The following is a 44,764-nucleotide window of genomic DNA, read 5'->3' on the forward strand; positions in this document are numbered from 1 at the left end:
TATGAATCGTATTGGATTATAGGCCAGCGGCTGCAAATACTTGGTTAACAATCTCTTGAGCTTCTGCTTCAATTGCTTTTAGGTGCTCTTCACCTTTAAAGCTTTCACAGTAGATCTTGTAGATGTCTTCCGTGCCTGATGGACGAGCTGCAAACCAACCGTTTTCAGTTGTCACTTTCAGGCCACCAATCGCAGCGCCATTACCTGGTGCATGTGTTAAGCGAGCAGTAATCGTATCACCAGCGAGTGTTTCAGCAGAAACCATCTCTGGAGACAGCTTCTTCAGCACATCTTTTTGCGCACCATTTGCCACCGCTTGAATACGGTTGTACTTAGATTCGCCGTGTTTAGCAGCAAGCTCTTCGTAGTATTCTTGTGGATTCTTACCCGTTACCGCAGTGATCTCAGCCGCAAGTAGGCAAAGAATTAGACCATCTTTATCTGTTGACCAAGGCGTCCCGTCTTTACGTAAGAAAGACGCACCCGCACTCTCTTCACCGCCGAAACCAAACTGACCGTTGTACAAGCCATCAACGAACCATTTGAAACCAACTGGCACTTCACAAAGTTCGCGACCTAGGTCAGCAACAACGCGGTCAATCAATGCGCTTGATACTAGTGTTTTACCAACAGCAACGTCTTTACCCCAACCTTCGCGGTTGCGGTATAGGTAGTCGATACAAACTGCTAGGAAGTGGTTTGGATTCATTAGGCCTTTTGGCGTAACAATGCCGTGGCGATCGTAATCAGGGTCGTTACCAAACGCCAGTGCATACTCGTCTTTAAGAGCCAGTAAGCCAGCCATCGCGTATGGAGAGGAACAGTCCATACGAACCACACCGTCTTTATCTAAAGACATGAACTGGAAAGATGGGTCAACCGCTTCACTTACCAAAGTAAGATCTAGGTTGTACGCTTTACCAATTTGACGCCAGTAATCGATACCGCTGCCACCCAGTGGATCAACACCAATTTTGATGTTTGCTTTCTGGATCGCTTCCATATCCACGACGTTAATCAAATCAGCGACGTATGGCGCAACTAAGTCGACTTCTTTTACTAGATCAGACTGTTTAGCTTGTGCGATAGGAGTACGCTTAACACCTTGCATTTGCTCAGCAATAATCACGTTCGCACGGTCTTCAATCGCTTGAGTAAGTTCAGCTTCAGCCGGGCCACCGTGCGTCGGGTTGTATTTGATACCGCCGTCTTGAGGTGGGTTATGCGAAGGCGTGATAACAATGCCGTCGGCTTTTTTGTCATTCACTAGGTTGTGAGTAAGAATCGCGTGCGAGATACCAGGTGTTGGAGTAAAGCCATTGTTTTCTTGAATAATAACTTCAACACCGTTCGCTACAAGCACTTCGATAACCGTAGAGAACGCAGGCTCAGACAGAGCGTGAGTATCTTTACCTAAGAAAAGAGGGCCAGTTGTACCTTGTTCGGCACGAACCTCAGCAACCGCTTGTGCAATCGCTAGAATGTGGTTTTCGTTAAATGTTGATTTGTCTGCTGTACCGCGGTGACCTGAAGTACCGAAAAGTACTTTGTGATCTGGGTTAGTAGCATCCGGTTGCTGTAAGAAATAGTTCGCAACTAAAGCCGGGATATTATGAAGATCTTCCTGCTGAGCTTTCTGCCCAGCACGAGGGTGCATAGCCATTTTTCGACATCCTTATATATAAAATTTAAAAACAAAAAAACCTCATAATATCTTCTTATCCATGGATATTATGAGGTTTAAATCAGATTTCGTTAAATTGAACCTGTTACTTTTTCTATCAATTCTGCTTGGAAATTCATGCGGCTCATAAGCTGCTCAACCATCTGTCTTTTTCGGCTTGTATTGTTATTAGTAATAACCCAAAAAGGACTTTGTGGAATAGCTTTAGGCTTCGTCGTGTTGCCGTTTGCTAGCAACGTAGCTTCATTGTCTGCAAAGTAAACGCGCTTACGGCCTTTTACTTGAGTTGCTTCTGAAAAGCTTAAAGGGTCGATTTTATGCAGTGTTGATAACACAAGCATGAAGCGATCAATGGCTTTCTTTAGTGATGCAAACTCATCTGATATTAGTAGTGAGCGCATTTCTTTAACGCCATCGAACTTCTCTGGAGTAAAGCCTACCTCTTTGCTAACAACGATACCTTTAGGCTCGACGATCTCTTCGATCGGAGCCATGCCTTGGCTATCAACCTGTAACAAGCGGCGCAGAATATCTGAAGCGCTTTCGCCAATACGTTCTGTCTGACCCGCAATAAAACGGTATAGGTCCTCATCAACCTCAATTGTTTTCATTCGCTTTTCACAATCTCAATGTTTAAACTCTGGGGGATTATAGCGAGATCCGCGCGGATACTCTACGTCAAACCCACCATGAATAAGATAAAAATGTCAGTACAGCTCAACTATAAAATTGAAGGTGAGGGTCACACCATTGTTTTGATCCATGGATTATTCGGTAATCTGGACAACCTTGGCTTGCTCGCTAGGGATCTAAAAGCCGATCATAAAGTGCTTAGTATCGATCTACGCAACCACGGTCAATCCTTCCATTGCGACTCTCATAATTATCAAGCAATGGCACAAGATGTAGCTCAACTGCTGAATGATCTTGATTTAGAAGATGTCACCGTGATTGGTCACTCTATGGGTGGCAAAGTGGCGATGGCACTAACACAACACCTTGCGCTGCAAAAATTGATTGTCTTGGATATGGCACCGGTCGCGTACACTCAAAGTCGACACGACAACGTATTCGCCGGTCTACAAGCCGTGATTGAAGAAAAGCCAACCTCACGCACAGATGCGCTAAAAATCCTCGCAAGATACATCGAGATTGATGGCGTTCGCCAGTTCTTAACGAAATCTTTGTTCAAATCTGAACAAGGCATCATGGAATGGCGTTTCAACGTTGCCTCGCTATTCAACAACTACCCACAAATTATTGGTTGGGAACCGATTGATAAAACCTCGGTCAAAACCTTGCTAATAAAGGGTGGTGACTCAGATTACCTCACAGCTGAGCATCAAACGGCCGTTCAGCAGCAGTTTTCTAACGCAAAGGCACATGTCATTGCCAATACAGGTCACTGGCTGCATGCTGAAAAACCAGCAGAAGTGCTTAGAGCAATTAGAAAATTCATCGCTTAGCTACTCTTTTCGTGCAGATAAATGAGAGCTGTGTAATTACTGCAGATTAACTTTATCTCACAACAGTGATATAGTGCGCCCAAGCAAAATTGGTATATAAGGTTCCCATGCTTTACGACTACATGAACATCATCGAATCTGTTGGTTTAGATCTCCTGTTTGCCGCGATTTTCTTTTTAATCGGTATGGCAATTAAGGACGTTCTCAAGCAGGGAAATGTTCCTGCATTTGGTCGTCGCATTGTGTGGTTAGTACTTTTCCTTGGCTGTGCGGGTTTTATCGCCAAAGGGATAATCCAACTAAGCTGGGAAGGAACTGGGATCTAACGATTCTCTTCCGAACTTTATTACACCGACAACAGACAAAATGAAAGGTAATGATTCTATGGCAAGTGTAGGTCTCTTCTTTGGTAGCGATACAGGTAACACTGAAGCTGTTGCTAAGATGATTCAAAAGCAATTGAGCAAACAGCTCGTTCACGTTCAAGACATTGCAAAAAGCAGCAAAGAAGATATCGATAACTTCGATCTACTGCTGCTTGGTATCCCTACGTGGTACTACGGCGAAGCACAATGTGATTGGGATGACTTTTTCCCAGAGCTAGAAGCTATTGATTTCTCAACTAAACTTGTTGCAATCTTTGGTTGTGGCGATCAAGAAGATTACGCAGAATACTTCTGTGATGCTATGGGTACTATCCGTGACATCGTTGAAGCGAAAGGCGGTACTATCCTAGGTCACACATCAACTGAAGGCTACGAATTCGAAGCATCAAAAGGTTTAGTTGAAGGCGATGACAGCCAATTTGTTGGTCTATGTATCGACGAAGACCGTCAACCTGAGCTAACTGATGAGCGCGTATCTAATTGGGTTAAACAAATCCATGAAGAAATGTGCCTAGCAGAGCTAGAAGACTAATTCTCTGCTGGTTATTAATTGTTACAATTAATAACCATTATATAAATATGAAAAAACCTCCTTATCGGAGGTTTTTTGCTATTTAAAATCTATTCATTAACACTCAGCTTCTAATGCTTCGTCATCATCTCTAAATTGCGGCTTCTTTCTTACATAGAGGGTACGCTGAATTTCTGAAACCACATTCCCCTGCTTATCTTTCACGTGGATAATAAACTCAGGGAAACACTTTTCACCAAGCTGCGTCTGACGATAAATATCATCAAGTTGCCCCTGGCTTATCTCAAAATCTGCATACAAGTCGGATTGGCCCGGCTTGATAAAGTTAATACTCGCCTCTTTATCCCAAACATAATACCGCTCCCCTAAAATTCCCATTAACATCAAAGAGTAAACGGGATCAGTAAGAGAGAAGATACTACCGCCATATTGAGTACGATTGGCGTTCTTATTCCACCAACGCAGCTTAAGTACCGTCTTAACAACCCTAAAGTCAGCGCTAATGTGGGCTATTCGAATTCCCGATCCCCAAAAAGGAGGCCAGATATTGAGAGCAAATTTTACAATGTTGGGTTTATATATTTTTGCGAGTTGCTTATTCATAACAACATTCCATGTTCATATCAGAAACACCGTCACCTTGACTGGTCGTACCTCCACTATAAGTGAGATACTTCCAATTTACAAAACAGATTGTGATGTCAGTAAGTAACCCTTTGAAGTTCGTGGTTTATTGTTATGTCTGACTAAACTATAATGGTATTAATATTGAATTCTGTTAATTGCTGCAGATCATCAACAGGAAAGTATATGTCAGACAATAATCAAGCGCTAAAAGATGCAGGTCTTAAAGTGACCCTTCCACGGCTCAAAATTTTAGAAGTATTACAACAGCCAGACTGCCAACATATTAGTGCTGAAGATTTATATAAGAAGCTGATTGACCTAGGTGAAGAAATCGGTCTTGCAACCGTTTATCGAGTACTTAACCAATTCGACGACGCTGGCATTGTAACTCGCCACCACTTCGAAGGCGGCAAGTCTGTATTTGAACTTTCTACACAGCACCACCACGACCACCTTGTGTGTTTAGACTGTGGTGAAGTGATCGAATTCTCTGATGACATCATCGAAGAAAGACAAAAAGAGATTGCTCAGCGTTACAATGTGCAACTGACAAATCACAGTTTATACTTATACGGCAAAAGCATTAGCGGAGATTGCAAAGGCAATCCAGACGCACATAAAGCGAAGAAGTAATATAGAACGCTGGCTTAGGCCAGCGTTTTTTATATAGGGCTGAAAGTCCGCTAGATTATTCTTTAGATCCACGCATTATTCAGACACAAAAAAACCGGCTCTAAGCCGGTTTTTTATTGGATCGCTTTTAACAAACTAAGTACTCAAGCATTAAGCTTCAGTTTTACCCCAAGTGTCACGTAGACCAACCGTTCGGTTGAAGACTAATGCACCTGCTTTAGAGTCTTTCGAATCCACACAGAAGTAACCTGTACGTTCAAACTGGTACGCTTGCTCTGCAACACCTTCTGCTAAGCTAGGTTCAACAAAACCGTTTAGCGTAACAAGTGATTCAGGGTTTAGCGTTGCAGCGAAGTCATCAGCAGCGGCTGGGTTTGCCACTGTGAATAGACGATCGTACAAACGAATCTCAGCAGGCAGCGCTTTATCAGCAGATACCCAGTGGATAACACCTTTCACTTTGCGGCCATCTGCAGGGTTCTTACCCAGTGTTTCGTTATCGTAAGAACAGAAGATAGTGGTAATGTTGCCTTCTGCATCTTTTTCGATACGCTCAGCTTTGATCACGTAAGCGCCACGTAAACGAACTTCTTTACCTAGAACCAAACGCTTGTACTTCTTGTTTGCTTCTTCACGGAAGTCATCACGTTCAATCCAAACTTCACGTGTAAATGGTACTTCACGAGTGCCCATTTCTGGCTTGTTTGGGTGGTTTGCAACAGTTAGCGTTTCTACTGCATCGGCTTCGTAGTTTTCAATAACGATCTTAACTGGATCCAGAACAGCCATTGCACGAGGTGCATTTTCGTTCAGATCATCACGGATGCAAGATTCAAGTGAACCGAATTCAATCATGTTCTCTTGCTTAGTCACGCCAATACGCTTACAGAATTCACGAATCGAGCTTGAAGTAAAACCACGACGACGCAGGCCAGAAATAGTAGGCATACGTGGGTCATCCCAACCTTGAACGAGATTTTCAACCACAAGTTGGTTCAGCTTACGCTTAGACATCACTGTGTATTCAAGATTCAGGCGGCTAAACTCGTACTGACGAGGTTGGCAATCAATCGTGATGTTATCTAGAACCCAATCGTACAAACGACGGTTATCTTGGAATTCAAGCGTACAGATAGAGTGCGTAATACCTTCCAGCGCATCAGAGATACAGTGAGTAAAGTCGTACATTGGGTAAATGCACCACTTGTCAGCAGTTTGATGGTGGTGAGCAAAACGAACACGATAGATAACAGGATCGCGCATAACCATGAATGAAGAACTCATGTCGATCTTAGCACGTAGACACGCTTTACCTTCTTCAAAGCCACCGTCACGCATTTTTTCAAATAGCGCTAGGTTTTCTTCAGGGCTACGATCACGGTATGGGCTCGCTTTACCTGGCTCTTTTAGCGTGCCACGGTACTCACGGATTTGATCAGGACTTAGCTCGTCAACATACGCTAAGCCTTTATTAATTAATTCCACAGCATAAGCGTAAAGCGTATCGAAGTAGTTTGATGAGTAACAAATATCACCAGACCATTCGAAGCCTAACCAGCTTACATCATTCTTAATTGACTCAACGTATTCAACGTCTTCTTTTTCAGGGTTTGTATCATCGAAACGAAGATTACATTGTCCCTGGTAGTCCTGAGCAATACCAAAGTTCAAGCAAATAGATTTAGCGTGCCCAATATGCAGGTAGCCATTTGGTTCCGGCGGGAAACGAGTATGCACGCTACTGTGTGTACCATCCGCTAAATCTTTATCAATAATTTGGCGAATGAAATTCGATGGACGAGCCTCAGCTTCACTCATCTATAGCACCTCTATGTATTTAGTATTGTCAGAGAAAGTTACCTTTCATCTCAAAGAAACGGTCGGTTAGAGCACCGGTCAAAGATAGAAAGATCATTGTTGCTAATCATCCACAATTCTTTGCCTTTGCACAATAAGAACCGTCCCTTAATTGCGATTATTTCTGCTATTCGATGAAGAATAGAACGAACCGCGTTCGTTACTCTTAGATCGTAGGCACAAAAAAGCCTCCCATGTGGGAGGCTTTCAATTTGACACTTACTTGAGAGTATTAATTACAGCTCAGTTAAGTACTTCCCTGACTATGGAAGTTTTACATCAGATAGGTCTTCACCTGCACCGATAGCTTTCATTTCGCCAGCTACGATTTCAGCTAGTGGGCCTAGGATAACCTGTAGGTTGTTTTCACCTAGTTTTACCACACCTTTAGCACCTAGTTTCTTAAGAACAACTTCATCAGCAACAGAGCGGTCTTTAAGAGTTAGACGTAGACGAGTGATACAAGCGTCGATTGAAGTTAGGTTGTCGTGACCACCTAGAGCTTTCAGGTATTGACGTGCAAGGTCGCCCTTTGGTGCGTCGCCAGCAGGAGCTGCAACAGCTTCGTCATCATCTTCACGACCTGGCGATTTCAAGTTGAAAGCGCGGATTGCGAAAGAGAAAGTGAAGAAGTATAGAGCACCGAAGCCAAGACCGATTAGTAGTAGTACGAATGGTTTAGTTGCTAGACCCCAGTTCAATACGAAGTCGATAAGACCAGCAGAGAAACCGAAACCGTGCAGAGTACCAAACATGTTAGCAACTACTAGAGACAGACCTGTAAATACGGCGTGCATTGCGTATAGAGCAGGAGCTAGGAATACGAACATGAATTCTAGCGGCTCTGTGATACCTGTTAGGAATGAACAGAATGCAACTGAGAATAGTGCGCCACCAACTTGGCTACGTTTTTCAGCAGGAGCAGCTAGGTACATTGCAAGTGCAGCACCTGGTAGACCGAACATCATTACAGGGAAGAAACCGTTCATGAATACGCCAGCGCCTTTATCGCCGCCGAAGAAACGGTGTAGGTCACCAGATTTAACAGTTTCAGTCACTTCTTTAACTACAGTAGTGATTTCTGGAGTTACAGAGTTAGCGAATGTGAATGTGTGCTCTTGGCCAACAACTAGAGTTTTAGCCAGTGCTGGGTCAACACAAAGTTGAGTGATATTAGCGAATGCGCCTTGACCAGCAACGATGATTTCTTGACATGTACCCATACCGAACCAGAAGTATGAGTTCAATACATGGTGTAGACCTACAGGGATAAGTGCACGGTTAAGAGTACCGTAAACGAATTGGCCGATAGCGCCAGACGTTGATACTGCGTGAGCAAGTGCGTCTAGACCAGATTGAACACCAGGCCAAACCACACCAGACACAGCACCTGCAACAAGTGCAAATAGACCGGCCATGATAGGTACTAAACGTTTACCAGCGAAGAAAGCCAGCCACTCTGGAAGGCGTGTCGCGTGGAAAGCGTTGTAAGAGTGACCTGCGATGATACCAGCGAAGATACCGCCGAAGAATGACATGTTAACGTCTGCGTTAATTGTCGTTGCTGTCGCTGTTAGTACGAAGTAAGCAACTGCACCAGCAAGACCTGCTGCGCCGTTACCGTCTTTAGAAAGACCAATCGCGATACCTAGACCAAATAGCAATGGTAGGTTACCGAAGATAGCACCACCAGCTTGCGCCATGAATGGAATATCAAGTAGATCGCCTTGACCTAAACGTAAAAGAAGCGCCGCAATCGGAAGCGTTGCGATTGGTAGCATTAACGCCTTACCAAGCTTCTGTGCATATCCTAGAATATTCACCAGTTGTTTCCCCCTATAGGATTTTTTAGAATTCGTTTGAGAAACTTATTTTAGTCGCTCAATTTAGTCCTATTCAGTGTATTCAATTAATTTTGCTCCGCAAATTAAAACCTTACCATTTGTGATCGTAATCACCAGTTTTTACCAAATCCAGAGGTTTTTGCTAGCGAGATCATAAAACTTATTTTATCATTCAAAAAAATGAACATTTATAGATAAAATCCAAATCTACTCATTAGGCAAAAAGATGGTATCTCTGGGCTTGCATTGCCGTATGAATAACCATTAACAATGAACCTAAATGTATAATAAAGACTGATTGTTCATTTGTTTTTCAACAACTTAAGTAGACTCCCACTTTGGAGCCGTTTGCCCATAAAAGATAAATCGTTACGTAAATGATGCTCGCAAACTAAGTCCGCATTTAGGTAACGAACGAATTTAAAAGATCTCAAGAAATAAGGATTAGCTGACTATGTACGCGCTAAGTAACTGTAAAATTTACACTGGTAGTGATGTTCTAACCGATCATGCTGTTGTAATTGAAAACGAACTGATCAAAAAAGTTTGTCCTATCTCTGAATTGCCAGAAGGAATCGAGGTTCGCGACCTAGACGGAGCAAACCTAAGCCCGGGTTTCATTGATCTACAACTGAATGGTTGTGGCGGTGTAATGCTTAATGATGAGATCACTGCAGAAACCATGCAGATCATGCACGAAGCAAACCTTAAATCTGGCTGTACTAGCTTCCTTCCAACGCTAATCACTTCATCAGATGAAGACATGCGTGCCGTTATCACAGCAGCTCGCGAGTACCACAACCAATACCAAAACCAATCTTTAGGCCTGCACCTTGAAGGTCCGTACCTAAACGTTGCAAAAAAAGGCATCCACAGCGTCGATCACATCCGCAAATCTGATAGCGAAATGATCGAGCTTATCTGTGAGAACAGTGACCTTGTTGCGAAAGTAACACTAGCTCCTGAGCTTAACGACCCAGAACACATCGAGCGTCTACGTAAAGCTGGCGTAGTTGTTTCTATTGGTCACACCAACGCAACTTACGCAGAAGCGCGTCAAGGTTTTGAATCGGGAATCACGTTTGCAACGCATCTATTCAATGCAATGACACCTATGGTTGGTCGTGAACCTGGTGTGGTTGGCGCGATTTACGATACACCTGAGGTGTACGCAGGCATCATTGCCGACGGTTTCCACGTTGATTACGCAAACATCAGAATTGCGCATAAAATCAAGGGAGAAAAGTTGGTATTAGTGACGGATGCCACAGCTCCTGCAGGTGCTGACATGGAATACTTTATTTTTGTCGGTAAGAAAGTATATTACCGAGATGGTAAGTGTGTTGATGAAAACGGCACACTGGGCGGCTCGGCTCTGACTATGATTGAAGCAGTTCAGAATACAGTTGAGCACGCTGGTATCGCTTTAGACGAAGCTCTTCGCATGGCTACGCTATACCCAGCTACGGCTATCGGTGTAGAAACCAAGCTAGGTCGAATCAAAAAAGGCATGGTTGCAAACCTAGCTGTATTTGACCGAGATTTTAACGTTAAAGCGACTGTTGTTAACGGACAATACGAGCACAATTAAGTATGAATGGCGGACAAATAGGTAACGTAGACTTAGTTAAACAACTAAACAGTGCGGCGGTATACCGACTAATAGACCAACAAGGGCCTATCAGTCGTATACAAGTGGCTGATGTAAGCCAACTCGCACCGGCAAGTGTTACAAAAATTACCCGCCAACTTTTAGAGCGCGGCCTAATTAAAGAGGTCGCTCAGCAAGCGTCTACTGGCGGTAGACGCGCTATCTCCCTGACCACAGAAGTAGAGCCTTTTCATTCTGTCGCTGTGCGCTTAGGCCGAGACTATATTCAAATAAGCCTGCATGACCTTGGTGGTCGTGAGTTGGCTTTCCAGCAGCAAGACCTGAATTATTCCGACCAATCAGACCTTACTCAAGGCTTGGTCAATAACTTGAAGGCTTTCATTGCTGAACATCAACCAAAGATCGACCAACTGATTGCCATTGGTGTCACTCTTCCAGGCTTGGTTAACCCGACGACAGGTGTCGTTGAGTACATGCCAAACACAGACATCGATAACCTCGCATTAAGCGATATTATTCGCGACACATTCCATGTCGCTTGTTTTGTTGGGAATGATGTTCGAGGAATGGCGCTTGCTGAGCACTACTTCGGAGCAAGTAAAGACAGTCAAGATTCTATTTTGGTCAGTGTTCACCGTGGTACAGGTGCAGGTATTATCGTTAATGGTCAAGTTTTCTTAGGCCATAACCGTAACGTCGGTGAAATTGGTCACATCCAAATTGATCCGCTAGGCGAGCAGTGCCAATGTGGTAACTTCGGCTGTCTTGAAACCGTAGCCGCAAACCCAGCTATCGTTGAGCGAGTGCAGAAGCTGATTAAGCAAGGCTACGAGTCTTCTTTAACAGAGCTTGAACGAATTACGATCCAAGATGTTTGTGATCACGCGATCAATGGTGACGAACTAGCCAAGCAAAGCTTAGTTCGAGTAGGAAACCAGTTAGGTAAAGCTATCGCGATGACGATTAACTTATTTAACCCTCAGAAAGTTATCATTGCCGGTGATATTACCAAGGCACAAGAGATTGTTTTCCCTGCAATTAAGCGCAATGTAGAGAATCAGTCGTTAACGACTTTCCATAGCGGCTTGCCTATTGTAGCATCACAGATCGATAAACATCCTACGATGGGAGCTTTTGCAATGATCAAGCGCGCTATGCTCAACGGTGTGTTGCTTCAAAAGCTTCTCGAAGACTAAAGAAAAACAATTCTGATTTTCCGCGGGCCGTGTTTGTATGAACACGGCCCGTTTTTTTTAAGCTAGGGAACTACAACAACAAGTTATGGAACTTATATTAATATCCACTGCGTTTATCGCAGGATTTATTGCTTTAAAGTGTCACCTTCCCCCATTAGTTGGTTTTTTGGTTGCAGGCTTTGGGCTTTTTGCCTTTGGCTTTGAAACCAATGACACCATCATTACTTTGGCTGACCTTGGTGTCACGCTGCTTCTATTTACTATCGGCTTAAAACTCGACATAAAAACCCTACTCTCTAAGGAGATCTGGGCTGGCGCGACAATCCACAACCTTTTATCCACTCTGTTTTTCGCCGTCGCCCTATTTGGTTTTAAATTCTTAGGTATTTCATCGCTAGCCGCCATGTCGGTAGAACAGATCGTTCTGCTCGGTTTTGCTCTTTCATTCTCTAGTACCGTATTTGCGGTTAAGACTCTGCAAGAGAAAGGCGAAATGAATGCGACCTACGGAACGTTGGCGATTGGTATCTTGGTCATGCAGGATATCTTCGCCGTAGTATTCCTAACGGCTTCTACGGGCAAAATACCTGAGTGGTATGCGATTGCTCTGTTTGCCCTGCCCTTATTACGTCCACTGTTCTACAAAGTGCTCGATTGGGTTGGTCATGGTGAGATGCTAGTTCTATCCGGCATCTTCTTCGCATTAGTCGTCGGTGCTGGTTTATTCCATTTGGTTGGTGTTAAACCAGACTTAGGTGCACTTATCCTCGGTATGTTGCTAGCAGGCCACCCAAAGGCTTCGGAGCTCTCGAAGTCTCTGTTTAATCTCAAAGAGCTTTTCCTTGTCTGTTTCTTTTTGAACATTGGTTTGTCAGAGCAACCAACCATTCAAGGCTTTATGCTTGCAGTTTTGTTCTTACTGATGCTGCCAGTGAAAGGGGTTCTCTACTTCTTAGTGCTTAACCGTTTCAAGTTCCGTGTTCGAACATCTCTACTCGCCTCTCTATCACTGTTTAATTACAGCGAATTTGGCCTCATCGTTGGTGGCCTCGCCTTCAAGATGGGTTGGATGTCTGGTGATATCTTAGTTGCCGTCGCCATTGCGGTTTCACTATCCTTCTTAATCGCTGCACCTTTAAACCGAGCAGGTCACAAACTCTATCAGCAGTCAGGTAAATGGCTGAAAGAGCATGCGTCAGAAAAGCTTCACCGACGTGATAAGCGAATTGACCCAGGTCGTGCCCAAGTACTTATTCTTGGTATGGGCCGAATTGGTACTGGTGCTTATGACGAATTACGTTCTCGCTATGGTAAAGTCAGCCTAGGGGTCGAAGTTCGTGAAGAAGCCGCGCACAACCACCGAAGCCATGGCAGAAACGTGATTTCTGGCGATGCGACAGACCCAGATTTTTGGGAACGAATCTTAGATACAGCAAACGTAAAACTGGTAATTTTGGCAATGCCTCACCACCAAGGTAATCAAACCGCTTTAGAACAACTGAAGTCACGTAACTTTAAAGGCCAGATTGCGGCTATTGCTGAATATCCAGATCAACTCGAAACACTGAAAGAGAATGGCGTTGATGCGGCATTTAACATTTACAGCGAGGCTGGTAGTGGTTTTGCTCGCCACGTTTGCGAGCAGTTAAATCCAAATATCAATAAAATCTAGCATTAAACTGTATTCAACTAAACCTCTCAAAACTGCCTATTTTTCGCACTTTTGAGAGGTTTTTGTTTAAAAAACCAACCGCAATTAAACGTCACACATCAAAAACACATAAAAATTAGATAATTTCTAACATAACACCCTTTATATTATTTTTTTGCTCATATCCGGTTGCTTTTTTTAGCCAGAATGGCAAATTGAATGCAGTTGATTTGGAAATTATTTAAAAGGAAGTTCTATGTGTTCAGTATTTGGCATTCTCGACATTAAAAGTGATGCCGCAGCACTTCGCCCTATTGCTTTAGAAATGTCTAAAAAGCTTCGTCACCGTGGTCCGGACTGGTCTGGTATCTATGCAGGTGAAAAAGCAATCCTTGCTCATGAACGTCTTGCTATTGTTGGCTTGAACAGTGGTGCTCAACCACTATACAGCCAAGACAAAAAGCACATTCTTGCAGTGAACGGTGAAATTTATAACCACAAAGAACTTCGCGCACGCTATGAAGATAAGTACCAGTTCCAGACTGATTCTGACTGTGAAGTTATCCTAGCGCTTTACCAAGAGATGGGTGCAGACCTTCTAGAAGAACTTAACGGTATTTTCGCATTCGTTTTATACGACGAAGAGAAAGACGAGTACCTAGTGGGCCGCGACCATATTGGTATTATCCCGCTTTACCAAGGTTACGATGAGCACGGCAACTACTACGTTGCTTCAGAGATGAAAGCATTGGTTGAAGTATGTAAAACGATCAGTGAATTCCCTCCTGGTAGCTTCTACTCTTCGAAAGATGCAGAACCTCAACGCTACTACATCCGCGATTGGAACGAGTACGCTGCAGTACAAGGTAACAGCACAAGCAAAGAAGAACTGACTGAGGCGCTAGAAGCAGCTGTTAAACGTCAACTAATGACTGACGTTCCTTACGGTGTACTTCTATCTGGTGGCCTTGATTCATCAATTACTTCTGCCGTTGCTAAACGCTTTGCTGCGATGCGTATCGAAGATGATGAGCAATCTGAAGCTTGGTGGCCACAACTGCACTCATTCGCTGTTGGCCTTGAAGGCGCGCCAGATCTTATCGCTGCTCGTGAAGTTGCGGACAAGATCGGTACTGTTCACCACGAGATGACTTACACTATTCAGGAAGGCTTAGATGCCATCCGTGATGTTATCTACCACATCGAGACTTACGATGTAACGACGATTCGTGCATCAACGCCAATGTACTTGCTTGCTCGTAAGATCAAAGCAATGGGCATCAAAATGGTACTGTCTGGTGAAGGTGCTGATGAAATCTTTGGTGGCTACCTTTACTTCCATAAAGCGCCAAACGCGAAAGAGTTCCACGAAGAGACAGTACGTAAGCTGCTTGCTCTAAGCATGTTCGACTGTGCTCGTGCAAACAAATCGCTAGCGGCATGGGGGGTTGAAGGCCGTGTACCATTCTTGGATAAAGAGTTCATCGATGTCGCAATGCGTCTGAACCCTGAAGATAAGATGTGTGGTAACGGTAAGATGGAGAAGCACATCCTGCGTGAGTGTTTTGAAGACTACCTACCAGATTCAATCGCATGGCGTCAAAAAGAGCAGTTCTCTGATGGTGTTGGCTACGATTGGATTGATACATTGAAAGCAACGGCTGAAGCAAAAGTAACGGATCAACAAATGGAAGCTGCTAAGTTCCGTTTCCCTTACAACACGCCAACAACAAAAGAAGGTTATGCTTACCGTGAAATCTTTGAGGAGCTATTCCCTCTAGAATCAGCGGCAGAATGTGTGCCTGGTGGTCCTTCAGTTGCTTGCTCATCAGCGAAAGCGATTGAGTGGGATGAGTCATTCAAAAACTGTGTCGACCCATCTGGACGTGCAGTACAAGCCGTTCACAACGATGCTTACAACGCTTAGAGCGTTTTGAACAAATCCTAAAGACTAAAAAAGGCGCGTTATGCGCCTTTTGTTTTAAGCCTATTTTTATTACTGCAGTTACGCGCGAGCTTGTAGTGCTTCGTTCTCAATACTGATTGGAACCACTTGGCTGATCATTTTCACCAACATAATCGATCGAGCCTCACCGTCTTTCTGATCGAAAATAGCTTCAACCCCAGCAAACTGGCCACTCTGAATCTTAACTACCTGCCCAGATTCAAACTCAACACAACAATCTTCAGTTTCTATGCTGCAGCACTTCTCGAACTCTTTGAGCTCAAACACTAAGTCTCCTTGGACCTCGTGCGGCCGAGCACCGAACTTAATAAAGTCCACAACGCCACGTGTTGAACGAACGGTCGTGAAGCTAGGACCTTGCTCATAATCGAAGCGAACAAAGATGTAAGACGGAAACAGCGGTTCTTTGACCTGCTTTTCTTTCCCTCTCACCACCTTTTCGACTTCTATTTGAGGGTAAAAGCACTCTACCCCTTGATTCTCTAAGTGCTGCTGAGCGCGTTTTTGATCACCTCGCTTACAGTAAAGCAAATACCAACGTTTCATTTAACTAGCCATTTTATATTTTTAGATATTTTACCACATGCCTAAAACGGTTAAATCGCCATTAATAAAATGAGTCGTTACTAACAAGAAATAATGCGTAGCAGACCAATTTATCAACAAAAAGTTATAGGTATCGAAAGTGGTTAAGCATTGTACAAGGATCATTTAGAGATCAAAAGACTCATTGTTGTAAGCATATGTATACCGCACCCGAATCGGAACGATATTCCATTTAAACTCAAAATGATATAATAGACAAATACATCTAAACATTTTTATTTGATAGATCGTTTAAAACGGTTATCAACCAACCAACTCAAATCTGGAAAATTAGTTTGCAGCACATCCTAAATGGGCAACATTAAAAACAAATACTATTAATATCAAAAACTTAACCAAATCAAGTTATCGTAACCATAAAATACGTCTATTGCAGACTTTTATCCCACTGTGTATACATGAATGACTATAAAATCTTTTAATACCTAAAATTAGTAAAACTTATGCCAAGCAACCACAACATCTTTGGCCACCCTAGAGGCCTATTTCTACTATTTAGCACAGAGCTATGGGAACGTTTCTCCTACTATGCAATGCGTGCAATTCTTGTTTTATTCTTAACTGATACCACCCTTAATGGTGGCCTTGGTTGGTCAACAAAAGACGCACTCGATCTCTACGGGATCTACACGGGTTTAGTCTACATCACACCATTAATTGGTGGCTGGATTGCCGATAACTACCTAGGACAACGTAAATCGATCCTGATTGGTGGTGTATTAATGGCTCTAGGCCAATTCACACTTGCCCTACCTAACGGTTTTATTGGCTTAGACCAAGTCAACGCTCTGTACCTTGGTTTAGCACTGCTTATCAGTGGTAACGGTATGTTTAAGCCAAACATCTCGACCATGGTTGGCGACTTGTACCAGGAAGGTGATAACCGCCGTGATGGTGCTTTCACCATTTTCTACATGGGCATCAACTTAGGCGCACTACTTGGTGGCTTGATTTCGGGTGCAGCAGTCGATTCATTCGGCTGGAAAGCAGGTTTCTTGGCTGCTGGTATTGGTATGGTTATTAGCTTGATCATGCAGATGACGATGGCTCAATCTTGGTTAGGCAACATCGGTTCTGTACCTGCGGCAGCTCGAGCAAAAGAGCTGAACAAATCGAAAGAGAAAGCGCCGCTGACTAAAGAAGAATTCGACAGACTAAAAGTTATTCTGATTATGGGTCTGTTCGTAATCGTTTTCTGGGCTGGCTTTGAACAAGCTGGCGGCCTAATGAACATCTACACTCAACAATATACTGACCGTATGATTGGTGGTTTTGAAGTTCCTGCTGCTTGGTTCCAATCTCTGAACCCATTCTTCATCATTACACTTGCACCGATCATCGCTGCGTTTTGGGTGAAACTAGGTAAGCGTGAACCCAACTCACCGGTTAAATTTGCGATGGCGTTGTTCTTCTTAGCACTTGGCTTTGTGTGCATGATGGGTGCGGTAATGGAACAAGGTGGCGACCTAACAGTGAAAACATCGATGTTATGGCTAGTAGGTGCATTCTTCTTCCATACCCTTGGTGAGCTTTGTCTATCGCCTATTGGCCTGTCGTTGGTCACTAAGCTAGCTCCACTTCGTTTAGCATCACTAATGATGGGTGCTTGGTTCGGCTTCAATGCGGTTGCAAACTACGTAGCAGGCCTAGTGGGTTCTCACGTTGGTGAACTTGGCGCGATGTCTATCTTTGGTGGTATCGCGATTACAGCAACAATTAGTGGCGTATTATTGCTTCTTTGTGCTGGTAAGCTTGTATCATGGATGCATGGTGTAGAAACCAACATGACGCTTGAAGCAGAACCAAAAGCTGAGACAGCAGAAACGTCGGTGGCTTAATATCTAGATCCATTTCAAGAAGAAACATCAAGATCAAAAAGGGCTGCTCAATGAGCAGCCCTTTTGTTATCTATTCAATCGACACATCAATTAGCGATGAAACGCTACCAGTTCAGCCATCATGTCGATATGTGAGTCTCTATCGTTAAGACACATAATGTAGCTAAAGTCTGAGCCACCAGCTTCGATGAAAGTCTCTTTACACTGGTCTGAAATCTCTTCCAATGTTTCCAAGCAATCCACCGAGAATGCAGGCGCCATGATATCGATCTTCTTGATGCCTTTGTTTGGCAGTGATTCAAGCGTCTCATCAGTGTATGGCTTCAACCACTCCTCTCGACCAAATCGAGATTGGTAGGTCATGGTGATGTCTTCTTCAGATAAACCTAGCTCTGCTGCAAGCAGTTTTGTCGTTGCTTCACAGTGCTGTGGATAGATATCGCCTTCATCAGCTAAGCGCTTCGGAATGCCGTGGAACGAACAAACCAAGTGATCAGCTCTGCCATTTTGATCCCAATGACTGCGAACGCTTTCAGCCAGTGCTTTGGCATAGCTCGGGTGTGAATAGTAATCGCGAATAAAGCGATAGCTTGGGATTACAGGCATCTGCTTAAAAGCTTTGGTTAAGCCATCAGAAACAGCCGCTGTCGTTGTACCTGAGTACTGAGGGTACAAAGGCAATACAATAACGTCTTCAACGCCCTGCTCCATCAGTTGTTCGATACCCGTCTTAAGGCTTGGGTTACCATAGGTCATTCCCAATGCAACCGGCATCTCTAATTTTTTCTCTAGCTTTTCCGCTTGTCTCTGCGAGTAAACGAGCAAAGGTGATCCATCATCCATCCAAACCGACTGATATAGCTTCGCAACCTTAGGTGAACGAATAGGAAGAATCACCCCATGCAGAATAGGACACCAAAGCCAACGAGTTAGGTTTACTACTCGCTTGTCGTGCAAGAACTCACTCAAAAATCGACGAACGCCAGCTGGGGTCGCAGAATCTGGCGTACCTAAATTCACCAGTAAAACGCCCTGCTTTTTATTATTTTCCATAGATACCTGAGACCAATATGTGATTTTCTGGAAAGTAATATACTAATCTGCATAAGTTTAAGATCATTGCTTCCCACTAAATGTCTGAATAATCATTCTTTAAACGGGATATCACAACATCTACTTTCGATTGTGAGCCACCTTCATCAAAAACGGTTTCGTCTTGAACGATGTGTAATCGAATTATCTAGATTGGTATCGTACTAAAAATTGAAACAAAAAAAGCGACCCTTAAGGTCGCTTCCAATATATCAAATTCTAAAACTGGCTGTTAGCCAATTATGCTAGTGCTTTCTCAAGTTCTGCACTAACTTCAGCAACTTGCTTAGTACCGTCAAACTTAAGGTACTGAGTGTTACCTGCTTCAGCTTCTTTACCGTAGTAAGAGATTAGCGGAGCTGTTTGATCGTGGTATACACCTAGACGTGCACGAACTGTTTCTTCTTTGTCGTCATCACGTACAACTAGCTCTTCACCAGTTACGTCATCTTTACCTTCTTCTTTAGGTGGGTTGTACACAGTGTGGTATGTACGACCAGAAGGAAGGTGAGCACGACGACCAGCCATACGCTCAACAATCACATCGTCAGCTACGTCGAATTCAACAACGTAATCAACAGCGATGCCCATTTCTTTTAGGCCATCAGCTTGTGGGATTGTGCGTGGGAAACCGTCTAGTAGGAAACCTTTCTCACAGTCATCTTGAGCGATACGCTCTTTGATAAGACCAAGGATAATTTCATCAGAAACTAGCTGACCAGCGTCGATTACTGATTTTGCTTGCTTACCAAGCTCAGTACCCGCTTTGATAGCAGCACGTAGCATGTCACCAGTTGAAATTTGAGGGATACCAAATTTGTTCATGATGAAGTTAGCTTGAGTACCTTTACCCGCGCCAGGAGCACCTAGAAGAATGATGCGCATGTTTAATCCTCTTATAAAATTATGATTTATACCGAAGCTCACTATCCCTCCATTCTTGCTCATTTTTAGGATGAACAGAAAGAGTTAAGTAACCATTGAGGCTAAGCAAAACTGTGAACAGAAGCAAAACGGTAAGTTTCGGTATAACGTTTAAAAATCATACAACTGGAGATAGTAGCTTCCTAGCCCCAGCTGATTAGGTCGAGCATTCTATCACATTAATATTCAATTTGGCTGAATTTACGACTAAAGAATGCATCGACAACATTTGTTGTGACGATAACGGTGACGTCGACCACGTTAGGTCAATTTTCAGCGACGTTCATAAAAAAAGCCCGCATTTGCGAGCTTTTTATTACAATTATTGACTTAACCTAAAGTCGAAAGACTAACGCTTTGTTAGTAGCTCGTTGATTGCACCCAAGAATTGTGACGGATCTTCCATTGAGCCTTTTTCAGCTAGCATAGCTTGGCCAAGGAGTAATTCAACCCAACGGCCGAACGCTTGCTCATCAGCTTCATCAGCCATCTGTTTCACAAGTGCGTGTTCAGGGTTAATCTCAAAGATATACTTAACTTCCGGTGCCGCTTGACCCGCAGCTTCAAGAAGCTTAGCCATTTGCGTGCCCATTTCGAAGTCGTCAGTGACAACAACCGTAGGTGTTGTTGCTAGCTTGAAGGTCGTACGAACTTCTTTAACACGACCACCTAGGTAAGATTGAGTGCGCTCAACAACAGACTTGAACTCTTCTTCTGTCTCTTTTTGTTTCTCTTTCTCTTCTTCACCTTCGAACTTGCTTAGATCTAAGCCCGCTTTAGTGATCGATTGGAACTGTTTACCGTCAAAGTCAGTCAGATAGTTCATTACGTACTCGTCAATGCGATCGTACATTAGAACCACTTCAATACCTTTTGCTTTGAATTGCTCCAAGTGTGGGCTGTTCTTAGCAGCAGCGTAGCTATCCGCGGTTAGGTAATAAATTTTATCTTGGCCTTCTTTCATACGCTCTACGTAAGACGCTAAGCTGATGGTTTGTTCAGCCGAGTCCACTTCCGTTGATGAGAAACGAAGCAGGCTAGCGATCTTCTCTTTATTCGCCATGTCTTCCGCTGGGCCTTCTTTCATTACTAGGCCAAACTCTTTCCAAAACTCAAGGTACTTTTCATTGTCGTTCTTCGCCATGCGCTCAAGCATAGTCAGCACACGCTTGGTACATGCACCACGAAGAGACTGAGTCACCTTGTTATCTTGCAGGATTTCACGCGACACGTTCAGAGGCAGATCGTTTGAATCAATCAAGCCGCGAACGAAACGCATGTAAGATGGCATGAACTGCTCAGCATCATCCATGATGAATACACGCTGTACATAAAGTTTTAAACCGCTCTTGTGGTCACGGTTCATCATATCCCAAGGCGCTTTTGCTGGGATGTAAAGCAAACTTGTGTAGTCGTTCTTACCTTCAACTTTGTTGTGGCTCCAGGTTAGTGGATCAGCAAAGTCGTGAGATACGTGCTTGTAAAACTCTTGGTACTCTTCTTTCTCGATCTCAGACTTGTTACGAGTCCAAAGCGCTTGCGCCTTGTTGATCTGTTCCCAGTGTTTCTCTTCGGTGTCTTTACCTTCATCATCTTTCACAGCTGTGAAGATAGAAACTGGAATGCCGATGTGGTCAGAATATTTACCAATCACTTCACGCAGACGCCATTCATTTAAGAACTCTTTACCGTCTTCACGCATATGAAGAATGATGTCAGTACCACGAGACTCTTTCGTGATGTCTTCAATTGTGTAGTCGCCTTCACCAGCAGAGTGCCATTGCACCGCTTCATTGCTTGCAAGACCTGCGGCACGTGTGCGAACCGTTACCGCGTCAGCAACGATGAATGCAGAGTAGAAACCAACACCAAATTGACCAATCAATTGAGAGTCTTTGCTTTGGTCTTCAGATAGCTTTGAGAAAAAGTCTGCAGTGCCTGATTTAGCGATTGTGCCTAAATGTTCAATAACGTTGTCACGGCTCATACCGATACCGTTATCAGAAATCGTTAATGTATTTGCCTCAGCGTTGAATGAAAGTTTTACACCTAGATCTGCATCACCTTGGTAAAGGTCACCGTTCGATAGAGCTTGAAAACGAAGCTTATCAGCCGCGTCAGATGCGTTAGAGATCAGCTCACGTAAAAAGATTTCTTTATTTGAATACAGTGAGTGAATCATTAGATGAAGTAGTTGTTTTACTTCAGATTGAAAGCCACGAGTCTCTTTATTTTGCGTTGCCGTTTCGCTCATTTTTACTCCAAAACATCTATACTTTATGTTGAATAATCATAGGGGCGTAACACTTGATGCCACTCTTCTGTTCATTAACATGAGGATGACAAATGTAAATTCAAGGTCAAAAATCATAAAAACACTGTTTTTTTGATCTGTTTTTATTATCCTTGAGTCTGATAAATATAAAAGAACATAAAAGAAGCCATGATTTGGTGAAGAATTAACGGAACTTCACCTGAGATTTGTCTATTTCGCACCCAAAATCATCCAAAATAGAAGAATTCAATGAGCAATATCGGCACAAAGTTTATTCTCGCACAGCGGTTCGTATTCGATCCAAACAGCAACTCACTTGTTGACCAACTGAGCGACGGCGAAGTCGTACGTCTTGGCAGCAATGAAAGCCGCATTCTCCTGATGCTGTCAGAAAGACCCAATGAAGTTATCACTCGCAATGAATTACATGAGTATGTTTGGCGAGACCAAGGCTTTGAGGTTGATGACTCAAGCTTAACGCAAGCAGTATCGACCCTGAGAAAGATGCTCAAAGACTCGACCAAGTCTCCAGAATTCGTAAAAACAGTGCCTAAGCGCGGTTACCAATTTATTGCGACGGTCGAGCGCTCTGCTCCATTTTCATCAAATGATCAGCCAGTAGCGGCTGAAATTGCAGAAAATGACGTAGAACCTATCCTAACGTTTGCAACACCGACAGCGGCTGAAGAAGCGAGCACTGAAACGGTTGAACCTGAACCGATTGCGAACGTTCAAGAAACTAAGGTTGAAGCAGAACCAGCAACAACTCCTGTTGCGACTCCGGCAAAACGCACCGATAAGTGGTTAACGTTTTCGTTACTGCTTGCTGCTTTCATCATGCCAATTTTGGTATTAACGTTTACTAACCCGGCAGAGTCTAAGTTCAAAACATTGGCTGAAGTGGATGGTGTAAAAGTTCAATCACCGATTAATCACCCAGATCTCAGTAGTTGGCTGCCAGCGATAGAGAAGTGTGTATTGCGTTACAACACTAATCACACTGGTATGCTAAAGCCGACTGAAGTGATTGCAACAGGTGGACAAACCAACAACCTTGCTCTCAACTACATTCACCCGCAAGAGTACTCAAGCGAAAATGTAACCCTAAGAATTTACGCAAACCAGTCGGATGTAAACGACATTTGTAACGGTGGTCAGTAACATGAAATTAAAAGTATCAATTATTTTACTGGTTCTATCTGCGTTTTTAAGTGGTTGGCTACATTGGGGCAGCGATGCAAAAGTAGAGCGCTTGCTTACTCAGCATGAATGGCAATCGAAAATGGTGACTCTAATTAGCGACAACAAACAAGCTGATTCAATTGGCCCACTTCGTAAAGTTGAACTGTCATCGAATGCAAAGTACCTACCCAATGGTACGTACCTGAGAATGTCTGTGGTTAGACTGTACGGCACTCAAACGGCACCTGCAAATGTCATCAACATCTCTGAAACAGGTCAGTGGGATATTAACGATAACTACTTACTGGTTTCACCAACAGAGTTTAAAGATGTGACTTCTGCTCAGCGCCAAGACTTTTCTGAAGAACAACTAGAGCTTATCACTCAAGTCATTAAGATGGACGCTGAGCAAAGCCGTCGCATTGACATCGTTAACCCGAAGGCACTGTTACTGACTAGCTTAAATCATGGTTCTACCGTATTGTTTTCAAACTAAGATTGGAAAGCTATTTACTGCATTCCAATGGCTAATACCATGAAACGGTAAACCAATAGGAAAAGGGGCATAACGCCCCTTTTTTGCTATCCGTGCTCCATCTCGTCATTGGAGCAATGATACCAGTAGGAAATTACTATTATAGCGTTTAGAGGAGCATCCATGAGAACAGAACCTACTCAAACAGCGACATCAATTGCTAAGGCTTCCATATCCATATATTACTGTCGCCAGTGCAATTGGATGCTTCGTTCTAGTTGGTTATGCCAAGAGCTGCTTCATACCTTCAGTGAGGAAATTGAACAAGTAAGCTTGCATCCAGATACCGGAGGCAGATTCGAAATCTTTTGTAATGGTGTACAGATTTGGGAAAGAAAAACAGATGAAGGTTTTCCAGAGGCTAAAATTCTGAAGCAAAGAGTGCGAAACATCATTGCTCCAGACAGAGACCTCGGCCACGTAGACTCAAAATAAGCCTTTTTATAGCAGTGACAGATTCAAGTTCCGTCCCCCTATTAAATGTTGATGAAACTGACTACGAGAGCTTATAGCTGGCCACTCACAAGCTCATCACCTTCAAGACTAATAACTTTGAACGTATTATTTTCATATATACCGTAGCTCGCCGCGTGGCCATCTCGTGGGAATGTCACCGAACTAGGGTTAAAGATAAATATATCATCTTGATATTCTGCAACTGGAACATGGGTATGGCCATGGGCAATAATATCACCCGCTTTCAGCGCTGGACGTTTGTTGGTGTTGTATAAATGACCATGGGTTAGAAAGATACGTTGGCCTGATTCTAATAGTACCCACGAATAATCCATCATCATAGGAAAAGACAACAGCATCTGATCCACTTCGCTATCGCAGTTGCCACGAACAGCAATAATCTCTTGAGAAAACGCATTCAACTTTTCTGCAACCACCGGCGGATTGTATCCTTCTGGAATCGGGTTTCTTGGTCCATGATTCAGAATGTCACCCAATAACACTAAATATTGCGCACCAGACGTTCGGTATAGCTCTAATACTTTTTCTGTTGCGGGCAGCGAACCGTGTAGGTCTGAAGCAAAAAATAATTTCACACGTACTTCTCCATAAAATTTATGAGCCTATTGTACGTATCTAAATGCTACACGTCATCTCTCGCCATGCCGTTGATCACGATATTATTGTAACTAACCATACCGACTATCTTGTTGTCACGCACTACTGGCGCACGACTGATACCAAAGCGCTCAAACAGGCGAGCACAATACTTTACGTTCATCTCAGCAGACACGCTTAGCGCTGGCTTGGTCATGATCTCATAAACATTAGTACGCTTGGGAGAACGGTTCTTAGCCAGTACTTTCTTGGCAATGTCATTCATCAATACAATGCCGTACTCGTCGTCTGCGTGGCGTTTATCGACAATGATGGCCTTTACTTTGTGTTTCTTCGCCATCTCTATCGCTTCCAACACCGTGGTTAGCCCATCAATAATCACATAGGTATTGGCCATTACGTCACTCACACGAATCTTGTCATTGGTATTCATAGTTCATCCTCCACAACCTTAGTTAATGTTTCGACTTGATGCGCTACCCCGACGGCATCTTCGACGTCGATCTGCACTGCTATACCTTGTCCTGACTCTTGGTCGAACTCACCCACTTCACTGATCCTTTCTAGGATATGCCTTGCTAGATGCTCTTCGACAACAAACAGCAATACATCTTTTTGCACCTCTAACGTTAACCCAAAGAAGGTGCGCTTTTGGTTTAACCCCTGCCCCCTGGCATTGTTAATCACCGTTGCTCCGGTTGCGCCCGCATCACGCGCGGCATCGAGCACGGTGTCGGTCTTGCTCTCTTCTACAAACGCTAAGATCAATTTAAAGCGCATCTTTGCTCTCCTTAGAGGTGTGTAAACGGTTTAACCATTGAGTTATTTGGGCGTAGCTCATCACCGATATAATGGGAAATAAGCTGGCAAAAGCGATCAATCCAAAACCATCAATGACAGGGTTTCGTCCTGGTACGGTTGAAGCGAGCCCAAGCCCGAGCGCCGTTACTAAAGGGACTGTCACCGTTGACGTGGTTACGCCGCCCGAGTCATAGGCCAGTGGAATAATGAGTTTTGGGGCGTAAAAGGTTTGAATGACCACGATGACATAACCCAAAATGATGTAGTAATGGATCGGGTCACCCGCAACGATACGATAGCTGCCAAGTGAGATACCGATAGCAACCCCTAATGCCACGGCGATCCTCAATCCATTGACGCTGATACTGCCACCGGAAACTTGGTTTGCCTTAATCGCCACAGCGATCAAAGAAGGCTCGGCTATCGTGGTACTGAAACCAATGCAAAACGCGAAAAGATAGACCCAGTAATAATCAAACCAAGTCAATGCAAGACCAGAGCTGATCTTAAACTCAGCCAAAAAGCTTGGTTCAGTGAGTTGCATTGCCATCGTTTCCCCTAGAGGGAACAACGCGAGCTCCAAGCCCATCAGAAAAAGTGATAAACCAAGAATGACGTAAAAGAAACCAATGAGTACTTTGGCTAGGTTATTGACTGGCTTACGCAGCACTGCTAACTGAAAACCAAAGATGATGACCGCAATCGGAATCACATCCATCACAGTGCCTAAAAAGGTATCGATAAATTGTTGAGCACTGATCATGTCACCACCATTCCGTACACCATGACAAACATCATTGGTAACAATGAAGCAAACGCGATCAATCCAAACCCATCAATCATCGGATTGCGTCCTTTAATTGCCGAGGCCAAGCCAACGCCCAACGCTGTTACCAAAGGAACGGTGATCGTCGATGTTGTGACCCCCCCAGAGTCGTACGCAATCCCAATAATATTTTCAGGAGCAAAAGCAGTGAGCGCCACCACACCAATATAACCACCAATGATCATGTACTGAATTGGCCAACCTTTTAAGATTCGTAACACGCCGAGTAAAATAGCAATGCCAACCGACAACGCCACAGTAAAGCGCAGGCCATCGGCATACTGCTCCATTTCATCTAATGAATTAGGAATGACTCCTCCCTCGGCTGCCACTTCTGCAGCTTCGGCAGCGACTGCGGTTAACGCGGGCTCGGCAATGGTGGTGCCGAATCCTAAACAGAAAGCGAAGATCAATAACCAGAACACACTGCCCTTTCGCGCAAATGCTTGAGCCATCGATTCGCCAATCGGGAACAACCCCATTTCAAGGCCAAAGATGAAGAAAGTCAGACCAAATACCACCAGCACTAAGCCAGTCAAAATAGACAACAGATGAGGGAGTGGCTCTTGCAGAACAGCAAGCTGAAAGAAAGCGATTACCGCTACGATTGGCAATAGATCCCTAAGGCTACCTAACATGGACCGAAACAAAGCAAGCACCGCCATCATCGCAATTCCTTGTTGCTGATTATGAATTACTAATAATCATGGCAAATCCTTATAATTCCTTATGTGACAAATATTACGCAGTTGGTAACATATCCGAATAAAGTGCATAAGTGTGATAGCGATACACATCTTGACCAAATGAATTTAATTTCACCCCTGAGTAAATTGAAAAAGGCGTAATTTGGGCATCACACGATTGAAACCTTATGATCGTTATAGTGATTTTTTCGTATTGATTGGCGACTAAAAACAAGCCATGTCTATAATTATGTTTAATAGGGAGATTGGTATGAAGATATTGTTAACTGGTGGTACTGGATTTATTGGCTCTGAATTAGTCAAGAGTTGGAACACTGACGACGTGACATTGCTGACGCGGAGTCCTGAAAATGCGAAACAAAATCTAAATCACCTCAACCAAAACAACCTTCATTACATTCAATCCCTTGATGAGATCAGTGATCTCAATGACTTCGATGTAGTGGTCAACCTTGCTGGCGAGCCTATTGCTGATAAACGCTGGAGTACAGAGCAAAAAGAGAGGATCTGTAACAGTCGCTGGCACATCACTGAAAAACTGGTCGAATTAATTCATGCCAGTAGCAACCCGCCACAAGCTTTTATTAGCGGCTCAGCCGTAGGTTACTATGGCGATCAGCAGCAGCACCCGTTTGACGAATCACTGCAAGTAGAAGATGAAAGCTTTCCTCATAAAGTCTGTGCCCACTGGGAAGAAATAGCCAAGAGAGCCCAATCAGACAATACGCGTGTGATACTACTACGAACAGGGATTGTACTTGGCGAAAATGGCGGCGCACTCAAAAAAATGTTAATGCCCTATAAACTCGGGGTCGGTGGACCACTAGGTTCAGGTGAACAGTATATGCCTTGGATTCACATGCTTGATATGGTGAGAGCCATCAACCATTTGTTGTCAATTCCTCACGCTCAAGGGGAATTCAATATGTGTGCACCTCACCCTGTTACCAACAAACTGTTCAGCAGCACGTTAGCTAAACAATTAGGCCGCCCCCATTTCTTATTCACCCCAAAATGGGCAATGTCGCTTCTGATGGGCGAATCATCTTGTCTGCTATTTGACAGCATTCGCTCCAAACCGAAGAAACTCACTGAGATGGGATTCATCTTTAGTTACTCAAGAATCGAGCCGGCACTAAAAAACTTGTTACAACATCAAGACTAATTCTTTACCCTAGATCGATAGAGACTCTAATAAAGGATTAAGTGTGAACAAGTCGATTCTTATTACCGGTTGCTCAACAGGTATTGGCTATACATGTGCTCATGCACTTCAAAAACGTGGTTTTCATGTCATTGCATCTTGTCGTGATCCACAAGATGTTCAACGCCTTCAAGACGAAGGCCTCACCTGTATTAAATTAGACCTTTCCAACCAAGAAAGTATTGAGCATGGCGCCAAGCTTGCTATTGATCTCGCACCTAATGGATTGTATGGATTATTCAATAACGGTGCTTACGGTCAAGCAGGTGCGCTAGAAGACTTACCGACCCAGGGGCTCAGAGAGCAATTCGAAACCAACTTCTTTGGTTGGCATCATCTCGTTTGTCAGATCCTTCCGCACATGCGCGAACGTGGCGAAGGTCGAATCGTACAAAACAGTTCCGTATTAGGTTTTGCAGCGATGAAGTATCGTGGTGCTTATAATGCTTCTAAATTCGCAATTGAGGGCTGGACGGATACCTTGCGATTGGAGCTGCATGGCAGTGGTATACAGATCTCATTACTGCAACCAGGGCCAATTGAGACTCAATTTAGAACCAATGCCTTAAAAGCGTTCAATAAATGGATCAACATTTCTGGCAGCGCTCACCAAGACGCTTATCAACAACAAAAAGATCGACTCAAAAAAGAATCATCGAATAACGCTTTTGTGCTGCCTCCCGAAAGTTGTATTGAGCCGGTATTCCATGCTCTCACAGCCGATAAACCCAAGTTAAGATATCGAGTTACAACTCCAACTAAAGTGTTCGCGGTATTGAAAAGAATTCTACCGAGTCGCTTGCTAGACCCTATTTTGAGAAAAGCTGCATAAATTGCTAACTTTGAATGCAGAGTCGCAAACTTTAATGTAACGATGTAATTTTTCCGTAACAATAAGATGCCATGATGATCCTATCCCATCAATTATTCCCAATTGATGGTTCTACTCTGGAAATCTCATGACTTTAAACCGCCTTAATTGGGTAGGTGTGGGTCTGGCTATTACGTTGTTTATTCTGTTTTGAGTATCTCACGCAACGCCTCACTGACTACCTCGATGATAACGCTATGCCTTCCATGTTGAGATAACAACTCTATCAACATCGAAGCATAGCGTTTTTCTATTTTTGGTTCTTTTTATCCGAGATAATCGAGTTAGATCTTGAAGTTACCGACTAATCCCCCCATATTTGCAACGTATCCACAAAACAAACCTCAAGGAACGTAAATGCAATCTCCGCATATTGTTGAACTTAATGAGCAGAACTTTCGTCAAGTATTAGAAGGTTCGATGCAGACCCCTGTACTCATCCATTTTTGGGCACCAATGAGCCAAGAGAGCGCCCAAGTCATTCCTGAACTTCAAACCTTAACTCAGCAATACAACGGTGCTTTCACGTTAGCGCTATTGAATTGCGAGCAAGAACAAGCGATTGCTAGCCAGTTTGGTGTTCAAGCACTGCCTACGATTGCACTGTTTGTTAACGGTCAACCTGTCGACGGGCTCGGTGGTCCTCAAAGCTTAGACGCGATTGTAGAGATGCTAGGCAAACACCTTCCTAGTCAAGATGAACTAGCTTTACGTCAAGCTCTTGAGCAAATGCAAGCAGGTGAACACACACAAGCACTAGCAGCAATGCAGCAACTTCCAGCTGAGCTAACGAATAAAGGTGAAGTAAAACTGGCGATCGCAGAGTGTTTGTTAGAAACGCAACAATTTGACCTTGCTGAAATTCAGCTATCAACCATCCCTCTTGAGTACCAAGATAATTACTACAAAGGCTTAGTCGCCAAACTTGAGCTTCACAAGCAGGCTGCAGACAGCCCTGAAATACAAGCATTAGAAGCCGCTCTTCAGCAAAACCCAAGCGACGCTAAAACGGCATCTGAATTAGCATTACAATATCACCAAGTGAACCGCAGTGAAGAAGCAATGGATCTATTGTGGTCTTGCCTAGCCAAAGATCTTAATACTCTCGATGGCGACATGAAAAAAGAGTTCATGGACATATTGAGTGCGCTTGGACAAGGTAACCCAGTTGCCAGTAAGTACCGCCGTCAACTTTACTCTCTGCTTTACTAGTCAAGTTCTGTAACTGCTGAGTCTTAAGCCAGTTAGCTATCAAATCTAAATTCAGCGAATCTACCTATTAGGTTTTTGAATGCAAAACTCCATAATGGGCCATAAAATCAATGTTTTATGGCCCATTTCTCATTTATAAATTTGCCCCGCCTTTAAATATGCGCCAGTATGAGTAATAAACATTCAAAAACTTAAACTTGCAAAGGACTTTGTATGCCTATTGATACCTTGATTACTATTGGCGTCTTTACTGCCGTCGCACTACTGTTTATTTTCGCCGGAGTAAAAACGGTTCCGCAAGGCAATAACTGGACCGTAGAACGCTTTGGCCGATACACACATACTCTTAAACCGGGTCTTAACTTAATCATTCCATTTATTGATAAAGTTGGACAACGCATCAGTATGATGGAGCGTGTTCTCGATATCCCAGCACAAGAAGTCATCTCCAAAGATAACGCGAATGTAGTTATTGATGCGGTGTGTTTTGTTCAAGTGATCGATGCACCTAAGGCGGCTTATGAAGTGAATGACCTTGAACACGCGATTCGTAACTTAACCCTCACTAATATTCGTACTGTACTGGGCTCGATGGAGCTGGATGAGATGCTTAGCCAGCGTGACATGATCAATACTAAGCTCCTAAATATCGTTGATGAAGCAACTAACCCGTGGGGCGTGAAGGTTACACGTATCGAAATCAAAGATGTGCAGCCACCAGCAGACCTTACTGCTGCGATGAATGCCCAGATGAAAGCCGAGCGTAATAAACGTGCTGATATCCTAGAAGCAGAAGGTGTACGACAAGCTGAGATCTTGAAAGCAGAAGGTCACAAGCAATCAGAGATCCTGAAAGCAGAAGGTGAGAAGCAAGCAGCAATATTGCAAGCAGAAGCCCGTGAGCGTGCCGCAGAAGCAGAAGCTAAAGCGACAGAAATGGTATCAACGGCAATTGCTCAAGGTGACATGCAAGCGGTCAATTACTTTATTGCACAAGGTTACACCGACGCATTGAAATCTATAGGCCAAGCTGAAAACGGCAAGATCATCATGCTGCCACTCGAAGCAACTGGCCTTATGGGTTCTGTCGCGGGTATCGCGGAGATGTTTGCACATAAGAATGACAAAGGTAGTAAGGACTAACTTATGGTCGAATTACTAGAACAAGTAAACCACTGGCATTGGTTAGCGTTTGGTCTAGCATTGTTAGCGCTTGAGCTAATTGGAACCGCTGGTTACTTTTTATGGATAGGCATATCTGCCATGTTGGTCGGTGCCCTATTAGGCGCACTACCAATCGGTTGGCAGATGCAATGGCTGTCCTTCGCTAGCTTCTCTCTGATTACCACTTGGTTATGGTGGAGAAGACAACTGTCTAATGACAGGCAGTCAGATGCAGGGCGAGAGTTAAACCAAAGAGAAAAACAACTGGTAGGTCAAACCATTATTCTAAGTGAAGACGTAAAGAAAGGTAGCTGTCGAATTAAGTTCGGTGACTCTTCTTGGTCAGCAAAGGCGAGTCAAGATATCCCATCTGGCACCGAAATTAGGATTGTCGCTTTAGACGGAATAGTTCTAATAATAGAACCTTTATAAAAAAGAGCTATATGAAGCCTGTACTTTCAATAAATGCAGGCTTTTTCTATTTTTGAACCTTAATAATATTCGAATTATCATTACGATAGATTGAATAGTAAAAAAAATAAGTTCTTATTTCGTAAAGCTAAAAATTTTGATTGAGCTAAAAAGATATAAGAAAGTCAGGTTTCTTAACCAATATATATATGAATAGTGAGCCACGCTCTCGCTTAATTATAATTGTTAAAAATGTTAAGTCCGTCCAATTTTTGAAATTTTCATTTCCTTGTCCATACTTTCGTTTATCTCAACAAGAGATAAACATAACGGAGTCTGTATGAGACATTTCCTAATAATTTTAACAGCGATATTCAGCCTGTCATTCGGCAGTGCTCTGGCGAGCAGTCAGTCTCCAGGTAACGGAAACATGGGGCCTATTGTTAAGTGCTCAGATGGCAATGCTGTCACTCATGTACCAATTCTGATCTGCAAACATTACGGCGGAACAGTACTGTGATAAGTAATTAAAGTCAGGCTAGTAATACTATTTGCAGCCTGACTATTATTTACATTCGAAACTAACTGCGGCCAGCAAGGTTGTTTAAAATAGGACATTCCGTTGAAGTGTCTCCAGGGCAATCATGTACCCAAGATTGCAGCTGCACCTTCATCTTGTTTAATTCCGCAAGCTTCAACTCTATTTCATCTAACTTCTGCGTGGCTTTCTTTTTTACTTCGTAGCTTTGTCTGTTGGGGTTCATTGCCAATTCAACAAGCGCTTTACATTCGTCAAGAGTGAATCCAACCATCTTAGCTCTCAGTACAAACTCCAACTGTTCGATGTGAATCTCGCCGTATTGCCTATACCCATTTTCTGAACGGTGCGGTGGGCTCATCATGCCCTTACTTTCGTAAAAACGAATGGATTTCGCTGTCGTACCAACACGCTTTGCTACTTCACCAATATTCACAATCTTACCTGTAAGCCTAAAAAGAAAAACCGCAGTACTGCTGTTATACAATACTGCGGTTGAAAAACATAGCTAGAGACTTACGTTAGAAGCCTACTCTTGCTCTAACAGCCAAATCATAGTTTGAGATTTTTCTTCGCTGTCTAGCTTATTGAACCAATATGAAACCATTTCGATTTCTTTTGAGCCTTCTAGTGATGCAGGGTTAGCGTTCTTACGGTTCTTGAATGCCCAATCTGTCACTGCAGATTGTTCTTCTTTTGTTGCTTCGCCGTACCAGTAGTTAACCATCTCTTGTGCTTGCGAGGCTTTTGGTTCCTCTGCAGAAACTGCTGCTACTGGCACTGCAGCTACAGGAGCAACCGCAATAGCTGTATGATTATTCGCACCGTTGTAGATTGTGTCGATATACGCTTTCGGCACAATAAAAGTTGTACTCATTGTTGAGTTTTGTCCATCAAGCGTAAACTCTAAATTCTTTGCTCTTGATTGCTGAATGTCAGCATCACTTAATGGAAATTTAATATATTGAGTCTTTGTACAATGCTCACTGCAGCTTTCTCTTGGTACTTGTCTCTCTTCTAGCTCTATCGTCTTACCAAAAAAGCTAACAGTTTCGTACTCTTTATAACTTTGGAAGTAGCTTACATCCATAGTGATTGAAGATTCTGGGGCTGAATTCTGTGTTACTTCTTTGTTATACGTAAAGTAGAGTGACGATTTCAGGATATCCGCCCCTACATTAGCTTTACTTTCAGCCACATAAGATTGTCCAGTCACTTGAATGTAACCACCTTTAGGCTGTACATCTGCTACTGAATCTGCAAAATTACTTTTTGAATCGAGTGAACTACAAGCTCCCAAAAATAATGATAATACAACTACACTAACTTTATTCATTATGACTAATTCCTTATGTTCACTATGGAAAAACGCTGGCAAAATAATTTACCAGCGTTTTGATTTTTATCTAACTATTTTTAAGCTGATAACTTTAGCTTAGAAACCGTACTCAAGACCAACGCGAGTTACGATATCTGTATCAGCGTCACCAACAGTACGACCCGCTACACGTAGGTAAGGTACGAAACCGTTGTGAACTGCCATTAGCTGACCAGAGATAGTGTTGCTATCTGAGTTAGCGTCTTTAGAACCGTTTGTTTCAGACTCAAGGTTCGCTGCGTAACCTAGTTTGAAACCGATTGGACCGTTCCAGTATTGACCAATGATAGAGTAAGAGTCTTGAGTCACTTTACGGATACCATTGTCTAGCTCTTCACCTTTATATGCTGCAGCAAAGCCGAAACCCGCTGGTAGGCTAGCTTCAAAGCCAACGATGTATGCAAATGTATCATCATCGTAGCCCGCAACTACATCTGATTGATATTGGTCACCAGCTTTAACAACAGTACCGTCAGCAAGCTTAACTTCTTCTTGAGCGATTAAGTACTCACCACCAGAAGCCGCAACTACACGTGTACCAGATTCAACTGCACCCATGAATGTTACTTTTTCGAAGCTGTACTTAGCACTTGCACCAACGAAGTTAGCATCACGAGTCGCCGCACCACCACCGTTGTCGTTATCATCACGACCAACAGAAGCTGCAAAAGAGAAACCACCAAATTTAGCTGAATCGTAACGTACTTGGTTAGATTGACGATCGTAGTGACCGTTGATGCCGCCCCAATCGAATACAGAACCTAGACCAGGGTTAGAGAATGGCCAGTCGACGATTTCGTATAGTGGCGTAAGAACACGACCCACACGTAGATTACCCCAAGAGCCAGAAGCGCCAACGAAAGTATCACGGAAACCTAGAACACCGCCTGAAACGCCACCGTGAGACCAGTCTGTGCTATCTACGTAGCCAGATTCGATCTGCATTGTGATTGTAACGTCTTCAAACATATCTTTGTGAGCACGGAAGCCGATACGAGATTCATTCTCTACAGCATAGCCAGAGCTAGAGTCATTGTTGTCAGTTGTGTTGTAGTTCACTAAAGAGATAGCTGCAACACCGTATACGTCAACGTTGAAGTCAGAGTTGATACCAACTTCTTTCGCCATTACGCCTGTCGATAAAAGTGCAACTGTTGCACCTAGTAGAGTACGTTTGAAAATTTTGTTTTCCATGGAATAAAACTCCTAAAAATGGATATAGCTGTTTGAATATTCCCCGCCTAAAGTTGGCCGCCGTAGAGAGAAATACCTTTTCTTGTTTGAGAACCCTGAACTCTGAATTCTCTATTTCCTTTCTGGTTATACACATCGTGTGCATCCATGGCATTAAGACTAACTTCGCCCTCAAAAAGATCAATGAGAACTTAATTTTCATCTAAAAAAATATGAGTTGGTGCAAATTTAGTAGGTACTTAGTGATCCAGATCGATAAATTGAAAAAGCCACCCCGCAATACAATTAAATCAAATAAAAACAATAACTTAACGATTTTTTGTTTTTATAAAAATAGATATGACTCGCATATTTAATACAACTGGAACGGTATTTCATTAATATTGAGCAGCGTCACTGTCCTGACTTTAGAGTTCATATAGGAACAAAATTATCAACAATTAAAAAGCCCTCATTTTTATATCAGAAACAAAAAAGGCACTCCCTTAAAAGGAGTGCCTTTGAGCTTTTTTTATCTGTATTTACTTACGAAATAAGGGCTATTAGATCTTCTTCTGTTCTTATTTCGATACCTAAATCTTGTGCTTTGGTTAATTTAGAACCCGCCGCTTCACCGGCAAACAAGATGTCCGTTTTCTTAGATACGCTACCCGTAACTTTCGCACCCAATGCTTGCAATGCCGCTTTGGCTTCACTGCGACCTAGTTGAGAAAGTGACCCAGTCAACACAACTACCTTACCTTCTAGTGGTAGCTCTTGATCATCCGCAGCTTCTTCGATGACAGGCCAGTTAACGCCAAGTTCTATCAGCTGATCGACTACCGCTCTGTTTTTCTCTTGCGAAAAGAAACTTGTGATATGGCTAGCGACAATGTCACCAATATCAGACACCTCAACTAATTGTTCATGGGTCGCAACTTGAACCAGCTCCAGTGTTTTGAAGTGTTGCGCCAAGTTCATCGCAGTTGCTTCACCCACTTCACGAATACCTAGCGAATAAAGGAAACGTGCCAGTGTTGTGTCTTTGGCTTTATTAAGCGCACTCACCACATTTTGCGCCGATTTAGGCCCCATACGATCAAGAACTGTGATCACGCCCGCGCTGAGCTTGAACAGGTCAGCGGGCGTTTCTACCATTTCACGGTCTACAAGCTGCTCTATCACCTTTACGCCAAGGCCATCAACATCCAGCGCCTTTCTCGACACAAAGTGCTTCAGCGCTTCTTTACGCTGCGCCTGACATACTAAACCGCCAGTACAACGCGCTACAGCCTCACCCTCTATGCGCTCAACTGCTGAGTTACATACTGGGCAAGCACTCGGGAATAGGATGTCTTTCGCTGTTTCAGGGCGACGATCTAGTACAACAGCCACAATTTGCGGAATCACGTCGCCAGCACGGCGAATAATAACGCTGTCGCCTATCTTCACGCCTAAACGAGCAATCTCATCGGCATTGTGAAGCGTGGCATTACTCACCGTCACGCCACCTACGAAGATAGGTTCCAGTTTAGCAACCGGCGTAATAGCGCCCGTACGGCCTACCTGGAACTCAACATCGTTAAGCAGAGTGATCTCTTCTTGCGCTGGGAATTTGTAAGCAACCGCCCAGCGAGGCGCTCTAGCAACAAAGCCAAGCACTTCTTGTGCGGCAATATCGTCGACTTTGATCACCACACCATCAATCTCATAAGCCAGAGCATCGCGACGGGTCATGATGTCTTGGTAATAAGCCTTTACGTCTTCAAGTGAGCTAAGCTGCTTAGTCTCAGGACACATAGGTAACCCCCAGCCTTTCAGCTGTAAGAAGCGTTGATAGTGGCTATTAGATAGCTCAGCGCCCTCTACAACACCAACACTGTAGGCATAGAAAGCCAGCGGGCGTTTTGCTGTAATTCGAGAATCAAGCTGACGCAGGCTACCTGCAGCGGCATTACGTGGGTTAACAAAGACTTTCTCGCCTTTCTTCAACGCCATCTCATTCAACTTATCGAAACCCGCTTTTGGCATAAACACCTCGCCACGAACTTCAATACGCTCTGGCCAGCCTGCACCTTGTAATTTAAGTGGGATAGAGCTGATAGTACGCACGTTTTCAGTGATATTTTCACCCGTCGTACCGTCACCACGTGTAGCAGCCTGAACTAGGGTACCATTCACATAGAGCAAGCTAACGGCAAGGCCATCAAGCTTAGGTTCACAACAGAAAGTCTTGAGATTTGCGGTTGGCGCTCTATCAGACATTCGCTTATTGAACGCATCCAAATCTTCATCAGAGAAAGCATTGTCCAGAGAAAGCATTGGGATCTCATGAGTCACTTGAGTGAAACCATCGAGAGGCTGACCACCAACACGCTGGCTCGGAGAATCTACCGTCACTAGCTCTGGGTTCTCTTCTTCGATCTTTAGCAATTGCTGCATTAATCGATCGTACTCGACATCAGGGATCTCAGGGCTATCTTCTACGTAATAACGAACGGCGTGATAATGCAGAGTTTCTCTTAACTGCTCTAAGGTAACTTGAATCGATTCTTTCATATCATTCTCTGTCGTGATTGAAATATCAAAAAGGGCTCCCTTAGGAGCCCTTTTCTATAAATATAGATTATTTACAAGGCTAAACAATACGACTAGGCATTCGATGCCGTCATAAAGTCTCTGATTTGCTTGCGGTATTCAGATAAACGGTTTGGTGTCATTAAGTTGCGCGATTCATCCAATACGTTTCCGCCCATATCGTCGGCAATTTTCTGCGCCGCACTCAACATCACATTGAAGTTCTGATCAGCTTGACCGTAACAAGGCAACGTCATAAAGAACGAAATACCTTTAGTCGTGAAGTCAGCAGGATCATCATGTTCTAGCGTTCCCGGCTGCATCATATTTGCAACGCTGAAAATAACCTTTGGTGCGTCTGTAGATTGTGCAAAGCAGTGGTAGATAGACATCTCACCATAAGTTAAACCGTTGTTCTCCATGCTACGGAAAAGTTCTGTACCCACAAATGGGATCTCTCCAGCACAGTGAACATTAAGAACGATAACTTCTAAGCCAAGTTCTTCATCTGGCTTCGCTTCTTCAACAGATGCACTTTGCGGAGTAACGACTTCTTTCGCAACAACTGGCTCTCTTTGAGTGAACGTTTCATTTGGAACGAGTGGCTCATCAACCGCCTCAGAAGACTCTTCAAACGAACCGTACTGCTCTTTAAAGCCTGCATGGTTTTCTTTTTGTTCGTCAGTCAACTCAAAGCTTGGAACTTCAGGCTCAACAACCTTCTCTTCCTCAACCACTTCAGGTTCACTTTCAACCTTAATTGGGTCTTCTACGCTAAAAGAAGGAAGATCATTCAATTCGATGTCGTCTTCGTGAGCTTCTTTCATTACTGGTGCTGTTAGTGGATCAGAGTCAATCAGCGGATCAGTCGCCGATGGTGAAACAGCAAAATCCGGCTCTTTACGCTCTTTTCGGATTATCTCAAAATCATCTTCTGGGGCGAATGAACGGTTTGGGATTGTTTCTGCTTGATCTAAGCTGTCGTTATCAAGCTTACCAAGCGGCTTATCTCCAAACTTTGCTTTCCCTTCTTTTTTACTCGTCCATAGACCATGGAACAATAATGCGGCGATAGCTAATGCGCCAACAATAATGAGTACAAATCGCAATTCCTGCATTTTTCGCTCTCAGCTTTCTTAGTCAACTAGCTATAAACACGCTGTCACTAAGTTGGGTTAATTTGGCTAATCTCACTACTCTATCAAAAGTAGCCACTGTTTTAGAACAACTTAATACAATTAGTTCCTTACATGGTGTGATTTTCACCACGCTTTTTTTCTTAATTTCGGTCGAGTACACTAGACATGTTTGCTATTTAATCAAATTCACATGTGACCCAATTTAAATATGACTATTGAATCTGTTCCCCGCTCCGGCTTTGGCTATTTTATTTTCGGAATAAAAATCGCCTTGTCGCCGAGCATTCGTAAGTTTGTACTCATGCCACTTATCGCGAACGTGTTACTCGTTGGTGGTGCTTTGTTTTATATCTTCTCCAACCTAAACACTTGGATTGAGGGTTGGATTGGTGCATTACCAAGCTTCTTATCGTGGTTGTCATACATTTTATGGCCATTACTTGTGTTAACCGTATTGGCCACTTTCTCGTATTTCTTTAGCACCCTCGCGAACTTCATTGCCGCGCCTTTTAATGGATTGCTCGCTGAAAAGGTAGAAGAGTTACTCAGTGGCAAAAAAGTCAATGACGATGGTTTACTGGATGTACTCAAAGATACCCCACGTATTTTAGCGAGAGAATGGCGCAAGCTTGTCTACGTTCTGCCAAAAGCGATAGGTTTATTCCTACTTTTGTTAATTCCAGCACTAGGGCAAACCGTTGCACCGTTTTTATGGTTCATTTTCACAGCATGGATGTTAGCGATTCAATACGCTGACTACCCGTTCGATAACCATAAAATCAAGTTCGATGACATGAGAAACAATTTGAAACAAAAACAAGGTAAGAGCTACAGCTTCGGTGCGCTTGTTTCTGTTTTCACGACTATTCCAATTTTAAACCTGATTGTGATGCCCGTTGCCGTTTGTGGCGCAACAGCAATGTGGGTTGCTGAGTTTAAAGACCAAGCTCTACGCTCACGTCTATAAGTCCTCGTCTCTAACCCTGCCTATACTCCCTAGTTTCGCCTATCTTTTTGAAGTTCTGATTTCAATAAAGATAGGCGTCAATTCTGCTACATATCTATATGATATAACTTTTTAATCCTTTTACCTTTTTTTCAACTTGTTTAATCTAAATTCAAGCTGAAAAAACATCGAAAGACACTAGACGGTAAAGTGATTGATATACTACGTTTAGTTCTGTCATTAAATGAAGGAATATCGCATGAGCAAGATCTACGAAGACAACACCCTAACGATTGGTAACACACCTCTAGTCCGCCTTAACAAAGTAAGCAAAGGTAACGTCCTAGCTAAGATCGAAGCTCGTAACCCAAGCTTCAGTGTTAAGTGCCGTATCGGTTCAAACATGATCTGGGAAGCTGAAAAAGCAGGTACTCTGAAGCCAGGTATCGAGCTTGTTGAACCAACTAGTGGTAACACTGGCGTTGCTCTTGCCTTCGTAGCTGCGGCGCGCGGTTACAAGCTAACGCTAACGATGCCTGAGTCAATGAGCCTAGAACGTCGTAAGCTGCTTAAAGCGCTTGGCGCAAACCTTGTGCTAACTGAAGCACCAAAAGGCATGAACGGCGCGATTGCTAAAGCAGAAGAGATTGTTGCTTCAGACCCAGACAAGTATCTACTACTACAACAGTTCAACAACCCAGCTAACCCACAGATTCACGAGCAGACGACTGGTCCTGAAATTTGGGAAGCAACAGACGGCGAAATCGACGTGTTTGTAGCGGGTGTTGGTACGGGCGGTACTATCACTGGTACAAGTCGTTACATTAAAGGTGAAAAAGGCAAAGCGATTACTTCAGTAGCGGTTGAACCGGCTGAGTCTCCAGTAATTGCACAAGCGCTTGCAGGTGAAGAAATCAAGCCAGCTCCGCACAAAATTCAAGGTATCGGCGCAGGTTTCATCCCTGGAAACCTAGATTTAGAGATTATTGACCGCGTAGAATCGGTAACTTCTGAAGAAGCGATCGAGATGGCTCAACGCCTAATGAAAGAAGAAGGTATCCTTGCTGGCATCTCATCTGGTGCAGCTGTAGTAGCCGCAAACAGAATCGCAGAACTCCCTGAATTTGCAGGAAAAACTATCGTAACGGTACTACCAAGCTCTGGTGAACGTTACCTAAGTACAGCCCTATTTGCTGGCATCTTTACGGAAAAAGAGAACCAACAATAATATGTGGTCAAATCAATTTTTCGTCCAAAAAAGCCCCGTTTAGGGGCTTTTTTGTTGATCCCTGCCCCACCTTTGGTAATATCGGGTCTGTTTTATTTTTCGCTTCAAAATAAAAGAAGCAATAAACAAATTCTGAAAGTCATGAGTACTCAACAAAAGACGACCATGGCTGGATAAAAATTTATAACCAGTCTAAGTTCTAACACGAACATGGCGTACTAGCCTCTAGCGCATTTGGGCTAAAGCAGTTAAGCTAATCTGGTTACAAACTTACAAAAAATAAATTAATTGGGGTATATAAAATGTACGAGAAGCAAGTAGAAATCACAGCAGAAAACGGTCTTCACACTCGTCCAGCTGCACAGTTCGTTAAAGAAGCAAAATCTTTCGACGCTGACATCACAGTGACTTCTAACGGCAAAAGCGCTAGCGCGAAAAGCCTGTTCAAACTACAAACTTTAGGCCTAGTAAAAGGTACTAACGTTACTATTTCAGCTGAAGGTCCTCAAGCTCAGCAAGCAGTTGACCACCTAGTTGCTCTTATGGATCAACTACACTAATACGGTCTCCTTCTTTCAAAGCCATTTTGCACAGCAAAGTGGCTTTGTTCGAAATAGATAGGAATAAGCGCGACATTAGTCGACGACTTAAAGTCACACACTCTCCCGTTTACAGTTGAACAACTAAGGTAAGGCTATGATTTCAGGCATCCTAGCATCTCCTGGTATTGCTTTCGGTAAAGCACTACTACTTCAAGAAGATGAAATTGTCCTAAACACTCAATCTATCTCTGACGACCAAGTTGAAGCAGAAGTACAGCGTTTCTTTGACGCTCGTAACAAATCTTCTCAGCAACTTGAAGTTGTTAAGCAAAAAGCACTTGAAACTTTTGGCGAAGAAAAAGAAGCAATCTTTGAAGGCCACATCATGCTGCTTGAAGATGAAGAGCTAGAAGAAGAGATTTTAGCACTCATCAAGAAAGACAAAATGCACGCAGACAACGCGATCCACACTGTGATCGAAGAGCAAGCTGTTGCACTAGAGTCTCTTGATGATGAGTACCTAAAAGAACGTGCAACTGATATCCGTGATATCGGTACTCGTTTCGTTAAAAATGCTCTAGGCATCAACATTGTATCTCTAGCAGATATCAATGAAGAAGTTATCCTAGTAGCTTACGACCTAACGCCATCTGAAACGGCACAAATCAACCTAGACTACGTTCTTGGTTTCGCTTGTGACATCGGCGGTCGTACATCTCATACTTCAATCATGGCACGTTCTCTAGAGCTTCCAGCTATCGTTGGTACTAACGATATCACTAAGCAAGTTAAGAACGGCGACATGCTTGTGCTAGACGCGATGAACAACAAGATCATCATCAACCCTTCAGATGCTGAATTAGCAGAAGCTAAAAAAATCAAAGAAGATTTCGAAGCAGAAGCGGTTGAACTAGCAAAACTAAAAGATTTACATGCTGAAACTCTAGACGGTCACCGTGTAGAAGTTTGTGGCAACATCGGTACAGTAAAAGACTGTGACGGTATCCTGCGTAACGGCGGTGAAGGCGTTGGTCTGTACCGTACTGAGTTCCTATTTATGGACCGTGACGCGCTTCCTACTGAAGAAGAGCAATACGTTGCTTACAAAGAAGTAGCAGAAGCAATGGAAGGTGAGTCAGTGATTATCCGTACTATGGATATCGGTGGCGATAAAGACCTACCATACATGGACCTTCCACAAGAGATGAACCCTTTCTTAGGCTGGCGTGCAGTGCGTATCAGCTTGGATCGTCGTGAAATCCTACGTGACCAACTACGTGGCATCCTACGTGCATCTGCACACGGTAAACTACGTATCATGTTCCCAATGATCATTTCTGTTGAAGAGATCCGTGAACTGAAAAAAGCAATCGAAGAGTACAAAGTTGAACTTCGCGCTGAAGGCCTAGCTTTCGATGAAGAAATCGAAATCGGCGTAATGGTTGAGACTCCAGCAGCAGCTGCAATCGCACACCACCTAGCGAAAGAAGTCTCTTTCTTCTCTATCGGTACTAACGACCTAACGCAATACACTCTTGCGGTAGACCGTGGTAACGAAATGATTTCTCACCTATACAACCCACTATCTCCTGCTGTTCTTACAGTAATCAAGCAAGTGATCGATGCATCACACGCTGAAGGTAAGTGGACTGGTATGTGTGGTGAGCTTGCTGGTGATGAGCGTGCAACGCTACTTCTTCTTGGCATGGGTCTAGATGAGTTCTCTATGAGCGGTATCTCTATCCCTAAAGTTAAGAAAGTAATCCGTAACTCTAACTTCGCTGAAGTTAAAGCTATGGCTGACGAAGCACTATCTCTACCTACAGCTGCAGAAATTGAAGCTTGCGTAGAAAAATTCATCGCTGAGAAAACTCAGTAATCGCCAAATGCTTAATAAAGTTAGACGGCTAAAAATAGTCGTCTAATTTGTTAGATTGGTATAGTATATTCTACAGAATAAAACTAAACGTTAGGAGCATGACACAATGGGTCTGTTTGACAAACTGAAAAAGCTTGTATCTGATGACAGCGCTGATGCTGGTGCAATCGAAATCATCGCACCTCTTTCTGGTGAAATCGTAAACATCGAAGACGTGCCAGATGTAGTTTTCGCTGAAAAAATCGTTGGTGACGGCATCGCTATCAAACCAGCTGGCGACAAAATGGTAGCTCCAGTTAACGGTACTATCGGTAAGATCTTCGAAACTAACCACGCATTCTCTATCGAGTCTGACGACGGTGTTGAGCTTTTCGTTCACTTCGGTATCGATACTGTTGAACTTAAAGGCGAAGGCTTCACTCGTGTAGCTGAAGAAGGTCAATCTGTTAAAGCTGGTGACACTATCATCACTTTCGACCTAGCGCTTCTAGAAGAGAAAGCGAAATCTACGCTTACTCCAGTTGTTATCTCTAACATGGACGAAATCAAGGAGCTGAACAAGCTTTCTGGTTCTGTAACTGTTGGCGAAACTCCAGTTCTTAAAGTAACTAAGTAATCTCGATTACTTATCAGCTTTAATTAAAACGCTACCTAAGGGTGGCGTTTTTTGTGCCTGTTATTTGGCTCGAGTTCCTTAAACAACAGTTCTGATTACTACTCCTCACCTCGCTGTAAACAATCCCTCAATAAGCCACAGTAATACCCAATTATTAATTACCAACGTAACCCTACTTTGTTATTAAACCACACAAAACGCCACCCTTGGCGCAGGTCCCACACGTTAGATCACGCAGTATGTCTTTCGACCACAACAAGAACCCTAAAATCTGACTTACTTCTCGATCAAAAGCAGATTCCTGATACCTTGTTCTACTCGGTTCTGGAATGACGAAAGATTGCTTCGATGTAGTAAGCGAGAAAATCACCACTTCCCAAATCCCGTCATTCCCTACAGTGAGGAACGAACGTTATAGGGAATCTCGTTTTTGCTCCCGCTTACCAACATTGCACTTTTCCCAATACACCTTCACCAAATCGCAGGCAATAAAAAACCCAGCCGAAGCTGGGTCTGTTTAGCGCTCATCTCTCACCACGAGCTAATTTGTGGAAGCCTAACGTTAACGCTTA

At 43.4% G+C, this 44,764-nt stretch carries 42 protein-coding genes; 23 read left to right on the forward strand and 19 right to left on the reverse strand.

All coding sequences use genetic code 11. The features are described 5' to 3' along the window. Window positions 1–16: 16 nt before the first annotated feature. Complete coding sequence (pgm, locus tag QQ041_RS20430) at window positions 17–1,663, reverse strand: phosphoglucomutase (alpha-D-glucose-1,6-bisphosphate-dependent) (protein ID WP_146490377.1); 1,647 nt, start codon at window positions 1,661–1,663, stop codon at window positions 17–19. A 92-nt stretch (window positions 1,664–1,755) separates the two neighbouring features. Beyond that, window positions 1,756–2,295, reverse strand: coding sequence for a replication initiation negative regulator SeqA (gene seqA, locus QQ041_RS20435; RefSeq protein WP_017061953.1), 540 nt, complete (start codon window positions 2,293–2,295; stop codon window positions 1,756–1,758). Window positions 2,296–2,388: 93 nt separating this feature from the next. Between seqA and QQ041_RS20440 the strand changes: the two genes are divergently transcribed. From QQ041_RS20440 to fldA, 3 genes are all read left to right on the forward strand, one after another. Further along, window positions 2,389–3,150 (forward strand): alpha/beta fold hydrolase, encoded by a 762-nt coding sequence (locus tag QQ041_RS20440; RefSeq protein ID WP_285954942.1) that lies wholly within the window; start codon window positions 2,389–2,391, stop codon window positions 3,148–3,150. A gap of 107 nt (window positions 3,151–3,257) precedes the next feature. Then, window positions 3,258–3,476: a DUF2788 domain-containing protein gene (locus tag QQ041_RS20445; RefSeq protein ID WP_009847328.1), complete on the forward strand. Its 219-nt coding sequence runs from the start codon at window positions 3,258–3,260 to the stop codon at window positions 3,474–3,476. Between the two features lie 58 nt (window positions 3,477–3,534). Then, complete coding sequence (fldA, locus tag QQ041_RS20450; protein WP_010436745.1) at window positions 3,535–4,068, forward strand: flavodoxin FldA; 534 nt, start codon at window positions 3,535–3,537, stop codon at window positions 4,066–4,068. Between the two features lie 96 nt (window positions 4,069–4,164). Here fldA and QQ041_RS20455 read toward each other — a convergent pair whose 3' ends face one another. Then, window positions 4,165–4,671 carry a DUF4442 domain-containing protein gene (locus tag QQ041_RS20455; RefSeq protein WP_060982212.1) on the reverse strand — a complete coding sequence of 169 codons (507 nt, stop codon included), beginning with the start codon at window positions 4,669–4,671 and terminating at the stop codon, window positions 4,165–4,167. 207 nt (window positions 4,672–4,878) lie between these two features. Here QQ041_RS20455 and fcrX point away from each other — a divergent pair, with 207 nt between their 5' ends. Continuing rightward, window positions 4,879–5,328 (forward strand): ferric iron uptake transcriptional regulator FcrX, encoded by a 450-nt coding sequence (gene fcrX, locus QQ041_RS20460; protein WP_048606469.1) that lies wholly within the window; start codon window positions 4,879–4,881, stop codon window positions 5,326–5,328. Window positions 5,329–5,478: 150 nt separating this feature from the next. Here fcrX and glnS read toward each other — a convergent pair whose 3' ends face one another. Together glnS and nagE are read right to left on the reverse strand one after the other, a co-directional pair. Next, complete coding sequence (gene glnS, locus QQ041_RS20465) at window positions 5,479–7,146, reverse strand: glutamine--tRNA ligase (RefSeq protein WP_146490378.1); 1,668 nt, start codon at window positions 7,144–7,146, stop codon at window positions 5,479–5,481. Between the two features lie 302 nt (window positions 7,147–7,448). After that, a complete protein-coding gene (gene nagE, locus QQ041_RS20470) occupies window positions 7,449–9,008 on the reverse strand; it encodes an N-acetylglucosamine-specific PTS transporter subunit IIBC (protein ID WP_048612171.1) in 1,560 nt (519 codons plus the stop codon). A 475-nt stretch (window positions 9,009–9,483) separates the two neighbouring features. Here nagE and nagA point away from each other — a divergent pair, with 475 nt between their 5' ends. The 4 genes from nagA (at window position 9,484) to asnB (ending at window position 15,415) form a co-directional block, all read left to right on the forward strand. Beyond that, entirely contained in the window at window positions 9,484–10,620 is a 1,137-nt protein-coding gene (nagA, locus tag QQ041_RS20475; RefSeq protein ID WP_146490379.1) for an N-acetylglucosamine-6-phosphate deacetylase, read from the forward strand. A gap of 2 nt (window positions 10,621–10,622) precedes the next feature. After that, window positions 10,623–11,837 (forward strand): ROK family protein, encoded by a 1,215-nt coding sequence (locus QQ041_RS20480; RefSeq protein WP_061019534.1) that lies wholly within the window; start codon window positions 10,623–10,625, stop codon window positions 11,835–11,837. Window positions 11,838–11,922: 85 nt separating this feature from the next. Then, the gene (locus QQ041_RS20485) at window positions 11,923–13,509 is read left to right on the forward strand and encodes a cation:proton antiporter family protein (RefSeq protein ID WP_285954943.1); all 1,587 of its coding nucleotides are present in this window, start codon (window positions 11,923–11,925) and stop codon (window positions 13,507–13,509) included. A 235-nt stretch (window positions 13,510–13,744) separates the two neighbouring features. Continuing rightward, window positions 13,745–15,415 carry an asparagine synthase B gene (gene asnB / locus QQ041_RS20490; protein WP_017062196.1) on the forward strand — a complete coding sequence of 557 codons (1,671 nt, stop codon included), beginning with the start codon at window positions 13,745–13,747 and terminating at the stop codon, window positions 15,413–15,415. 78 nt (window positions 15,416–15,493) lie between these two features. On the opposite strand, the gene rfaH is transcribed toward asnB, so the two are convergent. Next, complete coding sequence (gene rfaH, locus QQ041_RS20495; protein WP_061019532.1) at window positions 15,494–16,000, reverse strand: transcription/translation regulatory transformer protein RfaH; 507 nt, start codon at window positions 15,998–16,000, stop codon at window positions 15,494–15,496. A 503-nt stretch (window positions 16,001–16,503) separates the two neighbouring features. On the opposite strand from rfaH, the gene QQ041_RS20500 reads away from it, so the two are divergent. Next, on the forward strand, window positions 16,504–17,898 hold the full coding sequence (locus QQ041_RS20500; RefSeq protein WP_123311293.1) for a peptide MFS transporter: 1,395 nt from the start codon (window positions 16,504–16,506) through the stop codon (window positions 17,896–17,898). A 90-nt stretch (window positions 17,899–17,988) separates the two neighbouring features. Here the strand turns inward: QQ041_RS20500 and hemH are convergent, their stop codons facing one another. The 3 genes from hemH to htpG form a co-directional block, all read right to left on the reverse strand. Continuing rightward, window positions 17,989–18,951, reverse strand: coding sequence for a ferrochelatase (gene hemH, locus QQ041_RS20505; protein ID WP_285954944.1), 963 nt, complete (start codon window positions 18,949–18,951; stop codon window positions 17,989–17,991). Window positions 18,952–19,230: 279 nt separating this feature from the next. Next, entirely contained in the window at window positions 19,231–19,875 is a 645-nt protein-coding gene (adk, locus tag QQ041_RS20510) for an adenylate kinase (protein ID WP_048660860.1), read from the reverse strand. Window positions 19,876–20,263: 388 nt separating this feature from the next. Further along, complete coding sequence (htpG, locus tag QQ041_RS20515) at window positions 20,264–22,168, reverse strand: molecular chaperone HtpG (RefSeq protein ID WP_285954945.1); 1,905 nt, start codon at window positions 22,166–22,168, stop codon at window positions 20,264–20,266. A gap of 270 nt (window positions 22,169–22,438) precedes the next feature. Between htpG and QQ041_RS20520 the strand changes: the two genes are divergently transcribed. From QQ041_RS20520 to QQ041_RS20530, 3 genes are all read left to right on the forward strand, one after another. Beyond that, the gene (locus tag QQ041_RS20520; protein WP_146490383.1) at window positions 22,439–23,350 is read left to right on the forward strand and encodes a transcriptional regulator; all 912 of its coding nucleotides are present in this window, start codon (window positions 22,439–22,441) and stop codon (window positions 23,348–23,350) included. A gap of 1 nt (window position 23,351) precedes the next feature. Then, window positions 23,352–23,867 (forward strand): regulatory protein ToxS, encoded by a 516-nt coding sequence (locus tag QQ041_RS20525; protein WP_061019528.1) that lies wholly within the window; start codon window positions 23,352–23,354, stop codon window positions 23,865–23,867. Window positions 23,868–24,029: 162 nt separating this feature from the next. Next, complete coding sequence (locus QQ041_RS20530; RefSeq protein WP_186728031.1) at window positions 24,030–24,341, forward strand: SelT/SelW/SelH family protein; 312 nt, start codon at window positions 24,030–24,032, stop codon at window positions 24,339–24,341. Window positions 24,342–24,412: 71 nt separating this feature from the next. Here QQ041_RS20530 and yfcE read toward each other — a convergent pair whose 3' ends face one another. The 5 genes from yfcE to QQ041_RS20555 are packed head-to-tail and all read right to left on the reverse strand — an operon-like array spanning window position 24,413 to window position 27,275. Beyond that, a complete protein-coding gene (yfcE, locus tag QQ041_RS20535; protein ID WP_060982198.1) occupies window positions 24,413–24,958 on the reverse strand; it encodes a phosphodiesterase in 546 nt (181 codons plus the stop codon). Between the two features lie 47 nt (window positions 24,959–25,005). Then, window positions 25,006–25,413, reverse strand: coding sequence for a CBS domain-containing protein (locus QQ041_RS20540; protein ID WP_060982197.1), 408 nt, complete (start codon window positions 25,411–25,413; stop codon window positions 25,006–25,008). After that, a complete protein-coding gene (locus QQ041_RS20545; protein ID WP_054547637.1) occupies window positions 25,410–25,760 on the reverse strand; it encodes a P-II family nitrogen regulator in 351 nt (116 codons plus the stop codon). Before QQ041_RS20545 ends, QQ041_RS20540 begins: the two co-directional genes overlap by 4 nt. Next, a complete protein-coding gene (locus QQ041_RS20550) occupies window positions 25,750–26,544 on the reverse strand; it encodes a DUF1538 domain-containing protein (RefSeq protein WP_285954946.1) in 795 nt (264 codons plus the stop codon). The genes QQ041_RS20545 and QQ041_RS20550 overlap by 11 nt, the downstream gene beginning before the upstream one ends. Next, window positions 26,541–27,275: a DUF1538 domain-containing protein gene (locus tag QQ041_RS20555; protein ID WP_285954947.1), complete on the reverse strand. Its 735-nt coding sequence runs from the start codon at window positions 27,273–27,275 to the stop codon at window positions 26,541–26,543. Before QQ041_RS20555 ends, QQ041_RS20550 begins: the two co-directional genes overlap by 4 nt. 289 nt (window positions 27,276–27,564) lie before the next feature. On the opposite strand from QQ041_RS20555, the gene QQ041_RS20560 reads away from it, so the two are divergent. From QQ041_RS20560 to QQ041_RS20585, 6 genes are all read left to right on the forward strand, one after another. After that, complete coding sequence (locus QQ041_RS20560) at window positions 27,565–28,479, forward strand: TIGR01777 family oxidoreductase (RefSeq protein WP_285954948.1); 915 nt, start codon at window positions 27,565–27,567, stop codon at window positions 28,477–28,479. Window positions 28,480–28,522: 43 nt separating this feature from the next. Next, complete coding sequence (locus tag QQ041_RS20565) at window positions 28,523–29,350, forward strand: SDR family oxidoreductase (RefSeq protein WP_285954949.1); 828 nt, start codon at window positions 28,523–28,525, stop codon at window positions 29,348–29,350. A gap of 396 nt (window positions 29,351–29,746) precedes the next feature. Continuing rightward, complete coding sequence (locus tag QQ041_RS20570; RefSeq protein ID WP_285954950.1) at window positions 29,747–30,601, forward strand: co-chaperone YbbN; 855 nt, start codon at window positions 29,747–29,749, stop codon at window positions 30,599–30,601. A gap of 213 nt (window positions 30,602–30,814) precedes the next feature. Continuing rightward, window positions 30,815–31,744 (forward strand): SPFH domain-containing protein, encoded by a 930-nt coding sequence (locus tag QQ041_RS20575; RefSeq protein WP_017063395.1) that lies wholly within the window; start codon window positions 30,815–30,817, stop codon window positions 31,742–31,744. A gap of 3 nt (window positions 31,745–31,747) precedes the next feature. Continuing rightward, window positions 31,748–32,197, forward strand: coding sequence for an NfeD family protein (locus QQ041_RS20580; protein ID WP_146490391.1), 450 nt, complete (start codon window positions 31,748–31,750; stop codon window positions 32,195–32,197). Between the two features lie 319 nt (window positions 32,198–32,516). Beyond that, entirely contained in the window at window positions 32,517–32,696 is a 180-nt protein-coding gene (locus tag QQ041_RS20585; protein WP_081090150.1) for a hypothetical protein, read from the forward strand. A 61-nt stretch (window positions 32,697–32,757) separates the two neighbouring features. Here the strand turns inward: QQ041_RS20585 and cueR are convergent, their stop codons facing one another. From cueR to zipA, 5 genes are all read right to left on the reverse strand, one after another. Continuing rightward, complete coding sequence (gene cueR, locus QQ041_RS20590; RefSeq protein ID WP_060982188.1) at window positions 32,758–33,150, reverse strand: Cu(I)-responsive transcriptional regulator; 393 nt, start codon at window positions 33,148–33,150, stop codon at window positions 32,758–32,760. Between the two features lie 93 nt (window positions 33,151–33,243). After that, window positions 33,244–34,050: a DUF2057 domain-containing protein gene (locus QQ041_RS20595; RefSeq protein ID WP_285954951.1), complete on the reverse strand. Its 807-nt coding sequence runs from the start codon at window positions 34,048–34,050 to the stop codon at window positions 33,244–33,246. Between the two features lie 99 nt (window positions 34,051–34,149). After that, entirely contained in the window at window positions 34,150–35,286 is a 1,137-nt protein-coding gene (locus QQ041_RS20600) for a porin (RefSeq protein WP_146490393.1), read from the reverse strand. Between the two features lie 525 nt (window positions 35,287–35,811). Further along, window positions 35,812–37,824 (reverse strand): NAD-dependent DNA ligase LigA, encoded by a 2,013-nt coding sequence (ligA, locus tag QQ041_RS20605; protein ID WP_285954952.1) that lies wholly within the window; start codon window positions 37,822–37,824, stop codon window positions 35,812–35,814. 92 nt (window positions 37,825–37,916) lie between these two features. Beyond that, a complete protein-coding gene (gene zipA / locus QQ041_RS20610) occupies window positions 37,917–38,960 on the reverse strand; it encodes a cell division protein ZipA (RefSeq protein ID WP_285954953.1) in 1,044 nt (347 codons plus the stop codon). A 229-nt stretch (window positions 38,961–39,189) separates the two neighbouring features. Between zipA and cysZ the strand changes: the two genes are divergently transcribed. The 5 genes from cysZ to crr all read left to right on the forward strand — a co-directional run bounded on the left by cysZ (window position 39,190) and on the right by crr (window position 44,192). Continuing rightward, entirely contained in the window at window positions 39,190–39,948 is a 759-nt protein-coding gene (gene cysZ / locus QQ041_RS20615; protein WP_146490396.1) for a sulfate transporter CysZ, read from the forward strand. Between the two features lie 238 nt (window positions 39,949–40,186). Then, window positions 40,187–41,155 (forward strand): cysteine synthase A, encoded by a 969-nt coding sequence (gene cysK / locus QQ041_RS20620; protein WP_017061934.1) that lies wholly within the window; start codon window positions 40,187–40,189, stop codon window positions 41,153–41,155. 302 nt (window positions 41,156–41,457) lie between these two features. After that, entirely contained in the window at window positions 41,458–41,715 is a 258-nt protein-coding gene (locus tag QQ041_RS20625) for an HPr family phosphocarrier protein (protein ID WP_004734263.1), read from the forward strand. A 136-nt stretch (window positions 41,716–41,851) separates the two neighbouring features. Further along, window positions 41,852–43,576 carry a phosphoenolpyruvate-protein phosphotransferase PtsI gene (gene ptsI / locus QQ041_RS20630; protein WP_017061935.1) on the forward strand — a complete coding sequence of 575 codons (1,725 nt, stop codon included), beginning with the start codon at window positions 41,852–41,854 and terminating at the stop codon, window positions 43,574–43,576. A 106-nt stretch (window positions 43,577–43,682) separates the two neighbouring features. After that, window positions 43,683–44,192: a PTS glucose transporter subunit IIA gene (crr, locus tag QQ041_RS20635; protein WP_004737851.1), complete on the forward strand. Its 510-nt coding sequence runs from the start codon at window positions 43,683–43,685 to the stop codon at window positions 44,190–44,192. Window positions 44,193–44,764: the final 572 nt, after the last annotated feature.

It is taken from the genome of Vibrio sp. TMPB1044 (assembly GCF_030442075.1).
GTDB lineage: Bacteria > Pseudomonadota > Gammaproteobacteria > Enterobacterales > Vibrionaceae > Vibrio > Vibrio satsumensis.

Coding starts and splice junctions, on each gene's coding strand:
- QQ041_RS20570 (WP_285954950.1), top strand. CDS start 29,747: ATGCAATCTCCGCATATTGTTGAACTTAATGAGCAGAACTTTCGTCAA.
- QQ041_RS20560 (WP_285954948.1), top strand. CDS start 27,565: ATGAAGATATTGTTAACTGGTGGTACTGGATTTATTGGCTCTGAATTA.
- QQ041_RS20550 (WP_285954946.1), bottom strand. CDS start 26,544: ATGATCAGTGCTCAACAATTTATCGATACCTTTTTAGGCACTGTGATG.
- seqA (WP_017061953.1), bottom strand. CDS start 2,295: ATGAAAACAATTGAGGTTGATGAGGACCTATACCGTTTTATTGCGGGT.
- pgm (WP_146490377.1), bottom strand. CDS start 1,663: ATGGCTATGCACCCTCGTGCTGGGCAGAAAGCTCAGCAGGAAGATCTT.
- ligA (WP_285954952.1), bottom strand. CDS start 37,824: ATGAAAGAATCGATTCAAGTTACCTTAGAGCAGTTAAGAGAAACTCTG.
- QQ041_RS20540 (WP_060982197.1), bottom strand. CDS start 25,413: ATGAATACCAATGACAAGATTCGTGTGAGTGACGTAATGGCCAATACC.
- QQ041_RS20530 (WP_186728031.1), top strand. CDS start 24,030: ATGAGAACAGAACCTACTCAAACAGCGACATCAATTGCTAAGGCTTCC.
- adk (WP_048660860.1), bottom strand. CDS start 19,875: ATGCGCATCATTCTTCTAGGTGCTCCTGGCGCGGGTAAAGGTACTCAA.
- QQ041_RS20625 (WP_004734263.1), top strand. CDS start 41,458: ATGTACGAGAAGCAAGTAGAAATCACAGCAGAAAACGGTCTTCACACT.
- QQ041_RS20545 (WP_054547637.1), bottom strand. CDS start 25,760: ATGCGCTTTAAATTGATCTTAGCGTTTGTAGAAGAGAGCAAGACCGAC.
- fldA (WP_010436745.1), top strand. CDS start 3,535: ATGGCAAGTGTAGGTCTCTTCTTTGGTAGCGATACAGGTAACACTGAA.
- crr (WP_004737851.1), top strand. CDS start 43,683: ATGGGTCTGTTTGACAAACTGAAAAAGCTTGTATCTGATGACAGCGCT.
- hemH (WP_285954944.1), bottom strand. CDS start 18,951: ATGGAAAATAATAAAAAGCAGGGCGTTTTACTGGTGAATTTAGGTACG.
- cysZ (WP_146490396.1), top strand. CDS start 39,190: ATGACTATTGAATCTGTTCCCCGCTCCGGCTTTGGCTATTTTATTTTC.
- asnB (WP_017062196.1), top strand. CDS start 13,745: ATGTGTTCAGTATTTGGCATTCTCGACATTAAAAGTGATGCCGCAGCA.
- QQ041_RS20455 (WP_060982212.1), bottom strand. CDS start 4,671: ATGAATAAGCAACTCGCAAAAATATATAAACCCAACATTGTAAAATTT.
- zipA (WP_285954953.1), bottom strand. CDS start 38,960: ATGCAGGAATTGCGATTTGTACTCATTATTGTTGGCGCATTAGCTATC.
- glnS (WP_146490378.1), bottom strand. CDS start 7,146: ATGAGTGAAGCTGAGGCTCGTCCATCGAATTTCATTCGCCAAATTATT.
- QQ041_RS20485 (WP_285954943.1), top strand. CDS start 11,923: ATGGAACTTATATTAATATCCACTGCGTTTATCGCAGGATTTATTGCT.
- QQ041_RS20575 (WP_017063395.1), top strand. CDS start 30,815: ATGCCTATTGATACCTTGATTACTATTGGCGTCTTTACTGCCGTCGCA.
- QQ041_RS20440 (WP_285954942.1), top strand. CDS start 2,389: ATGTCAGTACAGCTCAACTATAAAATTGAAGGTGAGGGTCACACCATT.
- cysK (WP_017061934.1), top strand. CDS start 40,187: ATGAGCAAGATCTACGAAGACAACACCCTAACGATTGGTAACACACCT.
- QQ041_RS20555 (WP_285954947.1), bottom strand. CDS start 27,275: ATGATGGCGGTGCTTGCTTTGTTTCGGTCCATGTTAGGTAGCCTTAGG.
- QQ041_RS20585 (WP_081090150.1), top strand. CDS start 32,517: ATGAGACATTTCCTAATAATTTTAACAGCGATATTCAGCCTGTCATTC.
- fcrX (WP_048606469.1), top strand. CDS start 4,879: ATGTCAGACAATAATCAAGCGCTAAAAGATGCAGGTCTTAAAGTGACC.
- rfaH (WP_061019532.1), bottom strand. CDS start 16,000: ATGAAACGTTGGTATTTGCTTTACTGTAAGCGAGGTGATCAAAAACGC.
- QQ041_RS20445 (WP_009847328.1), top strand. CDS start 3,258: ATGCTTTACGACTACATGAACATCATCGAATCTGTTGGTTTAGATCTC.
- ptsI (WP_017061935.1), top strand. CDS start 41,852: ATGATTTCAGGCATCCTAGCATCTCCTGGTATTGCTTTCGGTAAAGCA.
- nagA (WP_146490379.1), top strand. CDS start 9,484: ATGTACGCGCTAAGTAACTGTAAAATTTACACTGGTAGTGATGTTCTA.
- QQ041_RS20595 (WP_285954951.1), bottom strand. CDS start 34,050: ATGAATAAAGTTAGTGTAGTTGTATTATCATTATTTTTGGGAGCTTGT.
- QQ041_RS20525 (WP_061019528.1), top strand. CDS start 23,352: ATGAAATTAAAAGTATCAATTATTTTACTGGTTCTATCTGCGTTTTTA.
- QQ041_RS20480 (WP_061019534.1), top strand. CDS start 10,623: ATGAATGGCGGACAAATAGGTAACGTAGACTTAGTTAAACAACTAAAC.
- htpG (WP_285954945.1), bottom strand. CDS start 22,168: ATGAGCGAAACGGCAACGCAAAATAAAGAGACTCGTGGCTTTCAATCT.
- QQ041_RS20580 (WP_146490391.1), top strand. CDS start 31,748: ATGGTCGAATTACTAGAACAAGTAAACCACTGGCATTGGTTAGCGTTT.
- QQ041_RS20520 (WP_146490383.1), top strand. CDS start 22,439: ATGAGCAATATCGGCACAAAGTTTATTCTCGCACAGCGGTTCGTATTC.
- QQ041_RS20600 (WP_146490393.1), bottom strand. CDS start 35,286: ATGGAAAACAAAATTTTCAAACGTACTCTACTAGGTGCAACAGTTGCA.
- QQ041_RS20500 (WP_123311293.1), top strand. CDS start 16,504: ATGCCAAGCAACCACAACATCTTTGGCCACCCTAGAGGCCTATTTCTA.